General features: G+C 42.1%; 43 protein-coding genes and 1 pseudogene (1 of these 44 running past the window's edge). 17 read left to right on the forward strand and 27 right to left on the reverse strand.

The genetic code is table 11. The features are described 5' to 3' along the window. Positions 1-765 precede the first annotated feature (765 nt). The 4 genes from V7K15_RS18890 (at position 766) to V7K15_RS18905 (ending at position 8,390) form a co-directional block, all read left to right on the forward strand. Complete coding sequence (locus tag V7K15_RS18890) at positions 766-1,452, forward strand: hypothetical protein (RefSeq protein WP_334907656.1); 687 nt, start codon at positions 766-768, stop codon at positions 1,450-1,452. 291 nt (positions 1,453-1,743) lie between these two features. Next, positions 1,744-2,979: an RNA-guided endonuclease InsQ/TnpB family protein gene (locus V7K15_RS18895; RefSeq protein WP_442949699.1), complete on the forward strand. Its 1,236-nt coding sequence runs from the start codon at positions 1,744-1,746 to the stop codon at positions 2,977-2,979. Between the two features lie 64 nt (positions 2,980-3,043). Continuing rightward, complete coding sequence (locus tag V7K15_RS18900) at positions 3,044-6,913, forward strand: CHAT domain-containing protein (protein ID WP_334907588.1); 3,870 nt, start codon at positions 3,044-3,046, stop codon at positions 6,911-6,913. Positions 6,914-7,130: 217 nt separating this feature from the next. Continuing rightward, positions 7,131-8,390: an RNA-guided endonuclease InsQ/TnpB family protein gene (locus V7K15_RS18905; RefSeq protein WP_334907658.1), complete on the forward strand. Its 1,260-nt coding sequence runs from the start codon at positions 7,131-7,133 to the stop codon at positions 8,388-8,390. 218 nt (positions 8,391-8,608) lie between these two features. On the opposite strand, the gene V7K15_RS18910 is transcribed toward V7K15_RS18905, so the two are convergent. From V7K15_RS18910 to V7K15_RS18925, 4 genes are all read right to left on the reverse strand, one after another. Further along, complete coding sequence (locus tag V7K15_RS18910) at positions 8,609-8,809, reverse strand: hypothetical protein (protein ID WP_334781111.1); 201 nt, start codon at positions 8,807-8,809, stop codon at positions 8,609-8,611. Between the two features lie 486 nt (positions 8,810-9,295). After that, positions 9,296-9,853: a recombination mediator RecR gene (gene recR, locus V7K15_RS18915; RefSeq protein WP_292789635.1), complete on the reverse strand. Its 558-nt coding sequence runs from the start codon at positions 9,851-9,853 to the stop codon at positions 9,296-9,298. Between the two features lie 355 nt (positions 9,854-10,208). Next, a complete protein-coding gene (locus V7K15_RS18920) occupies positions 10,209-10,559 on the reverse strand; it encodes a histidine triad nucleotide-binding protein (RefSeq protein ID WP_334907590.1) in 351 nt (116 codons plus the stop codon). A gap of 326 nt (positions 10,560-10,885) precedes the next feature. After that, a complete protein-coding gene (locus V7K15_RS18925; RefSeq protein ID WP_334907592.1) occupies positions 10,886-12,052 on the reverse strand; it encodes a pyridoxal phosphate-dependent aminotransferase in 1,167 nt (388 codons plus the stop codon). A 183-nt stretch (positions 12,053-12,235) separates the two neighbouring features. Here V7K15_RS18925 and V7K15_RS18930 point away from each other — a divergent pair, with 183 nt between their 5' ends. Together V7K15_RS18930 and V7K15_RS18935 are read left to right on the forward strand one after the other, a co-directional pair. After that, the gene (locus V7K15_RS18930) at positions 12,236-12,904 is read left to right on the forward strand and encodes a ribonuclease T2 family protein (RefSeq protein ID WP_334907594.1); all 669 of its coding nucleotides are present in this window, start codon (positions 12,236-12,238) and stop codon (positions 12,902-12,904) included. A gap of 393 nt (positions 12,905-13,297) precedes the next feature. Continuing rightward, a complete protein-coding gene (locus V7K15_RS18935) occupies positions 13,298-14,758 on the forward strand; it encodes an inorganic phosphate transporter (protein WP_334907596.1) in 1,461 nt (486 codons plus the stop codon). A gap of 75 nt (positions 14,759-14,833) precedes the next feature. Here V7K15_RS18935 and V7K15_RS18940 read toward each other — a convergent pair whose 3' ends face one another. Continuing rightward, positions 14,834-15,916 (reverse strand): class I fructose-bisphosphate aldolase, encoded by a 1,083-nt coding sequence (locus tag V7K15_RS18940; protein ID WP_334907597.1) that lies wholly within the window; start codon positions 15,914-15,916, stop codon positions 14,834-14,836. A gap of 444 nt (positions 15,917-16,360) precedes the next feature. Between V7K15_RS18940 and V7K15_RS18945 the strand changes: the two genes are divergently transcribed. After that, positions 16,361-16,678 (forward strand): hypothetical protein, encoded by a 318-nt coding sequence (locus V7K15_RS18945; RefSeq protein WP_334907599.1) that lies wholly within the window; start codon positions 16,361-16,363, stop codon positions 16,676-16,678. An 853-nt stretch (positions 16,679-17,531) separates the two neighbouring features. Here the strand turns inward: V7K15_RS18945 and V7K15_RS18950 are convergent. Next, a complete protein-coding gene (locus tag V7K15_RS18950; RefSeq protein WP_334907601.1) occupies positions 17,532-17,924 on the reverse strand; it encodes a type II toxin-antitoxin system VapC family toxin in 393 nt (130 codons plus the stop codon). After that, the gene (locus V7K15_RS18955; protein ID WP_334907603.1) at positions 17,921-18,139 is read right to left on the reverse strand and encodes a hypothetical protein; all 219 of its coding nucleotides are present in this window, start codon (positions 18,137-18,139) and stop codon (positions 17,921-17,923) included. Before V7K15_RS18955 ends, V7K15_RS18950 begins: the two co-directional genes overlap by 4 nt. 434 nt (positions 18,140-18,573) lie before the next feature. On the opposite strand from V7K15_RS18955, the gene V7K15_RS18960 reads away from it, so the two are divergent. Next, entirely contained in the window at positions 18,574-19,155 is a 582-nt protein-coding gene (locus tag V7K15_RS18960; protein ID WP_334907605.1) for a hypothetical protein, read from the forward strand. Here V7K15_RS18960 and V7K15_RS18965 read toward each other — a convergent pair. The 5 genes from V7K15_RS18965 to V7K15_RS18985 all read right to left on the reverse strand — a co-directional run bounded on the left by V7K15_RS18965 (position 19,118) and on the right by V7K15_RS18985 (position 25,554). Further along, on the reverse strand, positions 19,118-20,761 hold the full coding sequence (locus V7K15_RS18965) for an acetolactate synthase large subunit (RefSeq protein WP_334907607.1): 1,644 nt from the start codon (positions 20,759-20,761) through the stop codon (positions 19,118-19,120). The genes V7K15_RS18960 and V7K15_RS18965 overlap by 38 nt on opposite strands. 88 nt (positions 20,762-20,849) lie before the next feature. Next, positions 20,850-22,217, reverse strand: coding sequence for an NAD-dependent succinate-semialdehyde dehydrogenase (locus tag V7K15_RS18970; RefSeq protein ID WP_334907609.1), 1,368 nt, complete (start codon positions 22,215-22,217; stop codon positions 20,850-20,852). A 251-nt stretch (positions 22,218-22,468) separates the two neighbouring features. Continuing rightward, positions 22,469-24,109 carry an adenylate/guanylate cyclase domain-containing protein gene (locus tag V7K15_RS18975; protein WP_334907611.1) on the reverse strand — a complete coding sequence of 547 codons (1,641 nt, stop codon included), beginning with the start codon at positions 24,107-24,109 and terminating at the stop codon, positions 22,469-22,471. A 148-nt stretch (positions 24,110-24,257) separates the two neighbouring features. Beyond that, complete coding sequence (gene ylqF, locus V7K15_RS18980; RefSeq protein WP_334907613.1) at positions 24,258-25,139, reverse strand: ribosome biogenesis GTPase YlqF; 882 nt, start codon at positions 25,137-25,139, stop codon at positions 24,258-24,260. Between the two features lie 31 nt (positions 25,140-25,170). Next, the gene (locus V7K15_RS18985) at positions 25,171-25,554 is read right to left on the reverse strand and encodes a VOC family protein (RefSeq protein ID WP_334907615.1); all 384 of its coding nucleotides are present in this window, start codon (positions 25,552-25,554) and stop codon (positions 25,171-25,173) included. Between the two features lie 431 nt (positions 25,555-25,985). Here V7K15_RS18985 and V7K15_RS18990 point away from each other — a divergent pair, with 431 nt between their 5' ends. Together V7K15_RS18990 and V7K15_RS18995 are read left to right on the forward strand one after the other, a co-directional pair. Then, the gene (locus tag V7K15_RS18990) at positions 25,986-26,240 is read left to right on the forward strand and encodes a hypothetical protein (protein WP_334907660.1); all 255 of its coding nucleotides are present in this window, start codon (positions 25,986-25,988) and stop codon (positions 26,238-26,240) included. A gap of 100 nt (positions 26,241-26,340) precedes the next feature. Beyond that, entirely contained in the window at positions 26,341-27,882 is a 1,542-nt protein-coding gene (locus V7K15_RS18995; protein WP_334907617.1) for an ArnT family glycosyltransferase, read from the forward strand. Between the two features lie 114 nt (positions 27,883-27,996). Here the strand turns inward: V7K15_RS18995 and V7K15_RS19000 are convergent, their stop codons facing one another. Together V7K15_RS19000 and V7K15_RS19005 are read right to left on the reverse strand one after the other, a co-directional pair. After that, positions 27,997-29,928 (reverse strand): DMT family transporter, encoded by a 1,932-nt coding sequence (locus V7K15_RS19000; RefSeq protein ID WP_334907619.1) that lies wholly within the window; start codon positions 29,926-29,928, stop codon positions 27,997-27,999. Between the two features lie 129 nt (positions 29,929-30,057). Beyond that, positions 30,058-31,116, reverse strand: coding sequence for a DMT family transporter (locus tag V7K15_RS19005; protein ID WP_334907622.1), 1,059 nt, complete (start codon positions 31,114-31,116; stop codon positions 30,058-30,060). Positions 31,117-31,370: 254 nt separating this feature from the next. Between V7K15_RS19005 and V7K15_RS19010 the strand changes: the two genes are divergently transcribed. Continuing rightward, complete coding sequence (locus V7K15_RS19010; protein WP_334907624.1) at positions 31,371-31,730, forward strand: hypothetical protein; 360 nt, start codon at positions 31,371-31,373, stop codon at positions 31,728-31,730. 352 nt (positions 31,731-32,082) lie between these two features. On the opposite strand, the gene V7K15_RS19015 is transcribed toward V7K15_RS19010, so the two are convergent. Both V7K15_RS19015 and V7K15_RS19020 read right to left on the reverse strand, forming a co-directional pair. Then, a complete protein-coding gene (locus tag V7K15_RS19015) occupies positions 32,083-33,378 on the reverse strand; it encodes a mannosyltransferase family protein (RefSeq protein ID WP_334907625.1) in 1,296 nt (431 codons plus the stop codon). Between the two features lie 381 nt (positions 33,379-33,759). Further along, positions 33,760-34,326, reverse strand: a complete 567-nt coding sequence (locus V7K15_RS19020) for a hypothetical protein (protein ID WP_334907626.1) — start codon at positions 34,324-34,326, stop codon at positions 33,760-33,762. A 585-nt stretch (positions 34,327-34,911) separates the two neighbouring features. On the opposite strand from V7K15_RS19020, the gene dxr reads away from it, so the two are divergent. Beyond that, positions 34,912-36,108 carry a 1-deoxy-D-xylulose-5-phosphate reductoisomerase gene (dxr, locus tag V7K15_RS19025; RefSeq protein WP_334907628.1) on the forward strand — a complete coding sequence of 399 codons (1,197 nt, stop codon included), beginning with the start codon at positions 34,912-34,914 and terminating at the stop codon, positions 36,106-36,108. Between the two features lie 420 nt (positions 36,109-36,528). Continuing rightward, the gene (locus tag V7K15_RS19030; protein ID WP_334907630.1) at positions 36,529-36,726 is read left to right on the forward strand and encodes a hypothetical protein; all 198 of its coding nucleotides are present in this window, start codon (positions 36,529-36,531) and stop codon (positions 36,724-36,726) included. 380 nt (positions 36,727-37,106) lie between these two features. On the opposite strand, the gene V7K15_RS19035 is transcribed toward V7K15_RS19030, so the two are convergent. Further along, on the reverse strand, positions 37,107-37,604 hold the full coding sequence (locus V7K15_RS19035; protein WP_334907632.1) for an acyl-CoA thioesterase: 498 nt from the start codon (positions 37,602-37,604) through the stop codon (positions 37,107-37,109). Between the two features lie 243 nt (positions 37,605-37,847). On the opposite strand from V7K15_RS19035, the pseudogene V7K15_RS19040 reads away from it, so the two are divergent. After that, positions 37,848-38,241: pseudogene (locus V7K15_RS19040) on the forward strand (CHAT domain-containing protein); the annotation flags it as partial. Then, complete coding sequence (locus V7K15_RS19045) at positions 38,180-38,338, forward strand: hypothetical protein (protein ID WP_334907662.1); 159 nt, start codon at positions 38,180-38,182, stop codon at positions 38,336-38,338. The pseudogene V7K15_RS19040 and the gene V7K15_RS19045, both read left to right, overlap by 62 nt. A 148-nt stretch (positions 38,339-38,486) precedes the next feature. On the opposite strand, the gene V7K15_RS19050 is transcribed toward V7K15_RS19045, so the two are convergent. From V7K15_RS19050 to V7K15_RS19080, 7 genes are all read right to left on the reverse strand, one after another. Then, positions 38,487-38,831, reverse strand: a complete 345-nt coding sequence (locus V7K15_RS19050) for a DUF1815 family protein (RefSeq protein ID WP_334791115.1) — start codon at positions 38,829-38,831, stop codon at positions 38,487-38,489. A gap of 975 nt (positions 38,832-39,806) precedes the next feature. Continuing rightward, a complete protein-coding gene (locus tag V7K15_RS19055) occupies positions 39,807-45,503 on the reverse strand; it encodes a hybrid sensor histidine kinase/response regulator (protein WP_334907634.1) in 5,697 nt (1,898 codons plus the stop codon). Between the two features lie 176 nt (positions 45,504-45,679). After that, positions 45,680-48,622 (reverse strand): methyl-accepting chemotaxis protein, encoded by a 2,943-nt coding sequence (locus V7K15_RS19060; protein WP_334907636.1) that lies wholly within the window; start codon positions 48,620-48,622, stop codon positions 45,680-45,682. A 14-nt stretch (positions 48,623-48,636) separates the two neighbouring features. Then, positions 48,637-49,167: a chemotaxis protein CheW gene (locus V7K15_RS19065; RefSeq protein ID WP_334907638.1), complete on the reverse strand. Its 531-nt coding sequence runs from the start codon at positions 49,165-49,167 to the stop codon at positions 48,637-48,639. A 13-nt stretch (positions 49,168-49,180) separates the two neighbouring features. Further along, entirely contained in the window at positions 49,181-49,546 is a 366-nt protein-coding gene (locus V7K15_RS19070; RefSeq protein ID WP_069073698.1) for a response regulator transcription factor, read from the reverse strand. A 32-nt stretch (positions 49,547-49,578) separates the two neighbouring features. Beyond that, entirely contained in the window at positions 49,579-49,890 is a 312-nt protein-coding gene (locus V7K15_RS19075; RefSeq protein ID WP_334907640.1) for a hypothetical protein, read from the reverse strand. Between the two features lie 10 nt (positions 49,891-49,900). Continuing rightward, positions 49,901-51,079, reverse strand: coding sequence for a response regulator (locus V7K15_RS19080; RefSeq protein WP_334907642.1), 1,179 nt, complete (start codon positions 51,077-51,079; stop codon positions 49,901-49,903). A gap of 408 nt (positions 51,080-51,487) precedes the next feature. Here V7K15_RS19080 and hmpF point away from each other — a divergent pair, with 408 nt between their 5' ends. Beyond that, complete coding sequence (gene hmpF / locus V7K15_RS19085; RefSeq protein ID WP_334907644.1) at positions 51,488-53,248, forward strand: pilus motility taxis protein HmpF; 1,761 nt, start codon at positions 51,488-51,490, stop codon at positions 53,246-53,248. Positions 53,249-53,336: 88 nt separating this feature from the next. Here the strand turns inward: hmpF and V7K15_RS19090 are convergent, their stop codons facing one another. The 3 genes from V7K15_RS19090 to V7K15_RS19100 form a co-directional block, all read right to left on the reverse strand. Next, the gene (locus tag V7K15_RS19090) at positions 53,337-53,717 is read right to left on the reverse strand and encodes a helix-turn-helix domain-containing protein (protein WP_334907646.1); all 381 of its coding nucleotides are present in this window, start codon (positions 53,715-53,717) and stop codon (positions 53,337-53,339) included. A gap of 61 nt (positions 53,718-53,778) precedes the next feature. Further along, on the reverse strand, positions 53,779-54,774 hold the full coding sequence (tilS, locus tag V7K15_RS19095) for a tRNA lysidine(34) synthetase TilS (RefSeq protein WP_334907648.1): 996 nt from the start codon (positions 54,772-54,774) through the stop codon (positions 53,779-53,781). Positions 54,775-54,786: 12 nt separating this feature from the next. Further along, positions 54,787-55,404, reverse strand: a complete 618-nt coding sequence (locus V7K15_RS19100) for a Uma2 family endonuclease (protein WP_334907650.1) — start codon at positions 55,402-55,404, stop codon at positions 54,787-54,789. 280 nt (positions 55,405-55,684) lie between these two features. Between V7K15_RS19100 and V7K15_RS19105 the strand changes: the two genes are divergently transcribed. Continuing rightward, on the forward strand, positions 55,685-57,671 hold the 5' portion of the coding sequence (locus V7K15_RS19105; RefSeq protein ID WP_334907652.1) for a tetratricopeptide repeat protein. The gene runs 854 nt beyond the window's last position; 1,987 of the gene's 2,841 nt are visible here — the first part of the coding sequence; the start codon lies at positions 55,685-55,687; its stop codon lies beyond the right edge, outside the window.

A 57,671-nucleotide genomic window follows, 5' to 3' on the forward strand; every position in this document is an offset into this window, starting at 1 on the left:
ACGACGTGTCATGATAACACTCCTCACTCTTCTGAATTTTCCATCAGCCACTAATTCTAAAATAGATTGATGCCTATTTGATGACACACCCTAAGTCTATTTACAGAGTTTCGTTATGCTTGGGAACACCATAAAGATAATTTTTTAGATAATCCAGTTGATAATTTTGTCAGTGTCGGCACAAGTATAGATTTTCATAAATTTTCTTTGCGTGTCAGTCAACTTTTAGATTTGTTCCCCGATGCCATTGGAAATAAGTTACAAGCAAGTCTCACAGCACCCATAGGAAGTAATGCTAGCTTGACTGCTTATTTATCTCCCAAAAAAATATTAATACTTATGGGATATCGGTACAATATACTTTGCGAAACTCCTTTACTACAACATCAAGTATAGGCTTTACTTGGAATCGTAATATTTATGATTTTGGGAATGATAATTTTGGGAAAGATTTACAAACAACCAATGATACTTTTTCCCTGATCTTTAAGGCTATTTTTAAATAACTCAATTTTCCGCTATTTTTTTATATATAAAGTCCACAACATCTTAATTAGCGTAGGCGTAGCCCGTGGTAGGCATTACCTTGTTACTTTCCTTATCCACACTAATGCACTTGTTGCCTATTTTGTCAATATTTAAGTCCGATCAATGCCTAGATGAGAAAAGAGATTTCGTGTCTATAGATTTTATTGACGGAATTAACGCCATAGTCCAGTGCGATCGCTACAATTTTAGGATAAGCAATACTCGATGGTGCAGCAGATGCTCAAGCGGCTATTTCAATGGCTCAAAAAGCTTTTTCAGAGCTTGTTTGGTGGAAAACAGACTGCCTCAAAATATCGGGGGAATGTGCAAAAAGAACCAGCACCTCCCTTAAGCGATACGGATCTGGAATTTCTCTTCAACGAACTGTTGCAAGGAGTACATCAAGCGCGAGGGGAAGCATGGGCACGGAAGTGGCTGCATAATATTGAACATCGCATCTCAACTGAACGCTGGGTTGAGTGGTTAGGGCGCTTTGGGGACAGATTGCTGGCATCAGCTACACCCAATAATGAAATAGCTGCGCGGTTAGTGCAACTGGGTGAGTTGAGCATCGGCGAAGTCGGAGATGTTGCCTATAGCATCGGGATGCAATTATTGACACGCAATCAAGGCGAACCAATTTGGGAATATGAAGGGCCAGATGCTCTCAGCACAACTTTGCCCTCTGAGCCAACCGCCCCAATATTAGAATCAGCAGATGCGCCAGAGAACTTCCCAGAGGCAGAATCCCAAACTGTCACCTTAGAAGAGTTATTTGTGATGTTGCAGGAGGATCAAAACTTACGCCAGCAGATTGCTGAACAGCTTGCTGTTGAGACAGACGATCCACAACTGCTTGTCCAGGCATTGATTAGTCAATTATATCCGGCTGGTCAATCGACCACAGAGCAAACAGAAAATTAACTGCTTGGCAAACTCAAAATTCAAGAGTTGAATCGGGAAATTGTAACGTTCTAATGCTATGCTCTTGAAGTTTTGTATATTTTTTGCTAACCTGCTACGCAAGCGCTGTCAGGATCTAATGGGTTTTTACCAAAAAAATGGGTAAAAGCCCCGTCCACTTCTCTACGAGAAGTGGTACGACAAAGCTCAGTGCATCGCTTCTAGGACGGCTTTATATTATATTTCCTAAAGATATTTGATAATCTTATGATGTCCATGTTATTATAAGATAAGCAGAAAAGAGAGATATTCATGCTAGTTTTTGAGTTCAAAACCTACGGCAAAGCATTGCAATTCCAAGCAATTGATGAAGCAATCCGAACGACTCAGTTCATTCGGAATAAAGCGATCAGATTGTGGATGGAAGGTCTTGCTTCGTCTTGGATTGAACTATCGAGGCATTGTGCATTATTGGCTAAAGAGTTTCCTTTTGCGAATAAGTTAAATTCAATGGCTCGTCAAGCCGCAGCCGAACGAGCATGGGCTACTATCTCTCGCTTTTACGACAACTGTAAGAAAAAGATATCTGGCAAAAAGGGCTTCCCACAATTCCAGAAAGATTGTCGTTCTGTTGAGTATAAATCGTCAGGTTGGAAGCTTGCCGATGATCGTAAATCTATAACGTTTACTGACAAAAACGGTATTGGTAGATTAAAGCTAAAAGGTACTCGTAACCTGCATTTTTATCAAATCAACCAGATAAAACGGGTGAGATTGGTAAAACGTGCGGATGGTGTGTATGCCCAATTCTGCGTTGATGTACATCGCCAAGAATTCATACAACCAACTCATCAGACAGTTGGATTAGATGTCGGGCTGGACAGCTTTTATACTGATTCGTTTGGTTTGAAGATTGAAAATCCTCGGTTTTATCGAACTCTTGTACGGAAAATGAAACGGTCACAAAGACTTGTTTCTCGCAAAGTTAAGGGTTCTAACAACAGGCGCAAAGCACGAAATATATTAGGTAGAGTTCACCTCAAAATAAGTAGGCAACGTAAAGACCATGCTGTGAAATTGGCAAGGTGCGTAATTCAGTCTAACGACTTGATAGCTTATGAAGACTTGAGGATTAAGAACATGGTGAAAAATCATTGTTTGGCGAAATCAATCAATGACGCTGGCTGGTATCAATTTAGAGTTTGGTTAGAGTATTTTGGGAAGGTATTTAAGAGGATTACTATTGCGGTAAATCCCTCATACACAACGCAAGAATGCTCTAGCTGTGGCGTAATTGTCAAAAAGTCACTATCTACTCGTACACACGTTTGTCAGTGCGGCTGCAAGCTAGATAGAGATCATAACGCCAGCATAAATATCCTTAACTCAGGATTGGGTACGGTAGGGCATACCGGAACCTTTGCACTAGATGCAAGCAACTCTTTGGGAGAAGCGACCTCTACTCATGAAGAGAGAAATCCTGCATCAGCAAGTTGTCTCGTAGATCAAAGAATCCCCGTGCCTAAAGGCACGAGGAGTGTCAAGTAATTAATGATTTTTTGAACACAACGATGGCTACAATCTAGAAAAACAAAATCCAAGAGTGTGGCAGATGCTCAGGCGGATATCGCAGTCGCTTAAAAGATTTTTAAAGCGCCTCATTGAAAGTAAGCAGACTCGTCGTTCTCTCAAGGGTGGGAGAGGACGCAATCTGGTGGGGGTACTACCAGAACTAACCAATGCGGATCTGGAACAATTGTTTATCCAATTGTTAGAAGGCGTGCATCAAGCACGAGGACGACAGTGGGCATTAAGGTATCTACAACGGATCGAAAATCGGATTCCGGCTGAACGCTGGATAGATTGGTTGGTGATGTTTGGCGAAAGCAAGCTTGCTTCACCCGCACCAAATCCTCTGTTAGCAACCCAGATGGTGCAGTTGGGAGAACTTGGTGTTGGCAGAATTGGAGATGTCGCATACAACATTGGCATCCGGCTGATGCAAAACTCACCCATACAAAACTCACCCACACCTATAGAGTATGAGGACAATCAGGCGCAAGATGGGGTAGAAATCACTCCTGGGCAAGAACTGATCCGCGACTTAGGCGAGCAGTTATGGGAGTGTGATCAGCCAAATGCAATAGAAACTACTCCTGGGCAAGAACTGATCCGCAATTTAGGCGAACAGTTATGGGAGTATGATCAGCCAAATGTCGGAGAATCTACAACCGATGAAGAAATTTTCCCAACTTCCCCTGGTCAAGAGTTAATCCGTAGCTTAGGTGAACAGTTATGGGAATATGATCTGCAAGATGTTGAACCAATAACGTTAGCACCCGAAAATGTCTCTTCAGAAGAAGAATTGACTGAGAATTTAGAAGAACTGGGATTGGAATATGAACTAGAAGACAGCCAAACCACAATCAGAGAAAATCTCCCTCTCCCGGCAGCCGAAGATTCAATCACCTCATTAGCCCAACTGAGGTTCGGCGATGAACAGGAAGTTACTCCAACTAAAATACCAACAAATGTCCTTTCCACTAGAGAAAAAACTGAATTAACAACGTCTGACTCGGAGTCAACCTGGGATAACAGTTTGACGAATTTAGAGCCAAATGTGGCTTATACTCTAGATGAGTTGTGGGTAAGATTGGATCAAAGTACCAATTTAGTCCAGCAACTTGCTGCTAATTTGGCAGATCAAAGCAGTAATTCCTCTGGTATTATTGAGCGACATAGCGATAATCCTGTTACCCAGGCGAAAACGTGGTTTTACCAAGGTCTAAGCCAAGCGAAAACGGGTGATTTGTTAGGCGCGATCGCATCTTATGACCAAGCGATTGAACTACAACCCGAATTCCCAGAATATTGGTTTAACCGAGGCTTGACGCTGTTTCATTTAGAACGTTTTGATGAAGCGATCGCATCTTACCAAACCGCCACAGAACTAAAACCCGACTTCTACAAAGCTTGGTACAACAGAGGTCGAACTCTAGGAGAATTAGGATATTTTGAAGAAGCGATCGCTTCTTTTGATAAAGCCATAGAAATTAAACCAGACTACCAAGAAGCTTGGTCTAGCCGGGGTTTGGCGCTGCTAAAATTAGGTTGGCTACCGGAAGCTATTTCTAGTTATGATCAAGCCCTGCATTTGGAACCAGAAGACCAGGAAAACTGGTATTACCGAGGCATAGCACTAGCTGTAGGCGAACAATTTGCCGAAGCGATTATATCTTATGACAAAGCGCTAGAAATTCACCCAGAGTATCACGAAGTCTGGATAGACCGGGGTGTAGTGCTGTTTAATTTAGGAAAGTGGTCAGAAGCGATCGCCTCCTGGGATAAAGCCCTTTCAGTTCAAACCGACTTCTACTTAGCTTGGTACAATCGGGGTATAGCATTAGACAACTTAGGACGCCACCAAGAAGCGATCGCTTCCTATCAGCAAACGATCGCCATAAAATCCGACTTCCACTTAGCTTGGTATAATCAGGCAGTAGCACTGTTTTCTTTAGAACAATTTGCCGAAGCGATCGCTTGTTATGACAACGCTTTGCAAATTAAACAAGATTATTGGGAAGCTTGGATTGGTCGGGGAACTGCGATCGGTAATTTAGTAAACTCTGACGCATTGCTGAATTTTTCGAGTAGTACAGCGACAAATTCCGTCTTACAACAGGGCGGCTACGAAGGAAAATTAGCCAGCTACGAGGAAGGGTTAAAGCATCTGCGGACAGATACCCATCCAGAAGGTTGGGGTAGATTGCATGTTGCGATCGGGAATACTTACTACGACAGAGGTAAAAAATATCCCAATACCCGCGATTATTGGCGCAAAGCCGCATCTGAGTACCATCAAGCGCTATTAACCCTCACACTAGAATATTTTCCTCAGTTACACCTAGAGGTTTTGCAATCTTTAAGCAAAGTGCTGATGGGTTTGGGACAAACAACACAAGTTCAAGAATTACAGCAACGCGGTACAGATTTATTGCAACAATTGCTGAGTGAGGAAACTCGCTCAGACGAAAGTAAAAAACAGCTAGCTCTAAAATTTGCCGGCTTTGAGCAATTAGCAGTTGATTTAGCCGTAGAGTCCGGTGATTTAGTTGAAGCTTGGCAAATTGCCGAACAAGGTAAAAATGCTTGTTTAAACTGGCTGCTTTCTGGCTGGAATGATGAGATTTACTCACCTGATTATGGCGGAATTCAACAACTATTCAATCCCACAACAGCAATTATTTACTGGCATATTAGCCCAGTAGCCCTACATACTTTCATTCTCAAAGACCAAGCGCCATCACCAATTCTCCTCTTTACACCCATGCAAGATCCTGGGGCAATACCTTTAGGAGAAGACGCTATCCGTCTAAATGAATTGCCCTTACCCGAAGCAGTGCAACGCCTAATTGAATTTGAAACTTGGCTAGAAGATTGGGATCAACAATATCAAGAATATCGCAGCACAGCTCAAGACAAAGAAAGTAAAAGCCAGCATTCTTGGCGAGTTGATATGGAACAGAAGCTGTTGCAACTGTATGAAATTCTGAATATTTCCACAATTGCACAGGAACTCGAAGGCATCACCCAACTGGTTTTAATTCCTCACCGTGACTTGTCCAGATTGCCCATTCATACCCTTTTCCATCTCTCTTCACCATCGCCGGAAGAGTTGCCGAATGTGGAGTCAAATTTCAGCGTTACCTATCTGCCTAGTGCCCAAATAGGTTTATCAATAAAAACTGAAGAGATTTGGCAGTGGCAAAATCGGTTATTGCTCAGTGTTGAACATCCTGAAAGTGCAGGTTATCCCACACTAAAATTTGCCAAACTTGAGTCGGAAGTTGTGAGCCAGATGTTTAATAATATCAAACGAATTCAGGGGTCAGAAGCTACGAAAACTATTGTGGAAAACGCCTTATTTGGTAATTACAACATCTTTCATTTTACGGGTCGTGTCACTAATAATTTAGCTGAACCTAAAAAGTCAGAATTAGCATTAGCAGGTGAAGACAAACTTACTCTAGATGAATGCCAACAGAATCTAGCAAATTACAACCTTATTACTCTATCTGCCTGTGAAAATTTAAGTACTAGCAACCACACTATCAGCAGCGAATATGTGAGTTTAGTTAGTGGTTTTGTGAGTCAGGGCGTTCCTCATGTAGTGAGTACTCTCTGGAGTGTAGAATCTTCAGCTAGTGCCTTGGTAATGATCGAGTTTTACCGACGATTGCAGCCTAATAAATCAGCAGTTACTGCCTTAGCGGAAGCAACACAATGGCTGAAAGAACTAACTGCTGGAGAACTGACAAAATGGTATGAAGATATTTTGAATAATCTGCATCCTGATGAATTACGAATTCAAACTTATTTAGTGACACAAGTATATAGAAATAGTAAAATGGCATCAGATAAAAATCTTTATAATCATCCTTACTACTGGGCAGCATTTACGATTACGGGTAAGCCGAATTAATCTTTTGTGCTGCTGCTAAAACTGCTGTTTTATAAAGCTCTCGGTAAGCGTAAAACTCAGCGTCTTCTCCCAAGGGGAGACGCAAGCGCGAACAGACCTGAGATATAAGGGAATCGTGTGACTTTAGTCACCTACGTCTTGCTTAATTAACTTCTCATTTCGTGAGACAATTAACTTGTAACACGAAATATAAATTATGGTCAGAATTAAGCCCTTGATGGGAGTTCAACAAGTCCTATTATCCCCTGACAAAGATACTAAAGCAATATTGGAGTATCTTTGTCAACAGGCAGGTAAACTGTATAACTGCGGGGTCTATTTTGCTAGACAAACACTTTTCAAAACTGGTAAGTTACTCACTGGTAAATTCGACCTAATATATGAGTCAACTGTTAGCAAAACCAGATTAGCAAGTTCACTACCTTCGATAGTTGCTCAACAAACACTAATGTCAGTAAGCAAGGCTTTTAGATCCTTCAAAGAATTAAAAAACAAGTCTAAAAAAGGTGAGTTACCTTTTAAACCTAAGCCTCCTAGTTACCTCGAAGGATCTAAACTTTTCAAAGTTGCGTTTCCCAACACTGGAGCGGGTAAGCCAACTCTTGAAAATCAGAAAATTAGATTTCCTTTAGGGTTGACAGTAAAAAGGTGGTTTGAGATATCTGAATTCTTTCTCCAAATGCCAATTAACTTAGATTTCTCAAAAGTAAAAGAGTTTACGATATTACCAAAAAATGGGGCTTTTTACCTGGAGTTATCTTATTTGGTTGAGCAAGAGAACGCTGACTTAAATATTAGTGAAGCCCTATCAATTGACTTGGGAACTGCCGATAATTTAGCAGCTTGTGTAGACACTTTAGGGAATTCTTTTTTAATTGATTCAAGAAAACTAAAAGCTGACAATCAACTCTGGAATAAAAGAGTATCTACTAAAAAAGAAGGTAAGTCAAGTGACTACTGGGACAGTTGGTTAGATCGAGTTACCAGAAAACGAAACCATCAAATGAGAGATGGGATCAACAAAAGTGCAAAGTTGATTATTGACCACTGTCTCAAAAATAAAATAGGTAACTTAGTTCTAGGTTGGAACGAGGGGTTTAAACTGAATTCCAATATGGGGAATTTGAATAACCAAAAATTCGTTCAAATGCCATTAGGTAAGTTGAAAGTTCGACTCAATCAACTGTGTTCTCAATATGGTATAAACTTTCACCTGACAGAGGAGAGTTATACTTCAAAATCGAGTTTTCTAGATGGAGACTCCCTACCCAAGTACGGTGAGAAACCCCAAGGGTGGAAAGCATCTGGGAGACGAATTTTGAGAGGGCTTTACTTGACAGGTGAAAAGTTTTTAATGAACGCTGATCTTAATGGATCAGCGAATATCTTAAAAAAAGTAACGGGAAAGCTTAAACTCGATTTAAGTAAACTCACTAGACGGTGTTTGACCACCGTAACGAGAATTAGATTAAACTAATTCTGTCTGTAGAATCTCAGTTCCCTTTAGGGCTGAGAGTGTCAATCCTCGCCGATTCTTGACCACAACTATTTAGTATCAGCACTGTAAATAACATCAGTATCATGCTCCTTGTGCGATCGCTATGGTGGACTAAATAATCAGGTATTCAATCCACCATTGTTGAGTTTAGTTACAAATGAGAGCCGACGCAGTTAAACCTTGACTCGTTGTCGGAGTCAGCTTTGCTCCTGATCAACTTTTTCGATATCATCAGGTGTACCAGTGGCAGAAATTTTTGATGTGCCAGATTTACCTGCACCGGAGTTGCCGCCAGAAGCGCCAGCGCCCCCTGAGTGTTTAGAATCGGTGTTGCCTTGTTCTTCTTGAAGCTGTTCAAGGCGGTTTTTTTCTTGAGCTTTATCTTTTTGGTCAGACATATCTTATTTACATTTTTTGCGTAGCGATCGCTCTTAACTCTATCATTTTCCTTATTCAAGCGACACCAGAGGCAAATGCTTTTAATTGAGGCTTCTGGATTGCGTTGCTAGCAATAGCTCACTCCCTTTAAGACTAGCTTGTTGATTTTTGGGTTATGAGATTGCCTAAATCCCTTTGCACACTGGCACTAACTCAAAATTTACGTGCTGGCAAACGTGATTTTAGGGACTTCCAAATTAAAAAATATCCAAAAACCTCATATAACAATCCTCTCTCCTCTTCCTTTCTCTGTGCCGCGCCAGTTGCTACAACGGGGGGAACCCCCGCAACGCACTGGCTTCTCTGCGCCTCTGCGGTAGCCTGCGGCAAGCCGCTCCGCGTCTACGTTTTCTTGGATAATTTATTTCTTGAAAATCCCTTAACAGAATTAGTCAGGCGATGATCAGAAGCGAAAGCTAGCTTTAAATAAGGAAGTTTATTTAAGCCTAATCTAACTCACGACGTCCTTCCAATGCCCTTGCTAGGGTCACTTCGTCGGCATACTCCAAATCACCACCTACAGGCAAACCAAAAGCAATCCGCGTCACTTTGGTAAATGGTTTTAGTAGCTGACCGATGTATAGTGTTGTTGTCTCCCCTTCTACACTTGGACTAATTGCCAGAATTACTTCTTGAGGTTTTTGCTGATTCACCCGGCGCTGCAAAGCCACTATAGTCAACTGTTCTGGGCCAATTCCATCAATTGGCGAAATCACCCCACCCAAAACGTGATATTTACCTTTATACTCGCGGGTTTTTTCCAGCGCAATCACATCGCGGGGATCTGCTACAACACAGATAGTGCTGTTGTCACGGTTGGAATTGCGGCAGATTTCACAAACTGGTTCAGCAGATAAGTGAAAGCAAACAGAACACAAGCCTATCTGCTTTTTTGCCTCAATAAGAGCTTGTGCTAAAGCTTCAACTTCTGCTTCTGGGCGCTTCAAAATATGCAAAGCCAGTCGTTGGGCAGATTTAGGGCCAACTCCCGGCAAGCGTTGCAATTGCTCAATTAACCGTGCTAAAGGGCGTGCGTAAACCGTTGTCTTATCTCCAGAATGTTTTTACTTTTACTATGATGACATTCTTACTGGTTTTTGGATTGGTCATTTAATTTATCAGAAGTAAAGGAGATTCTACACCCCCGTCTGCTAAGTAGACATCACCGTAAAAGGGGTTCGGAAATATTCAGACTTGATGTTGGGTTTCACTTCCCTACGGGACGCTGTTCGCGTTCGTTCTACCCAACCTACGAATGATTAAATTCCATACTCTTTTTGTGGTGTTCTGTACTAAGTTCCAAACAGTGATTTTTTTTAGTGATGAATCGCGTCTAGATACACAATTCATCGGGTTTTATCAACCAGGAGGCCAGTTTAACTGCCGTCCTCCCAAAATATGCAGATGTAAGTGATGGACTGTTTGACCACCGTCATCACCAGTGTTGATCACAACTCGATAACCGTTTTTCAGTCCTGCTTCTTCTGCAACACGTTTGGCGGTTAACAAAAGATGCCCCAACAGAGCATGATCGTGAGATTCAGCATCAGTTAATGAGGGAATGGGTTTTTTGGGAATGACGAGGATGTGAACGGGCGCTTGGGCGTGGATATCTTTGAATGCCAGGGCTAAATTATCTTCATAAACAATATCAGCGGGAATTTCCCGACTAATGATTTTGCTGAAAATAGTTTCTGTAGTTTCACTCATGCCAATCTACCTGCTCATCTGCTAGAGATTTTAAAAGTTTACTGTAGTCACTTGATCATCTGCACAACAAAATACTGCTTTTTATGATCAAGTCTCTCCCACTACTTTTAAAACTATGGTTCTCAAAATATAGCAATCCGATTTTATTTTTGAAAAAATATAAGTATATGTGAATAAGTTCAGTTAAGAAGATTAGTAGGTTGGGTTCAGCGACAGTGAAACCCAACGAAGTCTTGATAATGTTGGGTTGAGGAAAGAAACCCAACCTACGCCAGTGTTAGATTTTAGCCTTATACCATTTCTTTTATGACTCCTATAGATGTGGTTTAAATACGCGACTTGACAAATTTCTCTAATCGATCCATTCCCTTTTCAATCGTCGCCATATCTGTGGCGTAGGAAAGGCGAATGTTGTCATCAGCGCCAAAGGCAATTCCGGGAATGACTGCAACTTGATGTTCTTCTAGCAAAGCGTCAGAAAATTCTAGGGATTTTAGACCAGTTTTGCTGATATCAGGGAACAGATAAAAAGCGCCATGTGGTTTTGCGGTACTCAATCCGGGAATGGCGTTGAGTCTTTCTAACATTACCTGTCGGCGTTTGGCGAAGGCTTGGCGCATTTCTTCGACACAATCTTGAGGACTTTTCAAAGCCGCGATCGCACCATATTGGGCAAAGGTACACACATTCGATGTACTATGCCCTTGGATGGTACTGGCGGCTTTAATAATTTCCACTGGGCCTGCTAAATAACCAAGTCTCCACCCAGTCATGGAATAAGCCTTGGCAAACCCATTACTAATCAAAGTACGGTCAAAAATTTCTTTCCCTAGAGAACCGATGCTGATATGTTCTGCACCGTCGTAGAGAATCTTTTCGTAAATCTCATCAGAGACCACAAGGATATCTGCATCAACTATTACCTGTGCCAGTGCTTTGATTTCATCTGGCGTGTAAACCATCCCTGTGGGATTAGATGGGGAGTTGAGGATAAATAACTTCGTCTTCGGCGTGATTGCTTTACGGAGTTGTTCGGGCGTAATTTTATAACCAGTCGTGGCATCTGTGGGTACAATCACCGAAACTCCACCGACCAAAGTCACCATTTCGGGATAACTTAACCAGTAGGGTGCAGGGATAATTACCTGATCACCGGGATCGATTAGCGCCACTATTAAGTTGTACAGAGAATGCTTACCGCCATTGGTGACGATGACATTTTCTGACTTGTAATCAAGACCGTTATCAATTTTAAGCTTATGGGCGATCGCTTCCCTTAACTTTGGTTCTCCGGCTGCTGCACCGTACTTGGTTTTGCCTTCATCCAAAGCTTTTACTGCTGCGGTTTTGATATGCGCTGGAGTATCAAAATCTGGTTCTCCAGCGCTAAAACTACAAACATCTATTCCTTCTGCCTTCAGAGCCTTAGCCTTGGCTGCGATCGCTAAGGTTAATGAAGGTGTTACCTGACTTACTCTTGCTGCCAGCTTCATTCTTACTATTTTTGGCAAATCTTCACTTATCTAAGGATATCCCAGAATCCGTACCAAGATTTGCTTTTTCTGAATTCGTTGGGGATTGGGAACGGGAGAATTACGAAGAATTACTGACTGTTGACCATTGACTCTTAACAATATACTCTATGTAGTGTTTTGATTTTAGGGAAAATTAATTATATGCAATTCAATAAACTTTTCATTGCATCTTCTGTGTTAATTGCTGGTCTTTTTATACCGAATGGTGCGATTGCTCAAAATCGTGGTACTCCGGCTGAATTTGATTTTTATGTCCTGACACTCTCTTGGTCGCCAGATTATTGTGCAGCAAATGGTACTCGTGATCAGCAGCAGTGCGGTTCTGGAAAGAAACTTGGTTTTGTACTACATGGTTTGTGGCCACAGTACAAAACTGGTTATCCTGCTAATTGTTCTACGGAAAAATTACCGTTGGAAGTAAAGCAGCAGTTTGCCAATTTGTATCCTAGCAATAAACTTTACGATCATGAATGGGAAAAACATGGTACTTGTTCGGGGAAAACTCCGGCGGAATACTTGGCATTTAGTAAAAAGTTAAAAGATGCGATCGCTATTCCCGCAGCTTATAATCGTCCTAATAAACCCTTGCGTACCACAATTACAGATTTCAAAAATTCATTCGTAAGTGCTAATAATCAAATTACTGCTGATGGTATAGCACCTTTTTGTTCGGGTTCGGGAAGATTTTTGCAAGAAGTCTTCTTTTGTTATTCCAAAAACGGTGAAGCTGGTATTTGTAGCGCCGAGATTTTGAAGCGATCCCAAAAAAGTTGTGGTCAGCCAGATTTCTTACTGAGAAACGTTAGATAACAATGGGCATGGGGCAATTTAATTTTGGATTTTGAATTTTGGATTAAATTTCAATCTAAAATCCAAAATCTAAAATCTAAAATTCTTCCTTCCCTGCTCCCCATTCCCCACAAATATGATTTGAAGTTCCTTAATTTTTTCTTTACTATTACTTATTTATTTATTAACTTATCTATCCTAATCTTCAAATGTAATTAGAACCCATTCTTATTTCGAGATAGTAGACGCAATCAGAGAATCTGTTCAAGGAGAGGTTATATTTATAACCATAATTTTTTGAGTAGTTCGCACAATTGCAATAATCCCAGGTTTTTTTCTTAGTTTTAATAGTTTTTTTTGTCACACAACTTGTTTTTGTCAGATTGCATTCTTGTCTTTTATTGGGAGTGCTAAATGGAATATTTATTTCTAGCTTTGGCGCTGGGTCTAGCACTCAGCTTTGAATTTGTCAATGGTTTTCATGATACTGCAAATGCAGTTGCTACTGTCATTTACACTCATAGCCTGAAGCCAAACATTGCCGTCGTCTGGTCAGGCTGTTGGAACCTAATTGGTGTGCTGTCATCAAGTGGAGCCGTTGCTTTTGGCATTGTTGCCCTGCTTCCCGTTGAGTTGGTAATTAATGTTGGCTCAAGTGCAGGCTTTGCAATGGTGTTTGCACTTTTGATTTCCGCGATCATGTGGAACTTGGGAACTTGGTACTTGGGCTTACCTGCATCCAGTTCACATACGCTGATTGGCTCAATCATGGGTGTTGGTTTAGCAAATTCATTGTTGTCTAAGGGTCATGTCTTTGGCGAGGGTGTGAATTGGGCAAAGACGGAGGAAGTTTTCACATCTCTACTGGTTTCACCAATTGTTGGATTCACCTGCGCCGGACTGCTGTTACTGCTGGCGAAGAGACTGATCAGACGACCAGAGTTGTACCGTGCGCCAGAAGGGAATAAAACACCACCGCCTTGGATACGTGGTTTGTTAATCTTGACGTGTACTGGTGTGAGCTTCGCCCACGGTTCAAATGATGGTCAAAAAGGTATGGGTCTGATCATGCTGATCTTAGTAGGCATTCTACCAGGTATGTTTGCACTGAATATGGATACCAATGCCGGAGCGATCGCTCAGTTGGCCGCTACGTCCAACTCTGTGATTCCAGTGCTACAACAACAAGGAAGAGGAACATCCTTAAGTAGCCAAAACTTCACAGATGAGCTTTCCAACTTCCTCAAACCAACTGGCGAAGCCAACGACAAAACATTTGCAGCCCTTGCTGCCGAGAGTCGGACAATTGGAGATAAGCTTGCTGGTAAGAGTAGTTTCAAGCAGCTTTCAAAGGATCAGCTTGCCTCATTACGAACCGATATGTATCTAGTAGCTGGAACAATTGGCAAGCTGGACAATCAGAAAAAATTAACCGATGCTAAACAAGAAGAGGTGCTTACCAGTTATAAAAAGCAGTTGGATAAAGTAACTAAATTTATTCCCAATTGGGTAAAATTTGCCGTTGCCATTGCACTCGGTCTGGGTACAATGATTGGTTGGAAGCGGATCGTGGTGACAGTGGGTGAAAAGATTGGCAAAGACCACCTTACCTACGCTCAAGGAGCTTCCGCCGAGTTAGTCGCTATGACAACTATTGGTGCTGCGGATTACTTCGGTCTGCCAGTCAGCACCACTCACGTTCTATCATCGGGTGTAGCGGGTACAATGGCGGCGAACCATTCAGGTTTGCAAGCCGATACTTTGAGAAATATTCTGCTAGCCTGGGTGCTGACCCTGCCAGTTTGCGTACTGCTTGGTTCAGCGACATACGCCGGGAGCTTGTACATAGTCTTTAATATTCTGGGTTTGAAGTAGGAAATGGGGCATTGGGCATTGGGCATTGGTTATTAATTCTTCCTCCCCTGCTCCCTACTCCCCACTCCCCACTCCCTAAGCTATAGTCACATCCGGCGACAAATAAACATCTTGAATGGCGTGAAATAGCTTCACACCTTCTTCAAACGGGCGTTGGAAAGTCTTTCGCCCAGAAATTAATCCTGAACCACCAGCGCGTTTGTTAATTACAGCCGTGCGAACTGCTTCGGCGAAGTCATTTTTACCAGTTGCGCCACCAGAATTAATCAGCCCCACACGCCCAGAGTAGCAATTCAGTACTTGGTAACGAGTTAAATCAATTGGGTGATCAGTTGTTAATTCTGTGTAAACGCGCTCATCAGTTTTGCCGTAACTCTTACCAGTGGCTTTGGCAACTGCACCGTAACCATTGTTATTTTCTGGTAACTTTTGTTTAATGATATCAGCTTCAATCGTTACACCCAAATGATTCGCTTGTCCGGTGAGGTCAGCCGCAAGGTGGTAATCTTTATCTTGTTTAAAGGCGTTATTACGCAGATAGCACCAGAGAATAGTCACCAAACCTAATTCATGGGCGCGTTTAAAAGCTCGGCTGATTTCGTGAATTTGTCTGGTAGACTGCTCTGAACCAAAGTAAATTGTCGCACCTACCGCCGCCGCCCCTAAATTCCAAGCTTGTTCCACATCAGCAAACAATACTTGATCAAATTGATTCGGGAAAGTCAGCAATTCGTTGTGATTGATTTTGGCAATAAAGGGAATTTTGTGGGCATATTTCCGTGATACGATACCTAATGTTCCCAAAGTGGTAGCAATAGCATTGCAACCTGCGGCGATCGCTAGCTTGACAAGATTTTCTGGATCAAAGTAAATCGGATTGGGCGCAAAAGACGCACCGGCTGAGTGTTCAATCCCTTGGTCTACTGGTAAGATAGACAAATAACCAGTATTCGCCAGACGACCAGTAGAGTAAAGTAGCTGGAGATTTCGCAATACTTGGGGATTGCGATCGCTGTTGAGCCAGATTCGATCTACAAAGTCTGGCCCCGGCAAATGTATTAAATCATGAGAAACTTTTGCTTTGTAGGTAAGCAGGTCTTCAGCCTCTTTACCTAGCAATGACTCGATAGAAGTAGCTTCTTTGAGCGTTGTAGTCATAGTATTATCCTCAACATTTGAGCAAATAACCTTGCTTTTAAGATAACATTTCTAATATTGCTAACCTAGTTAATGTCGTATTAACTACACGTATATTATTTCTGATCTCGCAGTCTTAAATCATTATTGAAAAATCGATGATATCGATTATTATCTCAGATGTAACCCTAATTTGAGCCAAAATGTACAAGAAAAGAATTAGATATCTCCAGAAATTAAATATGTGTTACCCAGAACCCTTGTAGAGACGTAGCACTGCTACGTCAAAACAATTCTTTTTCACTCCTATGTCTATTGTTATTTTGATAATTTTGGTGAATTGCAGACTTATAATTTAATATATTTTGGCTTTAATACTCATCACCTGATCATAATTAGGTTGCAAAGCCATCAGTCGCAAACTCTGATAGTGGTAATAATCGTTAATAGAACAAATATAATTCCATGAGTAAGTTTCAAATCGATATCGACTTCAGCAATATAGATTTAGCTTCCCTTGAGACAGAAGACGATTTTCAAAGAGAGGCAAAAATGTTACTACCAAAGGCACTGGTGAAACTAGGTGAAAGTGTGGGTGAAAAGACTTGGGAAGAATTACAGCAAAAGCTGCAAGGAACTGGAGGTAAACTCAAATCTTCTCCAAGCGAGAAACGCAAGTTTATTCAAGAAACCGGAAGAACTTATCAACGAAATGCTAGTAACAGAGAAAAACAAGAACTAGAAGACTATATAGTAGAGCAATTACACCAGCATAAGCAGTAAAGATCCACTTAGCTCGACTTTATCCAAAATTAATAACTTGGATCTCTGGTATCGGCAAAACCCTAGCTTTTTGGCAAAAACTTTTTCCATATCTTTTCCATATCACTGATTTTAGGTGAAAACTAAAAAGTAAAACTACGGTCATACAAAGCTTTCAGCGTCAGCTAAAGCGTTGCCAAAAAATGGATAAAGTCGAGCTTAGAGGTTGTTTGAAAAGTGATATGTTGTGATTTTAATCGAATTGTTACCCCCCTTAATCCCCCCTTGTAAAGGGGGGAAACAAGAAAAATTTGGTTCCCTCCCCTTATAAAGGGGAGGGTTAGGGTGGGGTAAAAAATATTTGATACATCAATCATGACTTTTGAAACATCCTCTTAAGCCTAATGTACGTGTATTCTAACTTCTATTTTTAGCAGTAGTTTTATTATTCAAAATCATTGTAGCCCTTACGTCTTTGATACTCGTGAATGAGTCTTTGCACTCCTAATGCGGTGTGCAACTTTCTCTTAAACCTAATACCATTTTAGATTTTAGATTTTGGATTGTTAAACATCGATTGGATAAGCGTTTCAGGTTTCCATCTGCCGCAATCATTTTCAAATTGGTATAACAAGAACAGCCCCTTGCCTACTAGCGTTGGGGAGCAAGACTTAAAGCCTCTCCCCGCTTGCTTAACGGCAGGCTGACGCCAAGGGGGAGAGGAATGGAAGCGGGGTTTCAAGAATAAGTCGCACATCGCGCACTCCTATTTAATATTCGACTTTGCTGAATCAGGATATTAAAGAGCTTCACGTAAAGGCGTAAAGACGCAAAGAACAATTCATAGATTAATTCAGCAACGCCAACTTTTCTTTTACTTTTTGAGAGTTTGCACCCCAGGATATGCCAGAATTTTGGCATCAACAGTTAGTAACGGGCAGCTGTAAATTCTGGCAGTGGCTACAATAACTTGGTCAAATGGATCTCTGTGAAAACCTGTGAGTTTGGTTGATTCAACGATAATTGGAATTGTCAGTTCGAGTAGTTGCACTCCTGGATAAGCTAAAGCTGCTGCTAACCACTCGTCAACTGAAATTGAAAAAGCAAGTTTGCGATTCTCAACCAGCTTGGCGACTTCCCAAGAAGAAATAATGCTGACTCCTAGTCCTTGAGATTGATATTCTTCAATGCAATCTCGATATTTCTGGTTTAGTCGTTGATTATTATCTACCCACCAAATCCAAATATGGGTATCTAAAATTATCATTGCAGTACTTCCCAATCCTCTATAGGTACAGGAGGCTCAAATGGATCATCATAGTGAATAACCGTTCCCCGTAAAGGATAAGGATTAGATTCTGAAGGTTTGGGAAAACGTTCTAAAACAATGATTTCTACTGCTTCGCCTGCTTGAAACGGTAAATCCTCAAGAATCAAGGTTCCGTTTTTAGTTAACTTTGTTTCAATTCGGTGTGCTTTCATAGTTACTCCGTTAGTTCTGAATCTAATAAATCAGTAAATGATTTCATTTGTCTTAATCCTTCCTCATGCCAATTATCATCATTTTCCCCTTCTTATAAGTTAAATAATCTTTCTCTACACAGAATTTGTAACAACAGTGGCCAGCAGCAACTTTGTGTCAAGATCCACTCTACATCTTCATCAGTGAAAGCAATGGGCGAACTCGCTATCAATTCTCGCGCTTCTATCTCAGTTAATGCTCCCAGATATGCGGTGTAGTCTGCTTATTAATATGGTGAATGGTCAATACCGAGTTGAAATAGCGCTCAATACTAAGGGACTTATTATTAAGTCAGATATTGCCCAAAAGCATGAAAGCACAAATTTAGACCGGAAGACAATTAATTAGGAGTAAAAATCAGTAATGAGTTAGAAGTTATTAATCCTAACTGATTGTGAATGAAGTTCTGAGCTTAGTCGATGAACCTCTGAGCTTTGTCGATGAAGTTCTAAGCTTCGTCGATGAACCTCTGAGCTTTGTCGATGAACCTCTGAGCTTTGTGAATGAACCTCTGAGCTTTGTCGATGAACCTCTGAGCTTTGTGAATGAACCTCTGAGCTTCGTGAATGAGTCTTTGATACTCGTGAATGAACTTTTGAGCTTCGTGAATGAGTCTTTGATACTCGTGAATAAACCTTTTAGCTTCGTGGTTTTGTTTACGAACCGCCTTCTCTACGAGACACTACGTGAACGCGCAGCGTCTCGCTGCTGTGTAGGTTGGGTTGAGGAAGGAAACCCAATATTTCCTGGGCTTTATTGGGTTGCGCTTTGCTTAACCCAAGCTACAATTTTTTTAACCGAATCGTATTGTAACGCACCCTACCAAAACACTAAAGGACTAGAAATTAATAAGGAGTTAGGAATAAATAACTCCTGTAGAGACGGGATTAATCGCGTCTCTACTCCTGTACAGACACGATTAATCGAGTCTCTACTTTTTACACCCCACAAGTCAACTCGCCGGCTTTTTGACTAAAGCGGTGATTCTCTCGATAATCTACGGGACAATCTATCACGGCGGGTACATCTTGAGCGAGGGCTTCTTTAAGTGTGGGAATCAAATCTAGAGCCGATTCAACTCGGTAGCCTTTTAAACCCATGCTTTCGGCAAATTTGACAAAATCAGGATTGCTAAAATGCACAAAAGATGAGTTTCCTTTGCCAAATTGATTTTCTTGCTTCCACTCAATTAACCCATAGCCACCATCATTGAAAATTATGGTGACAAAGGGCGTACCGACACGCAAGGCTGTTTCTAATTCCTGAGAATTCATCATAAAGCCGCCATCGCCTGTTACAGCAACGACTTTGCGCTTAGGATGAACGAGTTTTGCTGCTAAAGCGCCAGGAATGGCAATACCCATGGCCGCGAAGCCGTTGGAAATTATGCAAGTATTGGGGCTATGGCAATGATAATGACGAGCCATCCACATTTTATGTGCGCCAACATCAGAGATGACGATATCATCTGGTCCCATCACTTGCCGTAAGTCATAAATTAACTTTTGCGGCTTGATCGGAAATCCGTCATCATGGGCGTATTGTTCGTAATCAGCGCGAATTTCTGATCTTAAGCTGATGGCAAAGGGATCAGGTTTACCTTGTCTATCTGCTAATTTTAAGATTTCATAGAGGGAATCTGAAATATCTCCCACGACTTCGGCGTTAGGAATATAACTACTATCAATCTCCGACGGACTTACCCCAATATGCACAATGGGAATTTCACCATTACGATTCCATTTTTTCGGGGAAAACTCAATCAAATCATAGCCGATCGCAATTACCAAATCTGTGTTATCAAAGCCACAGGTAATAAAATCTCTTTGCTGTAATCCCACTGACCACAAAGCTAATTGATGTGTGTAGGGAATTACACCTTTACCCATAAAAGTATTGGCAACAGGTATATTCAGCAAGGTGGCAAATTGCGTGACTGCATCACTTGCATGAGCGCGAATTGCCCCATTTCCTACTAAGATTAATGGGTTAACTGCTTGGCAAATTGCGGCGGCGGCTGCCCGAATGCTCGCAAAAGATGCATAGGTTTTTTCGCTATTATCCTTACGCAAAGGTTTGCCTTCAACAGGCATGGCAGCTATATTTTCTGGCAAATCGATGTGAACTGCACCCGGTTTTTCCGATTGCGATAGCTTAAATGCTTTCCGCACTACTTCTGGTGTAATACTCGGTCGCACAATCTGCTTATTCCACTTGGTAACAGGTGCAAACATTGCCACCAAATCTAAATATTGATGGGATTCAATATGCATTCTATCTGTTCCCACCTGACCGGTAATCGCCACTAAGGGCGCACCATCGAGGTTAGCATCTGCTACCCCAGTCATCAAGTTGGTTGCCCCAGGCCCAAGAGTAGAAAGACACACTCCGGCTTTTCCTGTTAGGCGTCCGTAGACATCAGCCATGAATGCTGCACCCTGTTCATGACGAGTCGTAATAAATTTAATCGAAGAATGTTTGATCGCTTCCAAAACGTGCAAGTTTTCTTCGCCAGGGAGTCCAAAAATATATTGCACTCCTTCATTTTCTAGGCACTGCACCAATAATTCTGCTGTATTCATTTTTTTCCTAACTATTTATTTAGTCATTTGTCCTTCGTCATTAGTCATTTGTCATTTTTTTGGCTAATGACCAATGACTAATGACTAATCATTTAACCCACACGGTTTTAATGTTGACAAACTCATGTATACCTTGGATACTCAATTCTCTGCCATATCCAGAACGCTTGATGCCACCAAAGGGCAACTGGGGATCAGATTTGACCATACTGTTGATAAACACGGCGCCGGCTTCGATTTCCTCAACCAAGCGATCGCTCTCTTGGTCGTTGGTTGTCCAAGCACTTGCACCTAAGCCAAAGGGTGAGTCATTAGCGAGTTTAATGGCAGCATCGATATCTGGAACCCGGAATAACAAAGCTACTGGCCCAAAAAATTCTTCTTTGGCAATTGGTGTATCAGTGGGGATATCTATGATAATCGTTGGCGGATAAAAGTTTCCAGGACGATCTGATAAAGGATGTCCGCCGGTGAGGACTTTACCACCACTGCTAACGGCATTTTGCACTTGTTGATCTAAATCCTGGAGAATACCAGGTGTTGCCAGTGGACCTAAATCGGTATCTGGTTGCATGGGATCGCCGACTTTCAGCGCCTGAAATTTTTCTAAAAGCAATTTTTCAAATTTGTCTGCGATCGCATCTGCGATAATAAAACGTTTGGCTGCAATACATGATTGCCCGTTATTCAGCATCCGCGCTGTAGTTGCTGTGACAACTGCTGTCTCTAAGTCAGCACTTGCTAACACAATAAATGGGTCACTTCCTCCCAATTCCAGAACGGTTTTTTTAATTTGTTTGCCGGCGGCAGCGGCGAGGGATGCACCTGCGGGTTCGCTTCCGGTCAAGGTGGCAGCTTTTACCCGGTCATCAGCGATTAAATCGGCAACTTTAGCAGCGCCTATTAACAGAGTTTGAAACGCACCTTCAGGAAAACCTGCGCGTCGGATAATATCTTCAATTGCTAAGGCGCACTGCGGCACATTGGAAGCGTGTTTGAGTAAGCCGACATTTCCTGCCATCAATGCTGGTGCGGCAAAGCGGAACACTTGCCAGAAGGGGAAATTCCACGGCATCACCGCGAGAATTGCACCCATTGGTTGGTAGCGAATAAAACTATGACTAGCATCGGTTTTTACAGAAACATCAGCTAGGAAACTAGGTGCGTGTTCGGCATAATAGCGACAAACGACGGCGCATTTTTCGACTTCAGCGATCGCAGCTTTCAAAGGCTTACCCATTTCCAGAGTCATCAACTTCGCAAATTCTGCTTTGTCTTGCTCTAAAATATCAGCAGCCTTTTGCAGCCAGTGCGATCGCGTCAAAAAACTAGTCTGACGGTACTTTTCAAAAGCCTGATTAGCCAAATCGAGTTTAGCGGTAATTTCTGCATCATTGAGCGGCTCAAAGGTTTGAAAAGTCTTCCCAGTGGCGGGATTAATGGTGGCGATCGCCATTACCTGACCTCCCCTTAAAAAAATAGCTTGAGTAGGCTTCCTAGTGTTACACAGATCAATTCTGGAAGCTACCACCCAAATTTTAGTCTTTTAACCAAGAATTAGTTGTTTAATATTACAATTTATCAATTATTTTTGAAACAAAATATACAAATTAACTATGTATTTATATTGATAAATTTGTCCTTTATTAGTTATTTTTCCAATGCCCAATGCCCAATGCCCAATGCCCAATGCCCAATGCCCAATGACTAATGCCCAATAATTGTTGGCATTTGCTGCAAATTTGTCTGATAAACCTTAACTAATCGGTCAATACCTTTGAAACGATAATCTCCCATTTCCTGGAAGTCTGAAGGTTTTGAAAGCATTTTATGGGTGGCTTCACTAATCACACACTCACTAGGGGGACAAACAGCTTCCATGCGAGCAGCAAGATTAATCGTCGCGCCTAATGCCGTATAATCTACCCTTTGGGAGCTACCGACATCTCCCACGACAGCTTTACCGCTATTAATCGCAATACGTAATTGTAGGGGTTCTTGCCAAAAACCATTGGCATTAAGATGTTCGAGACGAGTAAGCATTCCCTGAGCAGCAATAACAGCGCGATCGGCGTGATCTAGTTGCGGTTCTGGAGCGCCAAAAAATGCCATAATACAATCGCCAATATATTTATCTAAAGTGCCGCCGCAACCAAAGACTTCTTTTAGCATTTCTTCAAATAAATTATTTAATAGTTCAGCGATCGCAGTTGGTGTTAACCGTTCAGAAATTGCCGTAAAACCAACCAAATCCGCAAACAAAATACTGATTTCGCTCTCGGCTGGCGCTAAACGGCCACCCGGTAATCCGCCGACAGAGATCAACTGCTGTACAACTGCTGGAGAATGATAGCGCTCTAGTCGGTGACGAATCATCTCTTCAGTTTTGAGTTTCTCTACCAGTAGCCAACGCTGCACACTAGAAGCCACAAGGTTTGCTAAAGCTGAAAAAAAGCTGAGTTCTTCCTCGCCTTCATTTGCCCAATGGTAAGAAGAAAGATTAGCATCAGCATACAGTACACCCACAACTTTATTTTCATCCCATAAAGGTACCGCCATCGCGCTGCGAATGCCTTTTACCAAAATACTCTGTTCACTAGCAAACCGTTCATCCTGATGGGTATCAGCAGTTTGAATCACAACTTTTTCGTCAAATACCTTTTGACAGATACTACGACTAATCCAACTCCCATCAGAGGGGAGATGTTTCTGTTGAGAAACGTTTCTAGTGGCAGCATTCACTAACTCTAACTGACCGGAACCATTGACATCAATTAATAATGCCAAACGTTCGATACTATCAAGGTAACGAAAAACGACTTGCTGCACCTGAGAAAAAATCTCTTCTATAGATGCCGCCGCACAGAGATTTTTGGCTATGTCTACTAAGTCTTTGAGACGGGCAATGGTTTTGTCCTTATTATTGATGTCGCCATCTTTACTATCAGCTGCGATCCATTGCTGTTGTAATTGTTCGACATTGTGAAGGATTGTTCTTTGCTCATTAATGTCCGAAGTTCCGGGATACTTAGCTTTCAATAGGGAAACAGGGCTTGTAATCTGCACTACCAAATTAACATTCCCCAGCCAAACGATATCGCCGTGATGTAACTCTTGGGGAGAGCCAATAAGATATTTATTGACTTGCGTGCCGTTTTTGCTGCCTAGATCCTCAATAGTCCACACCCCCTCAGCCGTTTTCACCAGACGAGCATGGTTGCGGGATACTCCAGCAAAAGGTAAGTACAAGTTACATTCCGGCAAACGACCAATTGTAAATACATCTTGGCCAACTGCGATCGTTGTCTCGGCATCTCCCTCTTGTAGGCGTAGCGTGAGTTCAGTCATGAGTGTGATCCGATCCATCGAAGCTATAGGTGCAAGCAACTCTAAATTAAGTTATACCCTACAGGTTAACTTTCACCTTTTCTTTATGACATTGTTAACTGCATTTCGACAACTGTATATGACGGATATTACATTCTGCCACCCTGATTTAATTGGGTGGTAATTCCAAACTAATTTCACCCAACAACCCCTTGCGAAAATCTGTTAAAAGTTGCCTTGCAGCTCGCTCTATATCACCTTTGTAACGATGCTCCGCCAATGCGTGTAAATAGATATCTCCGGTGTCGGATATAGAATCGAGTTGGTAGCGGGACTGTAATGGTTTTTTTGGTAATAAATCTGTGGCTACAGCTTCTAAATAGTTGAGTAAATCCACTAGGGCTGCTGCTACTAGCTGATTATCGTAAGATGCTTCCCCGATATCATCACAAATCGCTAATTTCAATGCTGCCTCTTGGTCTTCCAATCTGATCGGGATCACACCAGGAGCATCTAGCAATTCCAAATGTTCGGAAATTCGCACCCAGCGTAGTTGGCGAGTTACCCCAGGACGGGCTGCACTTTCCACTACTCGCCGTCCCAAAAGGCGGTTAATCAAAGCTGATTTACCAACATTGGGAAAACCAATCACCACAGCCCGCACTGGACGGGGTAACATCCCGCGATCGCTTCTTCTTTGATTGAGTTCTACCCCGGCGGCTTGCGCTGCCCGCGCCACTTCTGTGATACCTTTACCATGTTGAGCGTTGGTAAAATAAGGGACTTCTCCTTGACGTTTAAACCAATCTATCCACAGCGATCGCATTGGCGGCGTAATCATATCTACTCGGTTAAGTATCAACACCCGTGCCTTACCCTCCACCCACTCCGCTATTTGGGGATGGTGAGTCGCTAAAGGAATCCGGGCGTCTCGTACCTCAAAAACCACATCTACGCGCTTCAGCTGTTCTTTGAGCTTCCTTTCAGCTTTCGCAATGTGACCTGGATACCATTGAATCAGGTTTAATCTATAATTTTGAGTTATGGCCATAGTCAATTACCAAATAAATTATTATCACTTATCAATTATCATTCACTATGGCTTGATGTAAAATCAGACGATTGCCATCAGGGTCATAGGCATAAATTTCTCTGCCGTGGGAAGCGATGGAAATGTCTCCTGGCGGGGGATAGCCCAAAGCCGTTAGGTGAGCGATCGCATCTTCCAAGTTACTCACCTCTAAACACAAACTTATCTGACTTTTGGCGATACCTTCAAATTCCGATTCGTTTGTGTTCTTTGGTTTAAAAATACCTAATCGCATACTAACCAAATTAAACTCAGCATAGACATTCGGAATTAAAACAACTGGGTTTTGCTCCAGCAATTTAGTATAGAAATTCACTAACTTCTCGCAATTAACCGATGCGATGGTGACAAATGCGTTAGTGTACTTGAAAAGCATATTTACCTATCGCCCTTTGAACTGCATTCTAGCGGTTCTCGGTTGAATGAGGTACAAGAACCCCACCCCCAACCCCCTCCCCGCTCTTCGAGAGGGGGCTATGATGTACCTCATCTGATTATGAAACGCTATAAGTAAGTCGGTCAAATTAAATATAAAACCTCACCTACCTCCGGCTTCCCTCTCCTTACTAAGGAGAGGGATTGAGGGTGAGGTTTAATCTTATATTTAATTACGCCTACCTACTTATCGCAGAACTTGAGAAGTTGTCGGAACAGGAACAAAATGCGTAGGCGTAGCCCGTCGTAGACATCGCTTCTCGTCTTCTGGCTGAACTGGAACGAGAAAAAGTTATAAAACATCCCAAAAAATTCTCCGAAAACAGATGATCAAGCAACTTTGACAAACAAATACACCCGATCGCATTTGTTATTTCGGGGTACGCATTTGTTATTTCGGGGTACGCATTTGTTATTTCGGGGTACGCATTTGTTATTTCGGGGTACGCATTTGTTATTTCGGGGTACGCATTTGTTATTTCGGGGTTCGCATTTGTTATTTCGGGGTTCGCAATTGTTATTTCGGGGTTCGCGTTTGTTATTTCGGGGTACGCAATTGTGATTTCGGCGATGCCTACGGCGGGCTACGCCAACGCGTTTGTGATTTCGGCGATCGCTGCTCCCTGATAAAACGGTCGTTTATGAATTTGCTGAAACTACCGATGAACAGGGCATTGGCGATACTATTGATAAGTTTGACGAAAACTTCTATTGTCTCGATTTTAATATGCGTCTATTACGAGAAAAACAATGGTTATTTAGCTTACTGGTAATATCTCTAGTTCTATGGCTGATATTTTTGGGAAACTCCCCTTTACGAGATTGGGATGAAGGTACTGTGGCACAGGTTGCCCGTGAAATTTGGCGTGCCCCACTTGGTTCAATGCATTGGCTTTATCCCACCTTGGGAGGCGAACCTTATTATAATAAGCCACCCCTGATGCACTTGCTAATTGCTTGGAGTTACTCCATCGGAGGTGTGAATGAGTGGACAACACGTTTACCGGGTGCAGTATTAACTGCTTTGGGAGTGCCTTTGCTTTACTTGGTGGGATGTTTGCTTTTTAACCAAAGTTTACCAGCTGTGTTTGCCGCTTTAGTTTATCTGACAATGTTGCCTGTGGTGCGTCACGGACGGCTAGCAATGCTAGATGGTACTACTATTACCTTTTTCTTGCTGTTGTTGTTTTGTTTGCTAAAAGCACGTCAGAATCGTCGGTATGCTCTAGGTGTGGGATTTTGTCTAGGGTTAATCACTCTCACTAAAGGGATGATAGTTTTGCCGCTAGGGGCGATCGCTTGTTTATTCCTGATTGCAGATCGGCAGTTTGCTTTGTTAACAAGCCCCTATTTATTAGTGGGAATGTTTTTCGGAAATGCACCTGCGATCGCTTGGTTTACTGCTCAATGGCAACATTATGGTAGTAATTTCTTGCAAGTGAATTTTCAAGCCCAAACCTTTAATCGGGTTGTACAAGTTGTTGAAAATCATAGTGGTCCTCCGTGGTACTATTTAATTGAGTTAATTAAGTATAGTTTTCCTTGGCTATTATTTTTACCGGGAGGTTTTTATCTAGCTTGGAAAAAACGTCATACTCCTTGGGGTCGCCTAATTATTATTGGCACAATTGTTTACTTAGGAATTATCTCTTTAATCACAACTAAACTCCCGTGGTATGTTATGCCTGTATATCCATTTTTAGCTTTGGCAATTGGTGCTAAACTTAGCGAAATTTGGCAGTACGGTGATTTTAGGGTGCGAAGTTGGACAATATTTATGGCTATTATTGCTCTTGCTGGTTTAGGAGGTTGTGTTTACTTTATTATGGCAAATAAAGAGCCTATTTTAATAGTCATGAGCATTGTTTTGGCAATAAGTATGGCCACTGTAGCATGGCTAATTAAACAGCGCGATCGCAACTTTATTCCAGTGTTATTTTCTGGGATGTATTTAGTTTTAGCACTATTGATGAGTTCGCAATCATGGATTTGGGAATTAAAGGAAGCTTTTCCAGTTAAACCAGTAGCGGACTTAATTCGGGCAAATGTTTCACCAGGAACCCAAATTTATACTTCTTTTGCTTATGGGCGTCCTAGTTTAGACTTTTACAGCGATTGCAAAGTAACTGCGGCAACTGTGCCACTTTTACAACAAATGTTATCTAATAAATCTTATTTGCTGTTAGACAATGTAGCTTTACAGCAAATCAATTTAACTGGTAGTAAAATTATTGGCACAGCAAACGGATTTACACTGATTTCACCATAAGTTAAAGATGTGGTAAATCTTCCTTTTTTCACCTTAATTAATTTATCAAAACAGAATAAAGGCATCAATCGTCAGAATTCAGCATGAATTTTGAATTCAAAAACAGTCATGGTACTATGATCCTTCGTTAGTTATTTCAACAGTGGATTGACTAGATTGGGCTAGATAGATACCTACTAAAACTACGGCAAAAGTCAGCCAGTCAAACAAACCTACTTGTTCTGAAAAAATGAACCAAGCAAAAATCGAGGACAGGACTGGATTTAGGAGAAGAGTAACGGCGACAAGGGCTGATGAGAGTCTGCTGAGGCTATAAGTTACAAGTCCCTGACCTAAAACTTGGCAAAAGAGAGCTTGAAAAATGATCAAAAACCACCCCATCCCAGAATAGGGAAACAATCTCTCTTCAATGAATGGGAGGACAGGCAACAGAAATATTGTACTCACTCCACAGCGCCAGAGCATTATGGTTGCGGTAGTAAATCGGGTTTGGAGTCGTTCGATCAGCAGCAGATACGTGGCGATAAAAATCGCACTGAGAAATGCTAGCGCATCACCAAGTATTTGGTCATTCGCAAATTGTATCTTATGAACTTCAAAGGCGATCGCTCCTAAAAGCGCCATAACCATACCAATAACAAATCTATTATCGAAGCGCCGACGAAATAACAGATACCCAGCCGCAGCAACGAATAAGGGGTTTAAATTAGACAACAAAGCCACGTTAGCAACGCTAGTTTGACTCAGAGACCAAGCCCACAACAAAAGGGAAATCGTTGAAGCAGTTCCCATTGCCAACAACAGCCACACGTCCTCTTTTCTAAAAGGCTTCTGTTCTAGAAGTTGATCATCAGATTGTTGGCGGCGCAAAACCTCAAGTCCATTCCACAGCCCAAAGACGACTGCGGCGATCCAACTGCGATGAAATCCGATGGCATTTGCACCAATTTCTTGTTCGGACAATTTTGCCAGAGATGGTGCCAAAGATAGGGGAATTAGGGCAAAAAATAATGAGATAGTTCCTAGTAAAGCTGGTGTTTGGGAGAATTGTTGCTTTAGTATTGACAGTTTGATCGTCATACTTTTAACGAAAGTGTTAACTATATTTTTGACTGATTCTTGGAACGGGTAATTAACAGCAGCTTGGCTAAATACGGCTAAGTATAAACCGATTAAAACTACAGTGAAACCTCCCCAATTTGAGTAAGTTAATTTTTCCGAAAAAATTACCAGAGCGAAAATGCCGCTAAATACTGGCTCTAACAGATGCACTAAGGAGACAACCACAGAAGAAAATGTGGCCAGGCTATAGGTTAAAAGCCCATGACCTAAAACTTGGCAGATCAGGGCTAGGGAAATCACCCAAAGCCACCCACTGAATGTAGAGGGAAAAAGCTGATCTTGAGTGAACAAAAGTATGGGGAAGATGACTAAAGCCGCGATCGCACAGATCCACAACTGGATTGTGGCGGGGGAAAATTTGGTTCGTAATTTTTCTACGATCAGTAGGTATGCACTCAAGAAAATCGCCGAAACGATGGCAGCCAAGCTTCCTTGAACTTTGTCTGTGGCCATTTGCAGTTCCTCAAATTCAATGGCGATCGCTCCCCCAAGTGCGATCGTCATCCCAATCAGGAATTGCTTCTCAAAACCCTGACGAAATAATAGCCACACTCCTAAGCTAGTAGATATCGGGGCAAGATTATGTAAGACACTAGAAATAGCGACGCTAGTTTGAGTCAGCGACCAAGCCAAAAAGACTAAAGTGGCAGCCCAAAAAATACCGCCACCAAGCAATAGCCATAGATCCTGACTGGTGTAGGACTGCCGTTCTACAGGTTTCTCTAATGAAAGTCCTTGACATATCGCCTTGTATCCATGCCAGAGCAAGAAGACCACACTACTAAGCCAAAAGCGATTAAATACAGTGGCATTGGGGCTGAGTTCGGTTTCGCTCAATCTCACGAAAATAGAGCCAAAAGATATAGCACTTACACCTAAAAATAATGAAGCAAGGGCTATCTTCGTTTGATTGGATACATTCATTAGGAAATTTAATTATCACCAATAAAGGAATTTCAAAGAATAAATTACTCAACAAAAATCAGAGTTCACGCTTAAAAAATAATGATAATCCGGGATGGTCGCCTAATTCCATTGAAAAATTGAGTGCTTTCAAATACCTTTAAATCCCATACCAATTTCTACCTCTTGTTCTGCTTGAGTAGAACTCACTATAGACAACGCGACTCTGCCATTTGTCTGTTGCATTTTGCCAAGTTGACTCAAGAAGAGACCAACTAAAATAACACTGCCGCCGATATATTGAGCTAAAGTGGGAGCTTCACCTAAAATTAAATAAGCGGCGATAATACCGACAATTGGAGTAAATGAGCCAACCAAGGAAGCCGCAGATACAGTGGAAGTTCTCAAGCCTTTAATCCACAATGACTGACCTACCACCACAATCAGTCCACCATAAAGGAACATCCACCGCCACAGAAACGGTGAGAGTACATTAGCAAAATGGTCACTACCATAAAGCGCTAAAGCAAAAAAGAAAAAGATTACGGTTCCCAAAGCGGTACGAAAGATACTGTAAATTCCTAAAGGTATCTGTGAGAGGTATTTTTTGCCAATAATTGTGGAAACAGCTACAGCCACAGATCCTAATCCTACCAGAAGTTCCCCTAAGCCCAGTTGTAAACCTCTCATATTGATCATGGCTTCGCTTGGAGGCTGAAGGAGAATAGTTAGGGTAACGCCAACAAAAGCGACAACTGCGCCGATAAACTCCCAAAGACTTACTCGTTCTTTTAATAACCAAACTGATAAAGCCAGAGTTAGAGGCAGTTCTAAGCGTCCCACTAAAATGACATTATTCACATTGGTTAGTGCCAGTGCTTGGAAAATTAAGCCAGGGGCGATCGCTCCTGATAAGATAGCTACTGCTGTTAGACTAACCCAATCCTTTTTTGATAGTTGTTTCAAAGTAGCTTTGTTCCACTGTCGTCCATAGATTACGATCAAAAGCATCAAGGCACAAAGGTTTCCCACAAATAAAACATTACACAAAGAAATCGGATTACGACCACCGATAAAGTGTTGGGCACCAATTTCTGTGAGCTTGCGAGTTACTGCACTAGAGGCTCCGAAAATCAGGATTGCTAGCCAGAGATATGTTTGTCCATAAATTCTGTGGATTGAGCGATATCGCCTTTTGGGTCTAGTCACAATAGCACCACTACAATAAAAGTATTACTCATTATTCTAAGTTGCTCTTATTCAGTTCATAATGAGGTTTCGCTGAGAGAAGGCTGAAATTATCGTGGACTTTGATATACCATTATTTGCTGAGAAAATGCTGAGAATTAACTAAATTTGATCAAAGAGTAAATTCATGAAAATTATGGCTTAGTTTCAATAAGTTCTCAGTGCTAAGTGGGATAGTTTGGCTGTTCGGGATAATCAAATACTAGGAGCCACAGATGAAACTCGCACCCTTAATCGCAACTCTTGCCTTTACTGGTTTTTTAACGGTTTGGGAAGCACCATTGAAAGTAATCAACCCTATATTAGTTCAGGCATCAGCTCAGGAATTGTCTGTAACTCAGAAAATAGCATTACTCACTAAAAGTAAGGGTCAAATTGGTAGTGGCGATCAGCTGCGTCGTTTCTTTTTTGGGGATTTGGAGCCAATCGGTATCCAGCCAGGTGGAGCAGGTCATGTAGTTAACCTTTACAACAAAGCCAACAATGTCACATTCTCTTACTGTTCAACCTATGATGTAATTGTTGCTGTTAAGACAGGTAAGGTGGCTAAGTTTGAACCCAGTGAAGTGAAGTAACTTAGCAATTATCAAAATGTCCAAATTGGGCGCTAAAAATTTGAGAATTGATATCTCAATATAATTGCTGTATCGCCTAATTAGCTGAATAGAAAGAGCTTTTACGACGTAAAACCTTCCCTCTTAGACTCGGTTACGGTGTATACACAAGTCGAATTACCCCCCTTAATCCCCCCTTAGAAAGGGGGGAAACAGGAAATTTAGTTCCCTCCCCTTTCTAAGGGGAGGGTTAGGGTGGGGTAAAACCTTGATTAATCAGCTATTTCAGACTTGTGTGTACACCGTAGCTCCGAGTCGGAGAGGCACAGACTTGAACTAAAGTTCAAAGCAGGGAGAGGTTTGTCGAACTCACCTAACCAACCCAGCGCTCTTGGGCAAATCCTACAGCTATTTTGGCTAGTAATGTCACAAAAGCGCCTAATATTAAATATCCCTGACGAGGATGGCGAGATAGCAGCAAACCAATGGCTATATTCAAAGGGACAATACCATAGGCGAGACGGCTTAAGGAGATGGTGCCTCCAGAGGCTAGCAGCAAACCAATACCACAAAAGCCATAAATAACTATAACTGGGGTCAGCTGCGTGTGTAAGCGCCACAATACATAGCCACCACCTAAGACCATGAACAAGTTGAGCAAGTTATTGATCCACTGTTCGCTTGCCAGAATCAACAAAAATAACACGAAAGCATAAAAGCCATAGAATAATTTCCCAGAACGAAAACGCCATAAAAGATAGCTACTGGCAAGAATCGCACCAAGCAACAAGAGATACCAGGGATCTTGAATCCCGCCAGAGGGGTTTTGAACCCAACCATGTTGCCAATTTTTTCTACCAACTGCAATTTGCATGAGCATATTTAACCAACCCTGCCAATCAAATCCTAGAGTTGGTCGCCATCCCCGTTGTGCTTCGATAAAAGCGAAAGGGTTGCCAAAATAAATCGCACAATACAAACTGAATAGAAGTATGCCAATAGCGGTAGTCAAACCGGCTATATAGGCTATGGGTGGTCGGCGTTCTTTCCAGGCTGCGATCGCAAATGCTGGAATTAGTGCCATACCTGTAGGACGTGTTGCTGTCGCCATCGCGCCCCAAAGGGCAGTCCAGCCATACTGTTTTTCATCAAACGCCCGCAAAGCCGCCGTACTCAAAAACAAATACAGCCCCTCTGTGTAAACCACCCCCGTAAACATCGAAGATGGATAACAGGAAACCACAGCAATGACCCAATACGCTGCATTGATGCCATAATGCTCTTTGATCCAAAAGTACAAACAGTAAAGCGCTGCGAAAAATGCTAGGTTGTTGACCAACGTACCTGCTAATTCAAACGGTAAGCCCAACTTCATCAGCACCCAGATGCTTGAAGGAAACAGGGGAAAGAAGGCGAGATTATGTTGCTTGCCGTCATTCACAAATTCATAGCCAGAGGTTGCGATCGCTCGGTAATGTATACTATCCCAGGCATCAAAAACGCCCCAACCAAAAGGGGGCAAAAAATCTTCCGCTGGTAACGGTAGCTTTGGCGCAACCAGCAACATGGCAGTCCAGATCAATATTCGGCTGGCAAGCCATATTGCTGCTGGAAACAGGAAATCATTTTTCCATAAAACTTTTTTTATAACTATCTGAACTTTGACCATAAGGTTAAGTGCTTCAAAAAACTCCTTTATGCATCCTTTCACCTATGGCTGCAACACAGCAATTTATGAGTAATATTTTGCATATTAAATCCTCCACCAAAATAATTAACAAACTGGATAAATCAGCAACTACTTGAAATTATTTCCTATTTGGTTACTTTTGCCAATTCTTTCGGAATTTATCTTTTAAAACTGTAGTGTTTATAAATACAAATTTTGTCTAGTTATGCGAAGATTAAGCACCTTTAGGGCGTATTTTAAAAGTCGATGAAATAGTTTAGGACTTACGCAGTGTACTAAAAGCATTTTGTATATTGCAATACAGAACTATTTATTTTATACTTATTAATCCTTAATTATAGAAAGGGCTTTTAGCTCTTTTTATATGTATTCACGAAGCTGACCTTCAGTATATTTAAGTTGATTAATTCCTTCATTAGAAATAAGATTTAATCTTGCAACTTCTATTTGCTCTCTATGTACCCAATCCTCACCATCTATAAATTCAATATCTAACTCATCCATAAATAAATCTACTGCTACTTTATTCGAGTAGAGAAGTAGCTTTTCCTTATCTTTATTAGTGAATTTTCCTTGTTGCAAAAATAGTTCTATAGCCTTAAATCTCATGTATTTACACAGAAAATGAATATCTACATAACCTGCATCGTCAATATGTATTTTAAATGGTTTTGGTCTTGGGTTAAATGCGGACATAATTACAACCCAGTCTCTAGCCGACTTATTCATCCATAGTAACGGAGTCGATAAAAGAAAGCTAAGAAAATATTGACAATCAAATTTATCTTGGTAAGCTAATATTTCTGCAAGGTCATATTTTTTTAACTGATTTATAGAGTGACTAAAGTAATCTAGTGGACTAGAATAGTTGTTATTATCGTACAGTTTATTCAAGAGATTTATCATATCTTGTTGTTTATTTATCATGGCAAATATTCATTCACTCTTTTATATTTATTATAAAACCTTGAAATTAACCTGACTTTTCACGTTGTATGGAAAAGCCCACGAAAAACCTAACCCCCTAACCCCTTTCCCGACGCTCTAAGAGGATGTTTGAAAAGTCATGATTGATGTATCAAATATTTTTTACCCCACCCTAACCCTCCCCTTATAAAGGGGAGCCACTGCGTTGGGCGGCTTTGCCGACTTGAAGCATGTGGCGTGAGGGAACCAAATTTTTCTTGTTTCCCCCCTTTACAAGGGGGGATTAAGGGGGGTAACAATTCGATTAAAATCACAACATATCACTTTTCAAACAACCTCTAAGGGGTAAAATTCAAAGTCTCTCTCCTTTTAGGAGAGAGATTTAGAGAGAGGTTTTCGAGATACCGTGAAAAGTCAGGAAATTAAGGGATTGGCACTGGCGTAGGAACGAAGAGAAGGAGACACGGCGAGATTTTTATTTCCTTCTTCACGTCCCCTCCTCAATGTATCGATTATGATGATTGCTGTGATTAAAGAGTCCCAAGCAATTTATAGTGGGAGTTGTCTGTAAATCCTTAAGCAATTGTGAAAGCGATTACTCTCGTTGGTTCCACTGGTTCTATTGGTACTCAGACTTTAGATATTGTCACTCAGTACCCAGATCAGTTTCGGATTGTGGGATTGGCAGCTGGGCGCAATGTCGAAATGTTCGCTGCTCAAATTCGGCAGTTTCGACCGCAAATAGCAGCAATTTGTTCAGAAGAGAAATTACCAGCGCTCAAAGAAGCAATTAAAGACCTCGATCCTCAACCGATTCTACTGGCTGGCGAGGCCGGAGTGATAGAAGTCGCTCGTTACGGCGATGCCCAAACCGTTGTCACGGGGATTGTTGGTTGTGCTGGTTTGCTACCCACGATCGCAGCTATTGAAGCTGGTAAAGATATTGCCTTAGCGAACAAAGAAACCCTGATTGCTGGTGCCCCTGTGGTTCTACCCCTAGTGGAAAAACACGGTGTAAAATTACTCCCAGCCGATTCCGAACATTCCGCTATATTTCAGTGCCTCCAAGGTGTGCCAAAGGGAGGCTTACGGAAAATTTTGCTCACTGCATCTGGTGGGGCTTTCCGAGACTGGGATGTAGAAAAGTTAGCAGATGTAACCGTTGCTGATGCCCTCAAGCATCCTAATTGGTCGATGGGGCGTAAAATCACAGTAGACTCTGCTACTTTGATGAATAAAGGACTGGAAGTAATAGAGGCTCACTTCCTATTTGGGTTGGATTATGACGATATCGAAATTGTCATTCATCCCCAGAGCATTATTCACTCGCTGATTGAATTGCAAGATAGCTCAGTTTTAGCCCAACTCGGTTGGCCAGATATGCGCTTACCCTTACTGTATGCTCTATCTTGGCCCGATCGCATTTACACTAACTGGGAACGACTAGATTTAGTCAAAGCGGGAAATTTAACCTTCCGTGAACCAGATCACCAGAAGTATCCTTGTATGCGGTTGGCTTATGCTGTGGGTAAAGCTGGTGGTTCGATGCCAGCTGTGTTGAATGCCGCCAATGAGCAAGCTGTGGCTTTATTTTTAGCAGAAAAAATTCGGTTTTTAGATATTCCCCGGTGTATCGAATCGGTGTGCGATCGCCATCAAAATGATCACCGTGCTAATCCCTCTTTAGATGACATTTTGGCAGCAGATAAATGGGCAAGACAAGAAGTTTTAACAGCGACTGAAAACTTAGAAACTCACTCGCGGATAATTTCTCTGCGATAAAAAGCTTCAGTTCAGATTGGACTGGGGATTAGAAATTGATGCCTAGTCCCCAATCTTTAATTCCCAGCCTCTAATCCAATTAATATAGAAATCATTTTACTTAATACAATTAAACTCTATTGAAGATAGTCAGTGGCTTCCGGATCAGTCATCAATTTTATGTATATCTCTAATTTATCTTCCAATAAAAATTAAAAAACTTTACAAAAGTTTCGCAAAAAAAGCGGCATATCACATAAATAAGTAGCTGATTTTTAGTTAAAATATCCCCAGGCTAATTATTACAAAAAGCCCATTCTAGCGGACATTAAAAATTGGCTTTAGCATCTTTTATACCAGTGATTATTGCCAAAATAAAAACTCACCCTTTCTGAATAAACCCACTCTCAGACAAGGGCAATTATTAAGGAATTAATATATATGATTGCTACGCTGATTGTAGCTTGGATAGTCTTCATAATATTGTGGAAGTTGCTGAAAGCAACCTTGAGTAATGCATTGACGATTGCGGCAATCCTTGTTTTATTAAATATTGGTTTTGGTATTACTCCCCAAGATATTTGGCATTACGTAACGCAGTTTGCTCAAAATCTGTCGCATATCCAAAGTAGCAAGTAAAAATCCATACTTTATGTGGAAAAGCCTACGAAAAACCTAACCCACTAACACCAATTTGAAAAATGATTGTGACAGATGGAAACCTGAAACGCTTATCCAATGGATGTTTCACAATCTAAAATCTAAAATCTAAAATGGTATAACCCCCTTCCCGCGACGAGAAGGGGGAAAATTCAAAGTCTCTCTCCTTTTAGGAGAGATATTTTCCAAATACCGTGAAAAGTCAGCAAAATTTCTGTGGTGTTTACTTACTTAGGGACTGACAAATAAAAAAATATTCAATTATTTATTGTGGGGTGAGCGACATGAGCGCCCAGTAACTAAAGGCGGGCTTTCCGGCCCACCCCACAAGTAGTAGTAATTTATTTCTTGGAAATCCCTTATTTATTGAATGCTGAAATCTTGGCTAACGCATCCTTAACACTCGCCGGTAACTGACGCATAATCTTGCCTCTTTCGCTATCTAAAGCTACTAAAGTCACCTTGGCAGTGACGTATAATTGTTGTCCATCAGTTGAGACAATGGCATAATCCCAATTGATTCGGACCCCAGTCACCTCAGCCATGCGCGTTTTTACCAGCACTGCCATACCTAATTGAATTGAACGGTGATAGCGTACCGACAGTTCTACAACTGGTAAATCGCAACCTATAGCGACTAAATCAGCAAATTCAATCCCTATAATTCGCAAGCATTCAATCCGTGCTTCTTCCATCCAAGCTATATAGGAACCGTGCCAGACATTACCGGCATAGTCAGTGTGGTGGGGTTGCACTCTGATAGGATATTCAAACCAATTGCCAAATTCATGACTTGATGGATTGTCAAGGGCGCTGGTTGATGGTAGTTTTGGTTGGCTGGGTTTTTCTTCTGACATTTTCAATTTTTTCAGCACCTATAAATTTTCATTTTCCAAATCATTGAATAGCATAAAAATTAATTGCGTTGCCGGACTTTTTGATTTAATATTTACACTTCCGAGTATAGGGAGTGTTTTGTTATCCAACCTACTTTTCAGTATGTTAGTGTTGTTACTTGGACTGTACTTAATTTAATCGGTTTCGGGATGGCATACCCAGACAATAACCAGGTAAGCACAAATGCAAAGTTGAGGTAGGACTTACTCTACCCACTGATTTTAAAAGATAGCTTGGAATTGGTACTAGTAACTCCTGAATCGCCACCAATTCATCGCACCGTTGCTGTAAAATGCGAAAATACCGCAAAATAATCTACTTTGCGGGTTTTAGCCGATGCTTTTAGTAAAGTTAATTATCAAATCAAAGTTGGTAATCGGCAAGTTCTATCGCTGGTTTGCCTTTTGCTAGGCGGGAAGTAGAAAGTTTAGTAGCTGTAGAATGCGGAAACTACGAAGCTTTTAGACGATGCCTTTAGCCCCATCGCTGTACCCCAAATGGATAATTAATTATACAATTGTCCATTTAGCGACTCATGCAGCCTTTGTGGTGGGTAAACCAGGAGATTCGTTTATTTTATTCAGGAATGGCGATCGCTGCTGCAAAAATTCTAGAGATAATTAACCAAAACTGCCAATCTCTGATTTTGTGTGTTTTAACACCAAAAGCTAAAGGCTCAAAATCCGGCTTGTGAGGTTTTGGCAGATACAAGAAAATATGCGATGGGCTAGACGAGCCAATCACTTAATGGTAATGGAGAATAGGTAAGAGCGATCGCTAACTAAGCCACCATTACCAGTTACCGATAATTAATTTCTAAATTGCGATCAACCTTTGGAAGCTTAATACTTCTTGGCAAGAGTTTTAGAGCCTGTATCAGTTTGCATAGATTGCTTGACAAGACTAGCCAGTTCGTCTAATTGGCTAATTGCCTCCGCACCTTCTAGCTTCATTAATTCCCGGTCATCCCGCATTTCCGTCCAAGTAATCCCGTAATCGGACACTAAAAACCGAATCAGGTGGCCATCACCCAAGCTAACCATAAACGATGCACTATTCATTTGGTCGCCACAGGTGTAGCAGGACGCAAGATACCCGCGCCGCTCTAGTACAATCGCCAAGGCTTTCAGGTTCATTACCAAGTCTTGGACGAATTGTCGATGTTGATGTGCTAGTCTCAGAAACACTTTTGTCCTCCAGACACCACAGTTGAGTCTCTTTTATATTTTCTTTAGATTTTCTCATCCACTGTATTGTAAACTATTCATTACAATTAGCAGACAGATGATATTGAGTCATGTAACTGACTACCTTGTTTACGGTAGTGGATCAGCATTTTGAGGGCTGTATCAAACTATTCAGTTTGCAAATTCAAAATCTCGGACAGAATTGCTAAATTTAACTATATCTTTATATACTTCTGTCAGGGTAGATTCTTACACGAAGCGATCCGCTTTAAGAGTAACTTAAATTTACCACTAGTCAACTACAGAAAAGCTACATATTGCGTTTTTATAGGCGGCGTGCAGCTAAATTCACTGGTAGTAGAGGTCATAACGTAGTTTTGCATCGTTATAGTGTCTTTTGCTTAGATGTTTGATCTATTCTCTTTCTAACGTAGGTTTTGCTATAGATAAATGATTAAATATACCAAATTCCTTCCTCCTGTATATATAAAGTTGAGCACATGAGAGTGCAAATTTGAGATTCAGTACTAAAAGCAAGTAAATTACAGTTCTTTATACAAACTTTACATAATTAATCGAAAAGCCTCAGTAGGGGCACGGCATTGCCCATTGGTGTCAACTTAAGAAAAAATCTGCTTTGAGAAGACGTTTTGCCCTCATCCCCTAACCCCTCTCCCAACTTGGGAGAAGGGGAACTAGATAATTTGCTCCCCTCTCCCAAGTTGGGAGAGGGGCTGGGGGTGAGGGTCAAACCTCGAAAGCTTGCCAAGCCTAACTTCTACGTTAAGTTGACACGTATGGGCATTGCCGTGCCCCTACCAACGTATTTGTATCATAATTAAAGTCAAATAGTATAAGCTGTTCGACATTTAACTTGCATATTACCTGGAAGTAAAAATCTTGTGGGGTGGGTCGGAAAGCACACCCCACAAGAGTTATGTTTAATTCGGTTATGCAAATTAGATGTTTTTCAGCTTAAACATTACTCGTAGTGCTAAGAAGTTTTTCCCCTTTCAACATCCGCGCCGCAGCTTCAAGTAGAGCTTCTTCGAGATAGGGCTTGGTAAAGTAGCCACTAGCACCGAGTTGAGCGGCAATTTGTCTGTGCTTATCTGCCCCCCGTGAGGTGAGCATCGCGATCGGTAGGTGGTTAAGGTTAGAGTCTTTCTGGATGCGAGAGAGTAACTCTAGACCATCGCAACGCGGCATTTCAATGTCACAAAATACGATATCGCAAGGCAGACCGGAGCGGAGTTTGTCCCAAGCTTCCTGTCCGTCACGCGCCTGTTCTACGCGATAACCTGCTTTGTTAAAGGTCAGGGAGAGCAATTCTCGAACTGTAATTGAGTCATCGACGATCAGCACTGTTGGGTCAATCTTCGCCGGAGAGGTGTCTAGGGGAGTAGCTTTCTGTTGCCAAGAATTGCCACCAAGTTGTGTAGAAATCCGTCCCTGGAAGATGTCAATTATTTCCAGCACGTCAGCAATAGGCATAATCCGACCATCACCCAGGACTGTTGCACCAGCTACACCAATGGGTTTAGGCGCTGGACCTTCAAATTGCTTAATTACAATTTCTTGTTCGCTCAACACCAGATCAATCTGTAGAGCAATTAGGGTATTTGCCGATCGCACCACAACCACCGAAACCATATCATCATCTCTGGTGCCGCCATAGACATTGCCGCGACTGATCTGGCGATTGAAGGTTAAAAGTTCCCTCAGGGGTCGGAATGGCAGCACCGTATCGCGCCAGGAAATAAATGATTGCCCACTGGCATCGTGCTGAATATTTTTGACTGGTATATCCAGCGTATCTTCTACACCGTCCATCGGGAAAGCAATTCTAGCTCGATCAGAAACGCAGCAGAGAGCTTTACAAATACTCAGAGTCAGTGGTAAACGAATAGTGAAGGTAGTTCCCTTGCCGATCGCCGAATCAGTGTTCACCGTCCCCCGAATTTCGCTAATTTCGGAGCGCACTACGTCCATACCCACACCACGACCAGAAATTTCATCTGCCTGGTCTTTCATCGTAAAACCAGGCTGGAACAGCAGATCGTAGACTTCCAGGCGAGACATGGCTTTTGCCTGGGCTTCTGTAATCATGCCAATCCTCACCGCCTTAGCCTTAACTTTTGCGGAATCGATACCTGCGCCATCATCGCCTACGGAAAGGATAGTTTGGTTGCCTTGGTAGAAAGCCCGGATAGTAATGATTCCCACGGGTGGTTTACCAGCAGCTTGCCTCTCTTGTGGTGTTTCAACACCGTGAGCGATCGCATTATTCAGCATATGAGTTAACGGATCGGTGAGATGATCCAAAATCATCTTGTCAATTAAGGTATCACCACCTTCGATCACTAACTCTACTTGTTTGCCACACTTGATGGCATTGTCACGTACTCCTCGCCGCCAGCGATCGATAGTTTGGGCAAAAGGCACCATTCGCGCTCTTGTTAATCCCTCTTGTAGCTGTGTGGTTACTTGGCGGAATTGTCGCGCTACTCGCTCGGTTTCTTCGGTAACAAAGTCAATATCACTAGATGATTCCCGGATGCGGACAATCCGCTCAATCATCTGCTGAGACAGTGTATGGAAAGGAGTAAAGCGATCCATTTCTAGCTCACTAAAACCCCTGTCGGCATTGAAATCAGAGACTGGAAAGCCGGTGTCTTTCTTTTTGCGTCCGGCTAACAGAGAAGCTTCCAATAGCGATCGCTCGTACAACTCCTGCATCCTTGCGCCCACATCTGAGAGTTGTTGTACCTGAATCAGCAAGTTATCTAGTGACTGCCGCAGCCGTTCATTATCTTGCTCTAAGGTATTGCGGTTTACCACCAACTCCCCAACTAAATTACTCATATCGTCCAGTTGTTTAACTGGAACCTTCATTGATTCTTCAAATCTGGCAGCCCGACGAGTAGAGGGACGTATAATTTTGCTACTGTTCGATTTTACTACTGGGGAATGGGATATTGTTTGATCTGCTTGTGCCAGCAACTTCTCTAAGTCCCCAAATTCATCTGTGGCTGCTGATGGAATGGCATTTTTAGCCAAAACTGGTTGAGTATTCAAGGGTTGGCGTTGCCCGTCGTAGACATCGCTAGATATAGCAGCCGCCTCATCGTTATCTGTACCTAACAATTCTTCCAGGGCAGCAAAATCTACTTCTGGGATCTCCTTAGCTTTGGGGATGGGTGCTACTTCCTCTCCTAGTAATGCTGCCAAGTCGGCAAATTCATCTTCTGGAGCAATTACTTCAATGGTTTCTGTGGTTGCCAATTCTTCAGTCGGGGCAATAATAGCATTTTCTCCCTCTGATACTAGTGCAACTTCAGATGTCTCTCCTAGATCCCACAAATAGGTTTCTACATTTTCCTGAATAACCGTTTCAAACAGCAGTTGCGAATTATCCTCGGTGTTTTCATCGAAAGAGCCGAACAAATCATCTGGCTGTACTTGGAGTGATACTAAATCTGAAGTTTCCCCAAAATTGATATCTAAAGAAGTTTCTCTAGCCGGGAGTTCATCCACAGTATTATCTGTGGTTTCCATCTGAATATAGGTAGAGTCATGTCTAGCTACATCGTCAAACAGCAGTTGCGGATTTTCATCGAAAGAGCCGAACAAATCATCTGGCTGTGCTTGGAGTGATCCTAAATCTGAAGTTTCACCAAAATTGATATCTAAAGAAGTTTCCGTAGCTGGGAGTTCATCCACAGTATTATCTGTGGTTTCCATCTGAATATAGGTTGAGTTATGTCTAGCTACATCGTCAAACAGCAGTTGCGGATTTTCATCGAAAGAGCTGAATAAATCATTTGACTGTGCTTGAGGTGATCCTAAATCTGAAGTTTCCCCAAAATTGATATCTAAAGAAGTTTCTCTAGTTGGGAGTTCATCCACAGTATTATCTGTGGTTTCCATCTGAATATAGGTTGAGTCATGTCTAGCTACATCTTCAAACAGCAGTTGCGGATTTTCATCGAAAGAGCTGAATAAATCATCTGGCTGTGCTTGAGGTGATCCTAAATCTGAAGTTTCCCCAAAATTGATATCTAAAGAAGTTTCTCTAGTTGGGAGTTCATCCACAGTATTATCTGTGGTTTCCATCTGAATATAGGTTGAGTCATCTGTAGCTACATCGTCAAACAGCAGTTGCGGATTTTCATCGAAAGAACTGAATGAATTAAGTTCGACATCAATAGGAGATATCTCTGGGGGCTGATTAGTAAATTCGGGAACAAAATCTAAAGCTTCCGGTTGTTGCGATCGCCCGATAATTTCTGACTCTGGATGCGACGCAAACAACAACGTTTCAGTCGTGGAGGCATCGTTGATTGCAGGATAAATAGTTGAGTTACTCGGTGTTAACTCATCAAATAAATCATCTCCAGAATCTGATGAGAATATCAAATCTAGCTGCTCTTGCTGCTGGAAATTCAGATCAAAATCTTCTTCTATGTCAAAACTGGCGATCGGATTCGGTATCGGCTGCTGACTGTCGGCAAAAATGTCATCACCCACCCCCTCAAACAAACTCTCCTCTAACGCCCTTTCCACATTTTGCTCAATTAAGGAATCGAAATCGTCCTGTTCCTCTGTGGTTTCCTCACTCCAGAAGTTGTTCAGATCATTTTCTGATTCCGAAAACTCAGGTGTTGTTGCCGGAGATGTATCAAATAAATCACTAATTTCTGATTCACTTGTAGGCAGTAGTGTCTGTTCTTCCACTTCCGCAAACAGGCTGTCCAAAGACAAGTCTGTTTGCTGGGATAATTCTATGTAGTCACTAGGGGTAATTTGTTGTACCCAATTTGCATTTCTCGTTTCTAACAATAAGTTATCAAAACTGTTTTGTTGGTTAGTAGATAGTTCCACACTGGCGAATGCCTCAGTTTCTGGTTGAGTCACTTCGCCTGTAGGCAATAGTTCAATATCATCATCTAATGGCAGTGTCAATAAATCTTCAACGAGATCGTTTTTGTTGACACTATTTTGGACAATCTCCCCTGGAGACTGGTTTGGCTCACTAGGAATATCAGTAAATTCTTGTAAATTTTCCGCAGAAGAAGAATCTAAATTTAGATGAGGTACGTTAATATCGCTCAACTCTAGAGTCGTTGGAGATGTTTGTTGATTTTGCGGTTTTGAATTCTCTTTTTCTAGGAAGTTGTCGCCAAATAACAGAGATAAATCTTCTGTTGTGGGTGTGGTTGTTGGGTGCTGCTCGTTGATGATGTCTTCATCAAAGGAGAGTAAATCGAATAAATCCCGATGATCGTCCTTAGCGTCAGTGCTACTGAAATCAATTCCAAAGTCATCGAGCGCAACAATATTTAAGGTTTCTTCTTGATGCCAGGTTTCATCTAGTACGTTAGTCTCACCTTCAAATAAATCGGCAAGCGTATTTAACTCAGCTATTCCTACCTCTGGCCCATTGGGATCAATATTGCTACTGATTGGATGTGCTTCCTCATGTGCAGTGAAAGCAAGACTAGTGTGAGTTGCAGCGTTTAGTAGTGTCCCTTGTTGAAGATAGGGGCGAACGTTAATATCGTTGTCTAGATTAAGTTCCTCAGTTGGCTGGGTGAGGTTAGTTACGACTAACGGCTCGGTGTTACCAAATAAAATTGGCTCTGAGACAGTTGATAATTCCGTCAAAGCCGCGAACTGTTCATCAAACAAATCAGTGGTAATTTCTAATAACTCAATTTCTGCAAAGCTCAAAAGTGCTTCTAGTTGCTGACTAATTGCAATTTCAGCTTCTCTACCTTGCAGGACTAATTCTTGAGCTTGTTTGATTTCGGTAATGACAATTTTAGCTAAAGTCAGATAAGTATTTTCGGGATTGCCGATCGCACTGGCTGCTGCTTGACACAAACCACACCACTTGGACAAATTCCAAGTCTCACCAAGTTTGACTAACTGGTAACAGCATTGCTGAAGGTTTTGCCGAGTTGAGGGTGTTGTGGTTTGCTTAAATAGTTGCAACATTTCCCGCAGTGTTTGCAGCACTTGGGCTTGAAACTCGCTCCAGTTATTATTTTCTTTCGCGGTGACTGGCGCTTGCACTTCCTGGGGTGCTATAGGGAAGGATATTTCTGGGGATTCCCGATGGGTGTCTTCTGCCAAATCGGGAATATCTCGCCGCAGAAACAGTTCTGTAAGTGAAGAGACATTATCTTCTACAGAGGTTGTCTGTAGTTCTGTGGCATCACGACTGCTAGCTACTCCACTGTTCCCTTGTTGTACAAGTAGTTCCAAATGCTGATACAGCCATTCAAAGACCGGCTCAGTTTCTGACATCAAAGTATTAGCCGCATCTTCAGAAAGACCAAATGGTGCGCTCAACTGCTCTAACAGCGCTTTTAGAGTATCAGATACACCGAGAAATAAAGACTCTAACTTTTCGTCAATCTTAACCGGATTATCTTTGAGAATTTTGAAACAATCTTCCAGACGGTGCGAGGTATGCTGGATGCTAGTCAATCCAAGCATCGCCGCTCCTCCTTTGATGGAGTGAGCCGCCCGGAAGACTTCACTGATCATTTCCGGGTCGTTCAAGGTACTCTCTAGATTCAGCAACCCCTGCTCAATGGTATTCAGGTGATCCCTGGCTTCTTCGATAAAGTAACCCAAAATCCGCTGTTGTTGTTCCGGCAGCATGGCAAAAGTTATGAGTTATGAGTTATGAGTTATGAGTTATGAGTTGTGAGTTGTGAGTTGTGAGTTGTGAGTTGTGATTTCTAACTCCGAACTCCTAACTTTTTTCCAAGTTATGAGTTATGAGTTGTGAGTTGTGATTTTTATTCCTAACTCCTCACTCCTAACTCCTAACTTTATTACCTGGTTTCCATAGTTTCCACTCGGAAACGTTCAACCGAAGCGATCAAGTCACGGGATACACCTACTAAGTGTTGTAGGGCACCTGAAACTCGCTGTGCTTCCTGGGAAGTTTCTTGGGCGGTAAGTTCTACTGATTGCATTACATGAGCGACAGCGCGGGAGGTTTCAGTTTGTTCCACAGTGTCGCTGGTAATCGAGCGCACAAGAATATCGATGCGATTTGCCACTTGAATAATGTTTTCGAGCGATCGCTTGGCTTCTTCTGCCAATTTTGTGCCTTTAATTACTTGTTGTGTGCCTTCTTCCATCGCGGTCATTACTGAGCCTGTTTCGCTTTGGATTTGCATCACAATTTGTTCAATCTCCTTTAGCGATTTAGCAGATTTGTCTGCTAACTGGCGCACTTCATCTGCGACGATCGCAAACCCGCGTCCAGCTTCTCCCGCCCTTGCCGCCTCAATACTAGCATTCAGTGCCAGCAAGTTTGTTCTCGAAGCAATCTGGGAAATCAACGCCACAATTTTAGAAATTTCTTGGGAAGATTCCGCCAACCGCTTCACTTTTCGGGTGGTTTCAGCAACGGTTTCTCGAATTTCTAAAATCCCCGCCACAGTATTTTCTACTGCTTCTCCACCTTTGAGAGCGATCGTACTAGCATCACGGGCGACGGTTTCGGCTTCCCGCGCCGCCTCTGCTACCCGTTGAATCGAGTCAGTCATTACCTGTACAGAATTCAGCGTTACCGCCAACTCTTCTGCTTGGCGCAAAGCATCACCAGATAAGGCTCTAGCAAAGGTTTCAGAGTTGGTTGCACCTTTTGTCACATCCTTGGCTGCCACTTTTACTTGTTGGACGATATCTCGGAGGTTTTGAATTGTCAGGTTAAAAGCATCAGCTACCGCACCGAGTACGTCGGCTGTGACTTCCGCTTGGACTGTTAAATCTCCTCTAGCAGCTCCTTCCACATCATCCAACAGGCGAATTACCTGTCGTTGCAAGTTTTCTTTGGCTTCCTCTTGTTCATCGGCTTTGCGTTGGACTTCACTTGTAGTCGTGAAAATTACCCGCGCCATTTCATTAAAGCCAGTAGCTAAATGCCCCAATTCATCTTCGGAAAACACTGTGGCTTGAGCATTCAGATTTCCTTGACGTACAGCCTCAAATTGAGCTTGGAGATCATCAGTTGTGCGCCGAATTTGTTTAAGCGCCAGATTCCCCATGAAGCCTGCGGTACTAAAACCTGCAATCCCAGCTGCTAGTGACATCGCCCAACCTGTGTTTCGGACTGATTCTCGTTGTTGGGGTGGCGAAAATGTGGTGGCGACAAAGCTAACTGTGGCGACAACCAGCGCCGAGACAATGCCCACACTTCCAGCAATTAGCCATTGTTTCCTTTCTATGGAGGCATTCTCTAATGGTGCTAACCATCCTTGCTCGATGTTAACGTTGGGTTCTAGTTTTGAGACATCTGTTTGGCTAAAGACTGGAACTGCTTCATGGGAACCAGTCATCGAGAACAGTTCTTCTTCGCGATCGCTAGCTGCATTATTTAAAAAAGCCTCGGCGCTTTCAGGGTGTCCACTGCCACTAGTTTCTGATCGATCAGAATGCCTTGCTAGATCACCGAAGTTAGAATCTCCTTCCATGATGTCAAAGCCGGGAATATTGCCTAAATCGTCAAATTCCTCAAAGTCATCTAAAAACTCGATATTGCTCTGAGAATTTTCTCCATTTAGTATATTGTTTGAGTCTTCATAAGAGCTTGACACCTCGGAGCCAAAGGCCGACTCAAATGCTTCTATATCAAAATTTTCATCCTCCTCAAAGTTATTTTTACCGCTAATTTCACTTGATTTTACCTGCTTTTTTTCCAGAGGGAGATTGCTGCTAAAAGATGAAGAATCATCTGATAAATCCGCCACAAAAGCTGACTCTGTTCCCAGATTTGTTCGTTTCAACCAATCATCTGTTTCGGTTTGCGGCAAATGTTCTTGACTGCTATATTCCAAGTTATTTGTTGCGGCTGAACCATTTCTAAGTTCTTCTTCAACAATCAGTAAAGTTTCCTCTCCAAAATTAGATTTTTTATATTCTAAATTTCCAATACTTAGCTCTGGAGACTTTGGCTCACTCAACAAATCAGAGAAATTATTCTCGCTATTGCCAGTTGGGGAATTAGAAGATGAAGAGTTATTATTGTCAATAGCTGAATTTTCGTGAGCAGAATTTATCCCATCATCTGAGAAATGACTATTTACTAATGGTTCTTCCAGACTATCTTCTGATAAATCTTCTTGCCAAAAAGCAGGCAACTCTAATTCAGTTTTCTCCTCATCCTTGCTATTTGACTCTTGTTCCTGTGATTCTTCATTGAAGGCAAAAGGGTCGTCACCAACAGCTGTAGAAGAATCTGATATTTTTACTGTTCCAATACTATCTTCTGTAGGGATGTCAAATGGACTTTTTGAAGATATCTCTTCAACGCCATTCACAATTTCTTGCTCCTCTCCAAAAAAGTTCAAATCAAGGTTATTGCTGTCAAAATCCTCACTAGTGCCCAAATCTTCTAATTCATCTTCGCGATCTGCGAGTGCATTAGACATCTCTGGGGAATTTATTTGCTCTTCACTTCCTGATGTATCAATTTCCCCACTGAATGACTGTAAATATTGATTAATATTCTCAATTCCACTATTGGCAAAACCAATAATTTCTGGATCGTCAGTCAAGCGTAATACCTGTTGATATTGTTCTTTTGCAACATCGTATTGCTGCAAAACATAGTAGATATGACCCCGCAACAAATGAGAGCTAGCATCATTTGGGTAATTTTGCACCACTTGGTCAACTAAAGTGGCGGCAACCTCATAATTCGTTTGAACATAGGCGTTCATCGCCTGTTGATATGTTGGCTCGTGATTATCAATACTTGCTGCCATTTCCTCCTCCAATTTCATCCTGCCCACCTAGCACTCCGTAAAATTGCCATTTGATCGAGTAGTCGTAGAGACTGATTATTTTTAGCACGTAATAACCACTCTCCACGTAAAAAGGGAGCCATAGTATCGGGAACATTATTTGGTGGCATGAGATTCTGGACATCCAGCCAATCCATACCACCGATTTCCTCTACTGCTAAACCCACTATTGTGTCTTGCTCTTCAATGGCAATCACCGGAATTTCAGCTCTATCCGTGTTTAATGCAGTTGCTTCACCAAGAAATTGACCCAAATCAGCCACCCAAATAACTCGACCTCGTAAATTTAGAGTACCCAAAAGTAAAGGAGAAGCATTCGGAATTGGGGTGATTCTATCGGGGCTTAGTTCAATTACCTCCCGGATGCCAGTTGCTTGTAGTGCAAACTCCTGATGCGAGGGAATGTAAAACCTCAAATGTAACTCACCTTCAGGACTTTCTACTTGTAATTCCGGTCGGAAATGGTCTTGACCACTGCCAGTTAAAAAGTCCGGTTTGCTGACCATATTGCTTTTATCCTTATCCTCGCAGCAGTTGTTTAACTGTTCCCACCAACTCGGTTGGTTGAAATGGTTTGGCTATATAGGCGTCTGCCCCCTGCTTCATGCCCCAATAGCGATCAAATTCTTCACCCTTGGAAGAACACATGACCACAGGGACATTTTGGGTTTTTGGATCGGATTTTAATCGCCGACAAACTTCGTAGCCGTTCATCCGGGGCATAACAATATCCAATACCACTAAATCGGGAGGTGCTATTTGAATTGCCTCCAATGCTTCTAATCCGTCACTGGCATGGGTAACAGTTAAGCCAGTTGCTTTTAGGAGGTCTGTAATCATCTCCCTTTGCGCGATACTATCTTCCACAATCAGAACTGTACTCATAAGTGTCTATCTACCTCCTGATGTAGACGTTCCTAGTTGGAACATTCCCTGATTCCTCCGCAAGTATTAACTGTATAAATTAATTCTAGTTTTTCACTATTTTCCTGGATATGACCTTTCACTGAGTTGGCTGACTCTGTGATAACATTTTTTACTTGATATTTTACTAGATCAACAAATCTTGGATCTTTTCGATAACTAATGCCCAATACTTCTCTACCAGAGGCTGCGCCAACGACTTCTCTACGAGACGCTACGCGTAGCTTGCTTCCACGTACTCCTGCGGAGGACAAGCTACGCGCAGCGTCCCGCAGGGAAGTGGTACGCTCAGTACAAGTGCCCAATGCCCAATTTTCATTGGTTGTTGATATATTTCTCTACGAGCATAAGTAACTCAGTGTCTGTAAACGGTTTTGTTAAATAATCTGTTGCCCCGACCATGTTAGCTTTGACTCGATCAATAAATCCATCTTTACCAGTAAGCATAATAATCGGTATGAGCCGAAATGCTGTTGAATGTCGCAGCATTGCGCAAACCTCGTACCCCTCCAATTCCGGCATGGCAATGTCGCATAAAATTAAATCCGGTTTGAGTTGAAAAACCAGACTCAGTGCCTCTAAGGGATTGGTGAGAGCGATCGCTTCATAACCTTGTGCTTGTAGGATGGAATTTATAGTTTCACCGATAGCGATCGCATCGTCAATACATACTATCCGTCCCTTGTGTTTTCCCTTCAATTCGCCGCTAGCCGTCTGAGTCTCTGGTTTAGCTGTGACTGAATATACTAGTTGTAGCCAACCCTGTTGCACATATGGATATATTGCCTTAGCGACTGTCAAAATGTCTCGGTTGAGATGGCGAGCTAGTTGACGCAAGGAGGTTTTACCATCAGCCCAATGTTGTAGCTTATTCACGGTTGCTTCTGGTAACGAAGATTGTAGCTGAACTTTGTCAGATAGGACTGGAAATTGTTCTGGAGACTGAATGTGTGGATAGAATTGCTTCCACTCTTGCACCTGTTTGGTAATTTTTGTAACAAAAGCAGCAATCTCGAAAGTGTTTAATTGCGGGGCAAGTGCCGCACCCTGATGAAAGATGAAGTTACCTTGGTGTAAGCTCAACAGGTCAAAAAGGGTTTCATGCACTAAGCCGTGAATGATACTACCAGCGATCTTTGGGTTGATGATATTCCGCTCCAAGAGTGCCCAAAGATAGGTATACTCTGATGTGTCGGTTGATGGGAGGGAGGCAATTTGTTTGTCGGTGAGTTGCATCTCAACTCGGTAATGACGTAAATAATCCGTGATTCTGGATAAACTACTCTCGCCTTCTTGGCAATAGATAATTTGACCATTCAGGAAAAATACGAACCAAGACTGTTGTTTGAGGCGATAAATGCTTGCTCCCTCGCCACCCAGTTTGTGGTAATGGTGAGAGCTAGTAGCTTCTACCCATAGTTCCCCAGTTCGCTGTCCCAACTCAATCAATTGCAAGATACTGCAAATATCAATTTCATTTAAATTTCCCTGCATTTATCTAAAAAGTACTCCTTGTAATCCCGTTAATATTATTTATTAATTGTGGCTCGCAATTTTTCGATTTTTCGAGTAGGGAGTTTAAGTATTGATTCTCGGGTATTGGAAAGATTATTACCCTGTTCCTTATTCTCATGCGAGGATACATTAAGCTATAAACCTTCATCTTTCGTAATACACTTCGACAAAGCTAGTGTTAACACGGAAGTCATCATCACTGTCATCAGTACAAAATATAAAGGCGCGGCCAAGACGCTTTTATAAGTATCAAGATGTAATATCTCGCGTCTCTAGTTTTGTCTGTCTTGTTCTCCTAAACTTCGGTTCAGTCAGACAAGTTAACAGAATTATTTAAGGTATATCTCAAAATATGAACTTTAAGTTCATCAATAAAGGACTAACGGTGTGCTGTATTTAGCAGAAGTACAAAAACAGAAAGGTGGTTTACTCGGTGGCGGTGCTAAAACCGAACTGAAACTGCTAGCTTGTCAGCGAACAGACCAGAATTGGAGTACTGTCTCCGAAGATGTGATTGCGGCTGAGGACGCAAGCAAATTAAATGATGGTGCTTTGGTACTGGTTGAACTGAATCCGAATCGTCAAGTGCAGCGAATTCAAGAAGCAGGGCGTCCACTAGTTAACATTTTGCAGAATTTTTCCCGCCAATTGGAGAAATTTAAGCTCAAGGAAGATGAGATTGATCAGTGGAAGCAGTCGCTGACCTTTCAGGCGCAAGAGTTGAATCGCCGTGAAATGGACATGGAAGTACGATCAGAACAGTTGCAAGAAATGGAGGATGAGTCGCAACGTCTGGAGGAGCAAAAACAGGAAGTTGATACCTCGCGTCAGGAAATTAAACGCTTACAAGCAGAAGTTGAGCGCAACCGCCAGGAGTTGGAAGGCGCTTGGGAGCAATTGCGAGGTGAACAGCGTCGCCTAGACGAACGTCAAGCGGATTTTCAACAAGGGACGGTTTTGGATGAGGAGCAAAGTCGGGTGATGAGTGATTTACTCGATCGCTTGTCTAGTTCTGCTGCTCCCACGCAAACAGTCAGAGAACACCTACATCTGGCTTTTGAATTGGTTGAAAAACAGCAAGCGACTCTAACCCCGCACTGGCAAAAATTGGAGGAGCAAAAAATTGCGATCGCTCAACAGCAAGCAGAAGTTGAGGGTTTGTCACAAAACTTTAGCGATCGCCAAAACGCTTGTGTTCAAGCACAAAATTCTTTAACCCAGCACAAAGCCCAATTGCAGGTGAATACAGCAGACCTTACCAGCAAGCAAGAGTATGTTCGGATAATCAAAGAGCAGTTACGAAACCAAGAAGAGTTATATCAACAGATTCGCTCTTTGGATGCAACATCTGTTGATGTAGTTCTCGGTCAGCAAGTTGATGTGGAAGCTTTGGAGAAAAAGCCTTTAGAAGAACTACAAAAAATAGTGCAAGACTTGCAAAATAAGGTGGAAATAGACGCTAGCTTTGTTCACGATCAAGAACAAGAACTGGAATATAAACAAGAAACTATAAAAGAACTCCAAACTAAAATAAATCACGCATCTGACGATAACCAGATGAATTTGGAACTGGAACTAACGGATGAAAAAGACCTGTATCAGATGCTAAACTCCAGTTTGGTGGGACAACGCCGCAATATGTTACAGCATCAGAACTTTCTCAAGCAACACCAAGCTGTACTGTTACGGCGGCAAGGATATACTGTTGCTGAAGAAGAAGTTAACAACAAAATTAATTTAGAACCGATTCTGTTACAAATTGAAACCCAGCGACAACAATATTCACAGGAAATCCAAAAGTTGGAACATGAGATTGAGCAGATCCAGGCTGGTATTGAGCTAAATCAGGGAATGATTGACAATCAAACTCATGATTTGGATGGAAAACGCCAAGAACTCAAAGCGATCGAGGAAAACTTGCTGTTCCTACGAAGAACAACTGCTGAATGCTGTGGTCGGGTGAATCTCTATGAAGAAGCACTACAACCAATTCAGGATTCTCTGGATAGCTTACGGCAAAAGCTGCAAGGAATTGGACAATCTTTGGATCAATTCCAGGAAACTGGTAACTCTCAAGTGCAAGCGATCGCACAGTTGCGTCATACTCTTCAAAGTTTAATGCCTCAGCCAGAATTACTGGCGTCTTAACAAGTTCTGAGGCTTTGGTGAGACAAGGGGCTTTAGCCTAGCTAAAGCCCAACTACAAACTTAGTTATTATTCCATAAATAAACTAGATTATACATGAAAAAACTCTCCCAGCTTACGCGCTTGTTCTGTATTTATCTTCTCTTGTCCATTTAAAATATTATTAACCAAATCTTCTGTCCCTAAAACCGCTACTAAATCATCTCTACTTCTCTCAGATTCTTCTAAAATAAATAACAACATAGATACAGGATTATTCTGCGGGCTTGGCTGATAATATTCTTGTTCAAACTTTTCAATTAAAGTAATTAATAACTGATAAAGTTCGTCTTCTTCTGGGGTGCGTTGCCGGTGCATTAAATGTTCCACTATCCCTAAAGCTTGCTCATTTTTAGCTTCACTTTTTATCAGCTTGGGAAGATAAGCTGTTAATAATTCCTTGTATTTATCTGGATTAAAAGTAAGGGTCATCTTTCCAGTTCTCCTTATCGTTTTTTGTCCAAATTCCAATAGTATAAATCTTAACTCCTAACTATTTCAAACAGATCCAGTCGCCTTCTACTTGAGCGATCGCACCACCAGGAAAGGGATCAGTTTGCGATCGGTTGGGGGCTATAATTAAAGCCGTTAATTTTTCGATGTGTTCAAAACTCGCTGCGTCAGTCAGTATTTGCTGCAATATCTGACGCATCACCCGACGTTGCAATGCCAATGGTGCTTTTTGTAATACCCGACGATTTAACCGCAAGGGAAGAAGAGGAGTAAGGGAATCTTCTTCATGCCCCATGCCCAATGCCTTTTCCCGCAACTCCTGGGCAGCTTTTTCTAAATATTCCACTTCCGCTTGGAGAAGTTCTGCTGTTTGGGCTAAGGCTGATTCTACTTGTGGGTTGAAATTTTCCCGCAAATATGGTATTACCTCTTGGCGAATGCGGTTGCGGGCATATTGCAAATCTTGATTGGTGGAATCTTCCCAAATTGGTAATTTAAACTCTTGACAAAATTGCTCTGTTTGTATTCGAGTAATTTCTAAAAGTGGACGCACTAGCATAATGCCTGTAGTTAGAGGGCGTTGCCAAGTCAGGGCTTGTAAGCCATCAGCACCAGTACCACGAATTAAGTTGTAGAGGAGAGTTTCGGCGCGATCGCTTGCGGTGTGTCCTGTAACTATATATTGATAATTATTTGCTTGAGCGATCGCACTTAAAGCTTGATAGCGCCAATCGCGTGCAGTAGCTTCACTATTTACCGGAGCGATCGCTGTTTCTAAATAAAAGGATATACCCCAAGTTTTAGCTAAATTTTCTACATGATTAGCATTAGCTTGCGAGTCAGAACGCCAGCGATGATCGCAGTGAGCAATACCTATATTCCATCCCCATTTGGATTGTAAATCTAAAAGTAATTTTATTAAACATAAAGAATCTTGTCCGCCAGAGACAGCGATTAATAGGCGGTGGTTACGCTCAAATAAGTGGCGCGATCGGATGGTGCGATGTATTTTCGCGTGTAGAGGAGTCCATACCATTGTTGTAACTCCTCATAGTTTTTGAATTTGACTTGCAGCTACAACTTGTTTAACAGTTAGTTCTAGTTCCGGGAAAGTACTAGAGAGAATGCGGTCATTGCTTGTAAACTTTTCGACTTGGTATTGACCGTTAACCAACTGGTAAACAAAAATCGTGGGGAGTTTGGGATTACCGAGATAAGCGCGAGAAGCGATCGCCAGATAATCTACAATCCAATACTCAGGGATACCAAGCCGATGATACTCATCTAATTTATCAACATAATCATCATCCCAGTTTGTTGAGGTGACTTCCCCAGCAAGTTGAATCGGCTCAATCAGCGCTCCGTAGGCTAAAACATTGCTGTTCCACTGTGAACCACTAACTACACTCACATCTGGTTTTCTGCCTTGTTCTTGCCCAGTATCAGTAAACGTCCTAACGATCACATCTTTGTCAGCAATATAGTCTAGTCCCAAGCGTCTAATTTCATCATTGAAAGCAAGCATTAAAAACCTTGCCACATTCTTGTGCGCTCTAGTTGGCTCCACTGGTATAATCTCTCCGTTGATCAGTTCGTAAATGCCACCATCAGGGTATTGCTCTAGAAACTCTTCAAAAGTTAGTTTTTTAACTGGAGTCTGAACCATATTGTTCACCTGCTAAAAAAGGACTTAAAGTAATTTTTAATTGATAATGACGCTCATACATTGCTAACATAATTCGTAATTTTTGAAAGCACCAGGCAACTATAAGTCGCGGCTACACAGACAAAACCTTTGATTTTCTCTTAGTTTAAAAACCTTTGATTTTCTCTTAGTCCACGCAGGTGGACTTCGTTTGTATAGCCGCGATTTCCTAATCGCCAGGACTAGGTGCAAGATGTGAGTTTCCAGGTTTGCGTCTGTTGTGCATGATCGTGAGGATTTTTTGGTAAAGCGGGTTAATCCAGTGGTTTTGCCTCTGCGCTGGATTGAGAAAGAAACGGAAGGGTTTGCTGTGGAAACACGACAATTGCGAGTATTGTTTATGGCAACCGACCCGGAAGATGTAGAACCAAAGTTAGATTTTGAACAGGAAGAAGCGAAAATTCTGACTGATACGCGAAACTTTAATTTAGATTTGCGGGTGGAAGAAAGCGGTTGCGTTAGCGAGTTGGGTAAGGTGTGGGGCCGCTATTTTAATGACTTTGATGTGTTTCACCTCACAGGACATGCGTCCATTACTCCTGCTGAAGCGGAGAAGAACCCCACCCCCAACCTCTCCGCGCAAGCGAGGAGGGGAGAAGGTTTAGAGGCGAATACGCCTTATTTTGTTACTGAGACGGAAATCGGGGAACGTCACGAAACCACAGCCGCAGAACTTGCGGAAGTCTTCCGGTTTAGATTTCCCAAATTGGTGTTTTTGTCTGGGTGTCGAACTGGACAAGCACCAGATAAAGGGGCTGTCCCTTCAATGGCTGAGGCACTAATTGCCCAAGGGGCTAGGGCGGTTTTAAGTTGGGGGCGGCCTGTGGAAGATCGGACAGCTACAGCTGCCGCCGCACACCTCTACGGCAAATTGGCAGCCGGATATCAATTAGCTGAAGCACTCGCTAGCATTTACCAGCAGTTGTTTAAACAGAATGTGCGTGACTGGCATTTGTTGCGGTTATATGTCCAGGGAGAATGTCCCGGTGCGTTGGTGGAAGTGTTGGGAGATTTGCCACTCTCAGCGCCGGAACCTGCTTATCAACAGTTTTTAGATCCCGATACCCAAATGGTGCGGGTGGCGAAACCCTCTGAGTTTGTTGGGAGACGGCGGACTTTGCAACGTTGTCTCAAAGCGATTCGCACTTCATTGGGGGTACTCATTCACGGACTGGGGGGTGTGGGTAAGAGTACTGTGACGGCGCGACTTCTCGAAAGGATGGTTGGCTATCACAGGCTGGTGAACTTTCGGCAACTGGATGAGGATAAATTGCTCAAAACCCTTGCTGAACAATGTACCTCAGAACGGGGGCATGAAATTCTCAATGGCAAGTTACCGTTGATGCAGCGCCTCACCAAGTTTTTCACAGAAGGACTGAATAGCAAAGAACAGCGCTTTGCTTTTGTGCTGGATGACTTTGAGGCCAATTTGGAATTACGAGGTGATGGGCTGTATGTCTTGCAACCACAAGTTGTAGATGTACTGCTGGCGTTGCTGAAGGCGATTCAAAATTCCCAACTTCCCCACAAGGTAATTATTACTTGTCGCTACGATTTCACATTGTCGGAACTGAATCATCGTCTGTACCGCGAACCTCTGGGGGCTTTGGGTGGGGCAGATTTAATTAAAAAGTTTAATCGTCTCAATTCGTTTAATGGCACTTTGGGGATTGATGCAGAATTGCAGAAACTCGCCAAAAAAGCAGCAGATGGAAATCCTCGGCTGTTGGAATGGTTGGATAAAATTCTTTCTGAAAACATTGCAGATAATCTCGCCACAATCTTAAAGAAGATGGAAGTGGCAGAAGAAAAATTTCGTGAGAATATCTTGGCTGAGGAATTGCTGAAGCAGCAAACTCCAGATTTGCGGAAAATGCTGGGGAAGTTGTTGGTGTATGAGTTACCTGTTGTTCAAGCTGCTATTTCCCCGATTTGTGAGGATATCTCAAGTTGGGAAAGTCATATTCAACGCGCTGAAATTTTGGGTTTGTTGGAAGTTTCGCTTACCAACAACAAAGAGAGGTTGTATCGGGTTCCCCGGATTTTGTCACCATTGCTAGAGTTTCCAGAAAACCTTAAGGGTGAAGAGTTGTATAAACAAGCTGCACAAATTTTGTATCGTCTGTGGTGGGAGGCGGAAAGTTTTACGGAAGCACAAAAGTTAGAAATTCATCGCTTGGCGTTGTTGGGTAAGGATGAAGAAATTGCTGGTAAAATAGGTAATTCAT

Source organism: Nostoc sp. (assembly GCF_036919815.1).
Lineage (GTDB): Bacteria > Cyanobacteriota > Cyanobacteriia > Cyanobacteriales > Nostocaceae > Nostoc.

Bases quoted from the DNA above. Each gene is read 5' to 3' on its own strand.
- V7K15_RS18890 (WP_334907656.1), top strand. From the start codon at position 766: ATGCTCAAGCGGCTATTTCAATGGCTCAAAAAGCTTTTTCAGAGCTTG.
- V7K15_RS18895 (WP_442949699.1), top strand. From the start codon at position 1,744: ATGCTAGTTTTTGAGTTCAAAACCTACGGCAAAGCATTGCAATTCCAA.
- V7K15_RS18900 (WP_334907588.1), top strand. From the start codon at position 3,044: ATGCTCAGGCGGATATCGCAGTCGCTTAAAAGATTTTTAAAGCGCCTC.
- V7K15_RS18905 (WP_334907658.1), top strand. From the start codon at position 7,131: ATGGGAGTTCAACAAGTCCTATTATCCCCTGACAAAGATACTAAAGCA.
- V7K15_RS18910 (WP_334781111.1), bottom strand. From the start codon at position 8,809: ATGTCTGACCAAAAAGATAAAGCTCAAGAAAAAAACCGCCTTGAACAG.
- V7K15_RS18920 (WP_334907590.1), bottom strand. From the start codon at position 10,559: ATGAGTGAAACTACAGAAACTATTTTCAGCAAAATCATTAGTCGGGAA.
- V7K15_RS18925 (WP_334907592.1), bottom strand. From the start codon at position 12,052: ATGAAGCTGGCAGCAAGAGTAAGTCAGGTAACACCTTCATTAACCTTA.
- V7K15_RS18930 (WP_334907594.1), top strand. From the start codon at position 12,236: ATGCAATTCAATAAACTTTTCATTGCATCTTCTGTGTTAATTGCTGGT.
- V7K15_RS18935 (WP_334907596.1), top strand. From the start codon at position 13,298: ATGGAATATTTATTTCTAGCTTTGGCGCTGGGTCTAGCACTCAGCTTT.
- V7K15_RS18940 (WP_334907597.1), bottom strand. From the start codon at position 15,916: ATGACTACAACGCTCAAAGAAGCTACTTCTATCGAGTCATTGCTAGGT.
- V7K15_RS18945 (WP_334907599.1), top strand. From the start codon at position 16,361: ATGAGTAAGTTTCAAATCGATATCGACTTCAGCAATATAGATTTAGCT.
- V7K15_RS18950 (WP_334907601.1), bottom strand. From the start codon at position 17,924: ATGATAATTTTAGATACCCATATTTGGATTTGGTGGGTAGATAATAAT.
- V7K15_RS18955 (WP_334907603.1), bottom strand. From the start codon at position 18,139: ATGAAAGCACACCGAATTGAAACAAAGTTAACTAAAAACGGAACCTTG.
- V7K15_RS18965 (WP_334907607.1), bottom strand. From the start codon at position 20,761: ATGAATACAGCAGAATTATTGGTGCAGTGCCTAGAAAATGAAGGAGTG.
- V7K15_RS18970 (WP_334907609.1), bottom strand. From the start codon at position 22,217: ATGGCGATCGCCACCATTAATCCCGCCACTGGGAAGACTTTTCAAACC.
- V7K15_RS18975 (WP_334907611.1), bottom strand. From the start codon at position 24,109: ATGACTGAACTCACGCTACGCCTACAAGAGGGAGATGCCGAGACAACG.
- ylqF (WP_334907613.1), bottom strand. From the start codon at position 25,139: ATGGCCATAACTCAAAATTATAGATTAAACCTGATTCAATGGTATCCA.
- V7K15_RS18985 (WP_334907615.1), bottom strand. From the start codon at position 25,554: ATGCTTTTCAAGTACACTAACGCATTTGTCACCATCGCATCGGTTAAT.
- V7K15_RS18995 (WP_334907617.1), top strand. From the start codon at position 26,341: ATGCGTCTATTACGAGAAAAACAATGGTTATTTAGCTTACTGGTAATA.
- V7K15_RS19000 (WP_334907619.1), bottom strand. From the start codon at position 29,928: ATGAATGTATCCAATCAAACGAAGATAGCCCTTGCTTCATTATTTTTA.
- V7K15_RS19010 (WP_334907624.1), top strand. From the start codon at position 31,371: ATGAAACTCGCACCCTTAATCGCAACTCTTGCCTTTACTGGTTTTTTA.
- V7K15_RS19015 (WP_334907625.1), bottom strand. From the start codon at position 33,378: ATGGTCAAAGTTCAGATAGTTATAAAAAAAGTTTTATGGAAAAATGAT.
- V7K15_RS19020 (WP_334907626.1), bottom strand. From the start codon at position 34,326: ATGATAAATAAACAACAAGATATGATAAATCTCTTGAATAAACTGTAC.
- V7K15_RS19030 (WP_334907630.1), top strand. From the start codon at position 36,529: ATGATTGCTACGCTGATTGTAGCTTGGATAGTCTTCATAATATTGTGG.
- V7K15_RS19035 (WP_334907632.1), bottom strand. From the start codon at position 37,604: ATGTCAGAAGAAAAACCCAGCCAACCAAAACTACCATCAACCAGCGCC.
- V7K15_RS19045 (WP_334907662.1), top strand. From the start codon at position 38,180: ATGCAGCCTTTGTGGTGGGTAAACCAGGAGATTCGTTTATTTTATTCA.
- V7K15_RS19055 (WP_334907634.1), bottom strand. From the start codon at position 45,503: ATGCTGCCGGAACAACAACAGCGGATTTTGGGTTACTTTATCGAAGAA.
- V7K15_RS19060 (WP_334907636.1), bottom strand. From the start codon at position 48,622: ATGGCAGCAAGTATTGATAATCACGAGCCAACATATCAACAGGCGATG.
- V7K15_RS19065 (WP_334907638.1), bottom strand. From the start codon at position 49,167: ATGGTCAGCAAACCGGACTTTTTAACTGGCAGTGGTCAAGACCATTTC.
- V7K15_RS19070 (WP_069073698.1), bottom strand. From the start codon at position 49,546: ATGAGTACAGTTCTGATTGTGGAAGATAGTATCGCGCAAAGGGAGATG.
- V7K15_RS19080 (WP_334907642.1), bottom strand. From the start codon at position 51,079: ATGCAGGGAAATTTAAATGAAATTGATATTTGCAGTATCTTGCAATTG.
- V7K15_RS19090 (WP_334907646.1), bottom strand. From the start codon at position 53,717: ATGACCCTTACTTTTAATCCAGATAAATACAAGGAATTATTAACAGCT.
- tilS (WP_334907648.1), bottom strand. From the start codon at position 54,774: ATGGTATGGACTCCTCTACACGCGAAAATACATCGCACCATCCGATCG.
- V7K15_RS19100 (WP_334907650.1), bottom strand. From the start codon at position 55,404: ATGGTTCAGACTCCAGTTAAAAAACTAACTTTTGAAGAGTTTCTAGAG.